The sequence below is a fragment of the Luedemannella flava genome (assembly GCF_039528515.1).
Classification (GTDB): domain Bacteria; phylum Actinomycetota; class Actinomycetes; order Mycobacteriales; family Micromonosporaceae; genus Luedemannella; species Luedemannella flava.
Genome location: NZ_BAAALT010000053.1, coordinates 1 through 57,671, shown reverse-complemented (window position 1 = coordinate 57,671; position 57,671 = coordinate 1). Strand labels below are relative to the sequence as shown.

The following is a 57,671-nucleotide window of genomic DNA, read 5'->3' as shown; positions in this document are numbered from 1 at the left end:
CCGCCTGACCGGACCCGATGTCGTTGTTGCTCAGGTCGTCGTCGATGTCCAGCTCGGTGATGTGCACCTCGACGCCGAGGTCGGCGAAGCGCTGGATGTTGGCCTGCAGGTCGCTGCTGATGATGCTGTTCGGGTTGTCGTTGAAGTGCGACTGGAACCCGACGCAGTCGATGTACTGCCGGTAGTTGCGGACGATGTCGTACAGCGCGTTCGCCTTGCGGTTCGGCGTGCCGCCCTGGACCGTCAGGCCCTCGACGTCGTAGTCGTTGATGCAGAGCTTGGTGGTGAACCCGCCGGCCTGCACGACCTGCTTGGCCCGGATGAACGAGTCCCGGATCACGTCGGTGTCGCCGGAGTCGAAGTAGTCACCGTCGCCGTTCGCGTCCCGGTTCATGGTGTGCGGCCACTGGTTGCGGCGCCGGCCGGTGTTGTTGTCCTCCAGCGCCTCGTTCACGACGTCCCAGTACGCGATCTTGCTGCCCCACCGGTTGATCGCGTTGCCGATGAAGGTATTCAGCGTGGCCTGGCTGGCGCCCTGCAGCGCGCCGGCCTGCGAGTGCCACACCAGCGTGTGACCGCGGACCAGCATGTTGTTGCTCTGGGCGTGGTTGACCAGGGTGTCCGCGCCGCTGGTGTTCTGCAGCCCACCGCTCGACGTGGCGAGCGTGTCCGGCTTCATGACGTTCTCGGGGGTCAGCTGGTTGAACTCCTGACCGACGATCGGGTAGAGCCGGTTGGGCGAGGCGGCGACGCCGAAGAACAGCCCGGCCTTGGCGGCGGCGGCCCGCAGGGTCGTCTCGGCCGCGGCGGCCGGACCGATGGACTGGACCGCTACAGCGCCGCCCACCACCAGCACCGCCGTCGCCAAGGCAATTCTCGCAACTTTCTTGCGCTGTCTCACGCTGCTGCTCACTGGACTCCTAAGTGCTCAGTGCGATGCGATGGGCATTCATGCATGCCAACAGAAAGGCGTAGTATCGATACCTGCCCGCAGTAATGTCAATAACTTGCCGAAACACTTTCGAAACCTCGGCGGGGCCAGGGCACGCCACCCCGTAGTCATCCGTGATCGTGACTATCCAGCGTGGATACGACGCGTTAGGTACCCTGCCTGATGCGCATCGCCGAACTGAGCCGCCGTAGCGCGACGAGCATCCCCTCCATCAAGTACTACCTGCGCGAGGGCCTGATCCCCGGCGGCCGGACGACGGGCCGCAACCAGGCCGACTACGACGAGGCGCACGTACGCCGGCTCCGTTTGATCCGGGCCCTGGTCGACGTCGGCGGCCTGTCCATCGCCGCGGTCCGCGACGTGCTCGCCGCCGTCGACAACCCCGACCTGCCAGGGCACGACCTGCTCGGCATCGCCCACCACGCGGTGAGCCCCACACCTGCCCGACGCGACCCCGACGACCCGCGGTGGCAGGCCGCGCGGGAGGAGGTCGTCACCCTCATCGGCGAACGAGGCTGGCTGGTCAGCCCGTGCTCGCCGGCGCTCGACGTGGCCGCCGACGCCATTGCCGCGATGCGCGCTCTCGACCAGGCGGACCTGCTCAGCTCCCTACCGACCTATGTCGAAGCGGTCGAACGGATGGCCGCCTGGGAGGTGGCGGCCGTGCTCGCCCGCGGCGAACCCGCCCGGATGGTCGAGGGTCTCGTCACCGGCACGATCCTGGGCGAGATCCTGATCGGCGCGTTGCGCCGCCTGGCGCAGGAGGCGGAGTCTGCCCGTCTGCAGGGGTTGACTGCGCCCGAGTAGGGATACTATCTGTTTATGAAGGAGCAGCGGGAACGCCGGACGTACGGCCAGCAGTGCGGATTGGCGTACGCCCTCGACATCGTCGGGGAACGGTGGACCCTCCTCATCGTCCGCGAACTGCTCAACGGCCCGCGCCGGTACGGCGAGCTGGTCGACGCGCTGCCGGGCATCGGCACCAACCTCCTCGCCGACCGGCTGGCGTTCATGACCGAGGCGGGCATCATCCGCCCGCTCGACGAACGGCGCCGGACCGCCGGTTACGAGCTCGCCGAACAGGGCGAACGGCTGCGCGAGTCGGTGCTCGCGCTGGCCCGGTTCGGGCTCGGCGTCATGGCCGACCGGCCGGACGCGTCACGGGCCACCATCACCAGGGCATCGTGGGCGGCCCTCGCGATCGAGGCGATGGTCGACCCGGCCCGGGCCCGGGCCGACGAGACCTACGAGTTCGACGTGGACGGCGAGGTCTTCCACGTCACGGCGCACGCGGGCAGTGTCGTCACCCGGCCCGGCCCGGCCGCCGGACACACGCTGCGCATCGGCACCGACGCCCGGACGTTCTTCGACCTCGGGAGTCGGGTGCTCGACCCGATCGAGGCCATCCTGAGCGGCGCGGTCACCGCGTCCGGGCCGCCGGCGGCCGTGCCCCGCTGCCTGTTCCTGCTCGGTCTGGGGGCGGACCCGCACGCCCGGTCGGGCGCCCGGGTCCCCGCCGCCCACCACGGCGTTTGACCCTTGGCGCACATCGACGCCCTTGAAGACCGCTTTAAACTCAGTTAGCATTTGCGTGTCGATTTTGGCGATCGAACCGGCCGACCCGATCAAGCCATCCGACCCATTGCCACCCACTACTGCCACCCACCACGCAGGACCGCTCAGTTTCGCGTCACAGTGACAGTCCCATGTTCCTCGGCGCCGCGCACCGGGGAACGCGCACCGCAGCGCCGTCCACAGAGCCGGGGCGCTGTCGAAATCCGACCCGTTTTTCTGGGGGCGATGCGTCATGGGCAATGCGGCGATGGACAACGCCATAGGCCAGGCGATCCTGGCGATGAGCGACAGATTACATGAGCCAGTGACAGTGAGCGAACTCGCCAGAGTCGCGAGCTTCAGCAAGTTCCACTTCAGCCGCCTGTTCCAACGCTCCACCGGCGTGCCACCCGGCCGGTTTCTCTCCGCGATGCGGCTGCAGGAGGCGAAGCGGCTGCTCGTCACCACGTCGATGCGCGTCGCCGATATCAGCTCGCGGGTGGGCTACGCCAGCGTCGGCACGTTCACCACGACCTTCACCTCCACCGTGGGCATCTCCCCCACGCGGTTCCGCGACCTCGGCGGCCACGTGCCCCTGGCGGGCCAGAGCGAGCCGGCACCGACCGACAGCACCCTGGTCGCCGTGGTCCATCCGCCGGCTGAGGAGGTCACCGGCATCACCTTCGTGGGCGTCTTCGCGGACGGCTGGCCGACGGCCGGCCCCGTCTCGTCGACCATCCTGGACGCGCCCGGACCGTGCCGGTTCGTCGGTGTGCCCCACGGCGAATGGTGGGTCGTGTGCGCGTTCACCACGGTCCTGCGCTGGCGCGGGCAGGCGGCCGGAGACCTGCTCGCGCGCACCAGCATGGTCGCCACCCACGGCCCGTACGAGGTGAACGCCCGGGCCAGGTTCGTCGTCGCCGACGTGAAGGCCGAGTCGATCCGGACCGCTGACGACGCCATCGTCAGCGCCCTGGCGCACGCGACCGGCGGTTAGTCGAGCCGGTGGAAGCCGCCCTGGTGAAAGAGCAGTGGACCGGCTCCGTCGACCAACCTCGTCGCCGAGATCAGGTTGCCGACCACGATGGAATGATCACCGCCGTCGTACATCCGCCACAGCCCGCACTCGAACCAGGCCAGCGCGCCGCGGATGAGCGGCACTCCGGTGTTCTCGCCGGGTAGCCAGCCGACCGGTTCGAACTGGGCGAACCCCGGCGGCCGGTCGTGGTCGGCGAAGTAGCGGGCGAGTTCCTCCTGGTCCGACGCGAGGACCGAGACGCCGAAAGCACCGGCCCGGTGCAGGCTCGCGTGCATGATGGCCGTCCGGTCCACGCACACGAGCACCAGCGGCGGCTCGATCGACACCGAGGTGAACGAGTTCGCCGTCATGCCCCGCGGGGTGGCACCCCCGACGGTGAGGACGGTGACCCCGGTGGCGAACGTGGCCAGCAACGACCGCAACCGCTTCGGGTCCGGCAGGACGTCGGCCGTCACACCGGCCGTCCGTGGCCGGCGGTCGACAGGTACGGGGACAGGGCGGCGACCAGCTCGTCGGGGACCCGGGCCGGCACGGTGCGGGTGTTCGGCCCGCGCATGCACGCCACCCGCTGGCGACCCCGGGCGACGAGGTCCTCGGCCGTCCCGGCGAGGCGGTGGTAGTCGAACCCGAACTCCAGCTGGGTCTGGCTCAACTCGATCAGCCGCATCCGCACCGACACGTCGTCGAGCGCGGTCAGCTCGGCGAAGAACTCGCAGTCCACTTTGAGGGTGAACAGTTTCAGGTCGTCGCGGAGCAGACGCAGGACGCCCGGCGCGCGCTCCTTCAGGAACATCTCCCGGCAGCGTCCCTGCCAGCTCAGGTAGTTCACGTAGTAGACGTTGCCGACCAGGTTGGTCTCCTCGAACCCGACAACATGGCGGTACTCGTAGTAGTCGGCCACCTCTCAGCCCTCCTCCTGTGCCAGGATGGCGAAAACAACCGGCTGCGCGATGTCACGCACCGTGGTCACGAACGTGGACACCAGCAGATCGCCGCTGCGCAGCAGAACCCAGCCGTCGGCCGCGGCCGTGGCGAGGACCAGCGGCCCGGCGGCGACCCCCGCCTTGCGGAGGCATTCGACGGCGCACCAGACCCGGGTGCCCGCGCTCGACGGCGACTCGCCCGTCGCGCCCGCTATCGCGTCGACCAGCGCGGCGGTGCCGCCCGGTACGGCCACGGCGCCGAGGATCTCCGCCGGGTCCGTACCGCGCACGAGCTCCAGATCGCAGCTCACGGCACGTGTCCCGCGCCCGGCGACGGCCAGGGTGAGACCGGCGCAGTGGGCCGCCGAGACCTGGTGACCGGTGACCTCCGGCCGCCCGTCCGGCCGGTACGCCACGGTGGTCGGCGCGCCCAGCGCCCGGCCGATGGCCAGCGCCGTGGCCGCGCGCCGGTCCGCACCCGCGTCCGGCTCCACGGTCACCGCGACGGCCGGGCCGGTCCGGGCGCCGACGCCGCGCTCGAGATGCGGGCCGAGCAACGGCGCTGGCCAGGCCTGCCGCCCGGTGCCGGACCGGACCGCGCGCAGTCGCAGACCGTGCCAACGCTCTATCACCTCGCCCGTCCGCGCGCGGACGGTGACGTCGTAGACGTAGGTGTCGCCCCGCTGTTCGAGCTCGGTCGCGGTGTAGGCGACCTCGGCCTCGCCCTCGAGGCGGTCGCCGGCGGGTTCGATCCGGCCGACGCCGACCGGCAGCAGGGTGGCGCCCGGCACACAGACCTGGTTCCCGTGCAGCAGCGCGTCGCGCACACCGGGGTCGCCGAGGAGCAGGTCGCCCGGCAGGAAGGGACTGAACCAGCCCGCCCGGTCGACGACCGCGAGGTCGGCGTCGATGTCGCGCGCCGCCGCGCGGCGGTAGCGCAGCAGGCGTTGGAACAGTTTGCCCTGGAAGAGCACGCCGTCGTACAGCTCGGTCAGCGGATCCAGCGGCACCGGCGGCAGGCCGGCCGACGGCGGGGCGGGGTCGGGCTCCGCGTCAACCGGTGCCGGGGTCGAGACGGTCGCGGTGAAGTGGTCGGCCGCGTACCCCGTCTCGGCGCTGCGGATCGCGACCGCGACCCGGTCGGGCGCGGTGACGGTGGCGGCGATCCGGATCGTCGTGCGACCGCCCTTCGGCACCACGATCGGCCGGGCGAACTCCACGTTCTCGAACGCCACCCGCGTCGGCCCGGTCGGATCCAGGCAGCCGAGCGCGACCTGCGCCATCGCCTCCAGGCCCAGCACCGCCGGGAACAACGTGGTGTTGTCGAGTTCGTGGTCGGCCAGGTACGGGTCCGTGTCGGCGGCCAGGTCGACCTCGGTGACCAGCTCGACACCGGGATAGTGGACGAGGGTCCGCTCCAGGAACCGCAGCAGCGGTAGGTCGGGCCGCTCGAACCGGATCGTCTCCATGTCCCCGGTCCGGCCGGTGACGACCACGACCGGCTGCGGCGGCGGGTCGGCGAGCAGCGCCCGCAGCATCCCGACACCCCGGTCGGGCGTCACGGGCACGATCCCCTGCCGCAGCAGCGACTCCACCACCGCGAGCCGCTCGCCCATGCCGACGCCGGACCAGACCGACCATTCGACACACAGGCACCGGCACCCGGGATGTTCGTCCGCGTACGCCCGGGTGCGGGCGGCCAGCCAGTCGTTCGCGACCGCGTAGTGCGCCTCGCCGCGCAGCCCGAACCGTCCGATGACACTGCCGAAGGTGATCAGGATCCGCAGCTCACGCTGATCCACCGCGGCGAGGACGGCGTCGAGACCGTCCACCTTGGGCGCCAGCGCCCCACGTACCGCGGCCTCGTCGATGTTGGTCAGGGCGGCCGGTTCGTTGCGGGCCGCGCCGTGCAGGACAGCGGTGACCGGGCCCAACACGTCCCGGACCTCCGCGACCGCCGCGCGGACGGCCGCCGGGTCGGTGACATCGGCCCGGACGTAGTGCACCCGCAGCCCTCGCTCGCGCATCCGGGTCAGGTTGGCCATCAGCTCGTGGTCGGCGTCGGGCGACGAGCGGCCCAGCACCGCTACGGCCACGCCGGTTCCCTCCGCCAGTCCGAGCGCGCACTCCGCGGTGATCCCCTTGCCGCCGCCGGTGACCAGCAGGACGTCGCCTTCGGTGAACGCGGAAACAGGGCTGGACCCACCGCCCGGCGCAGGCAGGGCACGCAGAGTCGGCACCCGGCGCCGGCCGGCCCGGTCGTAGTGCGCCTCGGTGAAGCCGGTGGTGGCGGCGACCTCGGCGACCGCGGCGCGGACGAGCGCGTCCAGGGTCGGCCCGTCCAGTCCGGCCGGCGGCGGCACCCGCAGGACGGTGGTGCGCACGTGCGGCGCCTCCAGACGCAGCGTACGGGCGAGCGCGGCCGCGCCGGCGTCATGCTGTACCAGCACGAACCGCCCCGGACCGGCCGCGGCGGCCGGCTGCGCCGCCGCGAGCTCCGGCAGCAGGTCATCGGCCGTACCGCCGTCCGGGAAACAGGCCAGCTGACCCGGGCCGAGCCCGGCCCGCCGCAGCGCCCCGGCGAGCGGCTCCGCGAGGGGGTGCTGCGGGGTGAGCACCTGCCATGTGTCGTCCGGATCGGCGGCGACGGTCACCGCGGGCGGCGGCGCCGCCTCGACCAGGTCGACGGTGAACGCGCGAACCCAGTCGGCCGCGCCGGCGACGGCCACGGCCGCGGTGTCGGTGCCGCCGCCCGACCGGGCGGTTTCGGCGAGCAGCGCCATCGCGTCGGCCAGTTCCCGCAGGGTAGCGGTGGCGAAGTTCGTCGGTGCCTGCAGGCCGGCCAGGCCGACCTGGCGCGCCGCCTCGTCGACGATGTGACCGACCGTGATCGAGCTGAGGTGCAGGTCGTCCAAGAGCCGACTGTCCTCCCGCACCGACTCGTAGGGCAGTTCGGCGCGTTCGGCCACCAACTGGCGAAGGTGCCCGAGCAGGTCGGTGTCCGGATCCGCCGCCATCGGCCCGGGCGCCGCCGGGGTGGCCGTACCGGCGGTGGCCGTCGCGACCACGTCGGCCACGGGTTCGACGCTCTCGCACGGGCTGGCGAAGAAGCGGAACTCCGCGCCGACGCGCAGTGGCCGGCTCACCCGACCGTCGACGAGCGCGCCCAGGCGGACCGGCGCGCCGAGCACGTACGTGGCGGCGACGACCGCGAGCAGGTCGGCCAGTGACGCGCTGTCGGTCTCCATCGCCAGCGCCGGCACGCCGGTGACGTCCGGGACCATCCGGGTCAGCACCCGGCCCGGCCCGACCTCGATCAGTAGGTCGACCTGTGCGGCCGCGGCCGTCAGCGCCTGGGCGAAGCGGACCGGCATGGTGATCTGACGGCGCAGCAGCGCCACCACGTCGGTGTCCCCGTCGAGGTCAGCGCCGGTGACGGTGGAGACGACCCGGCGGGTCAACGGCGCGAACGCGACATCGGCGGCGCGCAACCGCGCGGCGAGACGGTCGGCCGACGGCGCGACCAGCGGCGAGTGGAAGGCGTGCGAGACGGGGAGCATGGCCCAGGCCTCGCCGGTCCCGGCCACCCGCGCGCCGACCCGACGGATCGCCTCGACCGGGCCGGCCACCACCGTCTGCCGGGGGCCGTTGAAGCCGGCCACCACGACGGGCTCGCCGAGCAGGAACCCTTCGACCCGCTCGGCCGGCAGGCCGACCCCGGCCATCGCGCCGGGCGAGCTGTGCTCGGACATGGTCTCGCCACGGATCCTCGCCACCCGCAGCAGCGTCGTCGCGTCCATGGCGCCGGCCCAGTGCAGCGCGGACAGCTCCCCGAGGCTGTGGCCGACGGCGACGTCGGCGGACAACCCCAGGGTCCGCAGTACGGCGAGACCGGCCAGCGAGCCCGCCACGATGCGCGGCTGGGCGACCGCCGTGGCTATGCCGTCCGCTCCACGCGGATCGACCATCGGCAGGGCAGCGTCCCGGTACACCTCCTCCACCTGCGGGAACCGCCGACGCAGTGCGCCGCCGTCGGTGCCGCGTCCGGAGCCCTGGCCGGGGAACAACAGGCCGATGCGGGGGGCGACCTCGCTGGCACGGCCGATGAAGACCCGCCGGCGCGGGTCCAGCACCGCCCGGGTGCCGCCGGCGAGGCAGTCCAGCGCGTGGCGCAGCGCCGCCTCGGCCGCCTCGGCGGAGTCGACCACGACAGCCGCCCGCCACGGCCGGTCGGCGAGCTCGCCGTGCAGCGTCACCGCCAGGTCGGTGAGCTGGGCGTACGCCAGGGCGGGGACGAACCGGGCCAGTTGCTCCACCTTCGTGGTGAGTTCGTCGGCGGTGTCGGCGTCGAGCAGGAGCACCTCGGCGTCCTGCCGGGATGCCGCGATGGCGCGGGCGCGCCCGACCCGTGCCGGCTCCGCGGCGAGTGCCTCCCCCGCCAGTACGACATGGCTGTTGATCCCGCCGAAGCCCATCGCGGTGACGCCCGCCCGTACCGGTCGCCCGGTCGGCCACGCCTCGGCGCCGGCCAGCACCCGCAGCGACGGGTTGCGCTGCGTCAGGACCGGATGCGGGTCGACGCAGCCCACCGTCGGCGGCAGGATCCGCTCATGCACGGCCAGCGCCGCCTTGATGAGGCCGGCGACGCCGGCGGCCGCCTTCGTGTGGCCGATCATGGCCTTGATGCTGCCGATCGCCGCCGGCGGGTCGCTCGCCGTCCGCCGCGACGACAGCGCCCGCAGCTCGTTCTCGTCACCCACGGCCGTACCGGTGCCGTGTCCCTCGAACAGGCAGACCGCGTCGATCGGAAAGCCGGCCCGCGCGTAGGCCCGGTCCAGTGCCAACTGGTAACCGCCGAGGGTCGGTCGGGTGATGCCGCCGTTGCCGTCGGAGGAGATCCCCCAACCGGCGACCGACGCGTAGACCCGCCGGTCCTGCGCCCGCGCGTCGGCCTCGCGCATCAGCACCACCATGCCGGCGCCCTCGCCCGGCCAGAACCCGTTGCAGTTGCGGTCGTAGACGCGCATCTCCCCGGTGGCCAGCGCGCCGGTCTTGGCGAACCCGATCATCTCGAACGGGTCGATGGACAGGTCCACACCACCGGCGACAGCCACATCGAGCTCGCCGTCGGCCAGTGCCCGGCAGGCGGAGATCACCGACAGCAGCGACGACGAGCAGGCGCCGTCCACGGCGTACCCGCCGCCGCCGAGATCGAAGTAGTTGCAGATCCGCCCGGCGATCGTGTTGGACAGGCCGCCGGCCAGGGTGTCCTCGTCGATGCCGGGAAACGGCTGCTTGTACCGCGTCTCGACCGCGTCCAGGAACCCGGCGAGCTTGTCGTCGGCCCAGCCCTCGCCGCGCAGCGCCGCGATGAGCGTACGCCGGACGTACGGCCAGCGCAGGCGCATCGTGTTGGCCCGGGTGAACTCGCCGGTGAGCGTGTTGCCGACCACCACGCCGGTCCGCTGCCGGGGCAGCCCCGCCGCCATCGGGAAACCGGCGTCCGCTAGGGCCTGCGCGGCCACGTCGAGGGCCAGCCAGTGGCTCAGGTCCGTCGACCGGTACGTGCTGCCCGCGATCCGGTACCCGACGCGGTCGAACTCGTACCCCTCGATGACCGCCGCCATCCGGGCGTAGAACCGGTCCGGGCGGGCCGGATCGGGGTCCCAGTAGTCGGCCAGCCGCATCCGCACATCGGGCAGCCGCCGGAACGCGCGCCGGCCGGCGAGCACGTTCTCCCACAGCTGCCGCGGGGAGTCGGCGTCGGGATAGCGGCACGCCATGCCGACAATCGCGATTCCCTCGCTTCGCTCGGTCATGCCGACCGGCCCGCGAACGCGGCGGCGATGCCCTGGCGCCACCGCTCGTACGACGGTCCGTCGGCGTGGTCGCCCTCGGGCAGTTCCGCGTTGGTCACCGCGGCGGCCTTCTCCGGTGTGACGCCGCAGAACACCTCGGTCGCCACGGCCGTGTGCGGGACGACGTTGCCGGCTCGCACGCGGGCCTGCGCGCCGAAGGCGCTGCCCTGCGCCACGGCGGCGCGGTGCTCGCCGGCGTCGCGGTGGAACCGCCGCAGTTCGTCCTCGTCAGCACCGCCGGCGTAGGTCGCCGCCAGTCCGGCGCCGCTGTAGAGATCGCTGTGCCGGCGCGCTGCGAACGACCGGATGGTGGCCGTGATCCGGTCGGGGTCGGCCCCTTCGACAAACCAGAGCGCGCGGCCGATGCCCTGGTCGATCACCCGCGACGAGTAGTCTCGGGGCTGCCAGCCCACGTCCCCGGGCGGGCGTTGGCGGTGCACGACCCGGTCGGTGTGGAAGTACGCCTCATGGAACCCGTACCCGTCGAGGATCAGCCACCGCAGCAGCGGGTCCGGCGCCCACAGCCGGGACCACAGCACTCTCGGCAGCCGGGCCATGGCCCAGCCGACGCCGACGTAGGTCATGTACACATGGCCGGCGCCGGGTCCGGTGAGCAGCGCGGGGACCCGGTCCCGGCCGGGCGTCGGCAGGGCGTCGAGGATCGCGCACGCCATGGCCGCGCCCTCGTAGGCGAATCCGCGCAGCGGCGCCGGTACCGCCTCGAGTTCGGGTTGGGCCTGCACCGGTCCGCGCGCCTGGGCCACGGCGGCGAAGCCCTCCAGGAAGGTACGGCCGATCGACTCGAGCAACTGGGTGGCGGCGTCGCTCTTCGCGTGGAATCCACGCACGTCGAGCCGGGTCGCCGACACGTTCGGAGTGAGGATACGTCGCCGCGCGCTCCGCCAGATTCCAGCCACAGTTCCTCCACCATCGCCATCACTGACACGTGTTGGTCGGGCACCGATCCAGGTTGCAGCCTCGCTCCGGCACGCGGGCGATGTCTTCTCCGATCGTGCGGCATTCAGCGATGAGTCGACATACAGCACTCGATGAGAAGACGGCGTCGTCGGCGCGGCGGCAGGATGACTCGCGTTCGCCGAGCATGAGGGGGACCACGTGCCGTCGCTGCCCTTCTCGTCAGAACTGACCCGCCGTCTGCCGGTCTGGATCCGCGCGGCCGTGCCCGCGGCCACGGTGATCCTCGTTGCCGCCGGGCTGTACGCGGTGGCCCGCCGTCCCGAGGCCGCCGAGGCCGCGCGCGGCGAGGTCGCCGCGCGGTTCGGCTTCACCGAACTGCCGATCGCACTGCCACCGGGGTTGCCGGAACGCACCATCCGCGAGGTCAACCCCAGCTATGAACACATCCGCGCCTGGATCTCGTCGGTGGGCGCCGGTATCGCCGTCAACGATCTGGACGGCAACGGCCGCCCCGACGATCTCTGCCTGGTCGACACCCGCAGCGACACCGTGGTGGTCACCCCGGCCCCCGGCACCACCCCGCCCCGCTATGCCCCGTTCGTGCTGGACCCGGCCCCGCTGCCGACCAACACCGCGGTCGCGCCGATGGGCTGCGCGCCCGGGGAGTTCAACGACGACGGTCGCACCGACGTGCTCGTCTACTACTGGGGGCGCACGCCCGTGCTGTTCCTCGGCCGTCAGGCCGCTGGCCCGCTGGGTCCGGCCGCGTTCCGCCCGACCGAGCTGGTGCCCACGGCGCCGACGCCCGACGGCCGGTACGCGGGGCAGCTCTGGAACACCAACGCGGTATCCATCGCGGACTTCGACGGCGACGGCCATGTCGACATCGGGGTGTTCAACTACTTCCCCGACTCGCAGGTGCTCGACCCGCAGGGCCAGCCCAACGTGCAGATGAACCACACGATGTCGCGGGCGACCAACGGCGGTGGCGCGCACCTCATGCGGTGGATCCCCACGCCCTCCTCGCCCGACGGGCCGACGGTGCGCTTCGTGGAGGACACCGGCGCGATCGACCCGGCGGCGGCCACCGGATGGACGCTGGGCGCCGGCTCGGCCGACCTCGACGACGACCTGCTGCCCGAGCTCTACGTCGCCAACGACTTCGGCCAGGACCGCATGTTCCACAACGTGTCGCAGCCGGGTCGGATCCGGTTCGAGCTCCTCGCCGGCAAGCGGTACCCGTACACGCCGAAGTCGATGGTCCTCGGCAACGACTCGTTCAAGAGCATGTCGATCGACTTCGGTGACCTCGACAACAACGGCGTGTTCGACATGTTCGTCAGCAACATCACCACGCCGTGGGGGCTGCAGGAGAGCAACTTCGCCTGGGTCAACAACACCACGAACCCGGCCGCCGCCCGGGACACGATGTCGCGCGGCGTGGCCCCGTTCGACAACCGTGCCTCCGACCTCAACGTGGCCTGGTCGGGTTGGGGCTGGGACGCGAAGATGGCCGACTTCGACAACAGCGGCGACCTGGCGATCGTGCAGACCACCGGGTTCGTCAAGGGCGAGATCAACCGCTGGTCGTGGCTGCAGGAACTCGCCATGTCCAACGACCTGATGCTGAAGAACCCGCAGATGTGGCCGGATGTGGGCCCGACCGACGACATCGCCGGCTCGCACAGCCTGGTGTTCTGGGCCCGGGAGGACAACGGCCGGTTCGCCAACGTCAGCGCCGATCTCGGCCTGGCCGCGCCCGTGCCGACCCGGGGTATCGCGGTGGCCGACACCGACGGCGACGGGTGGCAGGACTTCGCGGTCGCCCGGCAGTGGGGTCCGCCGGCCTTCTACCGCAACGACCACCCCGCGTCCGGCAACTTCCTCGGCCTGCGACTGCACCGACCCGGCCAGGGCAGCGCCGTCCTCCCGGCCTACGGGGCGGTGGTAAAGATCACCGGTGCTGACGGGCGTACCCAGATCTCCCAGGTCGACGGCGGCAGCGGCCACTCCGGCAAACGCAGTTTCGACGTGTTCTTCGGCGTCGGGGCGGCCACCGCGAACATCACGGCCGACCTCAGCTGGCGCGACACGACCGGCGCCGTGCACCGCAGCACGTTGACCCTGGCGCCCGGCTGGCACGACATCCTGCTCGACACCCAGGCAACGGAGGTGGCGCCGCGATGACCGAGCTGAGAACCGCGCCGATACGCGACGTCGGGGCTCCCGCTCCCCCGACCGCCGCCGGCCCGGCCCCGCAACCGCTGCCCCCGGTTCCCCGGCTGGACGGACGGGACCCGCGCTACCTGGCCCTGCGCAACTTCGCCATCTCGATCTCGGTGCTCAACATCCTCGGCTACACCGTGCTCGGGTTCGAGCAGCCGTGGGCCTGGCCGATCCTGACGGTACTCACGGCGTACGCCGCCGAGTTCGGGTTCGAGACGGTCGCGGCGTGGGCGGAGCGACGACGGCCGGGCTTCACCGGGCACGGGGTCTGGGGGGTCTACACCTTCCTGCTGCCCACGCACATCACCGCGCTCGCGGTCAACATGCTGCTCTACGCGAACGACATGTTCGGCGCCATCGCCTTCGGCGCCATCGTGGCCATCGGGTCGAAGTACGTGCTGCGGGCACCGATCAAGGGCCGGATGCGGCACTTCATGAACCCGTCGAACTTCGGGATCACCATCACCCTGCTGGCGTTCAGCAGCTGGGTCAGCATCGCGCCGCCGTACGAGTTCACGGAGAACGTCCCCGACCTGTTCCGCCTGTTCATCCCGCTGGTCATCATCTCGGCGGGCACCCTGCTCAACGCCGCGCTGACCAAGAAGATCCCGCTCATCGTCGGCTGGGTCGGCGGTTTCGTCATCCAGGCCCTGGTACGCCACTACGTCTGGGACGCGCCGCTGTGGACGGGCCTGACCGTGATGACCGGGGTGGCGTTCGTGCTCTTCACCAACTACATGATCACCGACCCGGGGACCACCCCCTCCAGCGGCCGCAACCAGTTCATGTTCGGCGGCTCGGTCGCCGCCGTCTACGGCGTCCTGATGCTGTTCAACGTGGTCTACACCCTGTTCTTCGCCGTCACGATCGTCTGCCTCGCCCGTGGCCTGTACTGGTGGGGCCTCGACTTCACCCGAAGGGAGCGTCATTCATGACCCAGGCGGCCATCCCCATGTCCGGTCGTCCCATCAGGTTCGCCGCGCTCAACAGCGCCCATCACCGGATCGCGCTGAACATCTACATGGTGATCGTGCTGGCACACTGGGCCGAGCACCTGGCCCAGGCGTTCCAGATCTGGGCTCTCGGCATGCCCCGCCCGAAGGCGTTGGGCGCGCTCGGCATGGCCTTTCCCTGGCTGATCCGCACGGAGTGGTTGCACTACGGCTACGCCCTGGTGATGATCGCCGGGCTGATGCTGCTGCGGCCCGGCTTCGTCGGGCGGGCCCGGACCTGGTGGACCGTGGCGCTGGTCATCCAGTTCTGGCACCACATCGAGCACCTGCTGCTGCTCCTGCAGTGGCAGACGGGCACCTTCCTGTTCGGCGCCGCCGTACCCACGAGCGTCCTCCAGCTTGTGGTCCCGCGGGTGGAGCTGCACCTGTTCTACAACTCCATCGTGTTCATCCCCATGGTGATCGCGGTCTATCTGCACCTGCGACCCAACGCGTCCGAGGCCGAACAGATGTCGTGCTCCTGCGCCGGAGACCGGTCGGTCGCCCCGGCGAAACCATGACGGTCACGGCCGTGCCCGGCGACACCCGCGCCCGACCCCGTCGGGCGCGGGTGGCCCTGGTCGCCGCGGCGGCGGTCCTCGTAGCGGTCGCCGTACTGGCCCTGGCCGCGAAACCGGGCGCCCCGCCACGACTCCTCAGCACCGAAGCGGCGGCGGACACCGGCCCGGCCGAGATCGTGCTGACCTTCAGTGGCCGGCCCGACGCGTCGACCTCGCATGTGGCGGTGCGCGACGCCGACGGCATGGTCATCAACGCCGGGGAGCTGAGCGCCGACGGCGCCCGGCTGCGCCAGCCGGTCCGCGCGCCCGGGCCGGGGGGCTTCACGGTCGCCTTCCACGTCACGTTCGACGACGGTGCCGAGTTGTCCGGCAGCACCGCGTCGGGCGCGGTCGCGGCGCCGGCGGCGGCCGACACCGCCGCCGGGGAACACTCCCACGGCGTCGATCCGGTGGGCGCGGTCCTGCTGCTGCTCGACGCCGCCACGGTGGCTGTCGTCGGCGTACTGCTGATGCGCCGGCCCCGCAGGCCCCTCTCCGCTAGAGACAACGATGGGATCGACCGATGACCCGACTCCGCGGCCAGGTCTGGTACGGGTTGGTCCGGTGCTGCGTGGTCGTACCACTGTGGCTGCTCCTGGTGCCGGCGGTCATGGGTGGACGCCGACTGCTCGTCCGCCGGCACCGGGACGTGCCGGCCTGGGCGGCCGCGCTGGCCGTCCTGGCTGTCTGGCTCGGCCCGGCGTACGTGAAGGCCGCCCAGCTGGCGAGCACGCGCGCGGACGTCGTCCCGGCGGCCTGGTGCCGGGCGCTCGGTCGACTCCGCGAGGACGGCCGACCCATCCGCGCAGGCTACGTCCGCCGGCAGTTGGCCGCGCACGGCTTCGGCCCGGACCCGTTGCGCCTGCTCGGCGCGGGCAGCGTCGCGTGCGTGTACCTGGTCGCGGATCCGGGCGGCACCGGGCCGGTGGCCGTGAAGCTGCTGCGACCGGGCGTACGCACGGCGATCGCGCGTGACCTGGCCGTGTTCCGGTTCGGCGCGCGCGTCACGGCCCGCCTGCCCCGGGCACGGCACCTGCCGATCCTCGACATGATCGGGCACATCGCGGACGCGATCGCCGGGCAGGTCGACCTCGTGCGCGAGCGGGAGAACCTGCGCGTCCTGCGGGAGCGGCTCGACCCGGCCAGGATCACCGTGCCCGCGCCGCGACCCGGCGGGTCGGTGGACGTACTCGTCATGGACCATCTCGCGGAGTTCAGCGATCCGCAGCGCGAGGCGCCGCCGCAGCATCAGCGCCTCGCGGCGGAGTCCCTGACGGAGTGCGTGTTCCGGATGCTCTTCACGGTCGGCGTGGTGCACTGCGACCTGCATCCGGGCAACCTCCGGGTGGCCAGGGACGGTCGGGTGTGCATCGTCGACGCCGGCTTCGTGGTGACCCCCGACGACGTGCTGCGCCGCCAGTTCTGCGAGTTCTTCCTGGGGTTGAGCCTCGGCAACGGCGCGCGGTGTGCGCGCAGCATCGTGGACGCCGCCGTCACGATGCCGGCCTCGCTGGACCGCGACCTGTTCGACGCGGAGGTGACCGACATCGTGCGGCGCTACACCGGGCTGCCCGCGGGAGAGTTCAGCATCGCCTCGTTCGTCGATGAGCTCTTCGCCCTGCAACGCCGCCACCGGATCTTCGTGTCGGCGGCGTTCGTGGTGCCGATCCTGACCCTGCTGGTGATCGAGGGCAGCGTCCGTACCTGGCATCCGGACCTGGACTTCCAGGCGGTCGCCCAGCCGATCGTCCTGGCCGCGCTGGTCCGGCTGCCAAACCCGGGGCGGGTACGCGCGCGGGCCGCCTGATCAGTCGAACTGGACCATCTCGATGACGTTCCCGCTGGGGTCGCGCACGCCGAAGTACGGCCCCACGGGCGAGTCCTGGAGCGTGTCGTGCACCAGGTCGGCGCCGGCCGCGCGGAACCGCTCGAGCGCGGCCGCGGCGTCGTCGGTGTCCACGTCGAGCGCGATCGTCGCGCCGGCCGGATAGGTCGAGACCGCGGGCTGCTCGCACTGGGCGAGCAGCAGCGTCGGGCCCTCGCTCTCCAGCTCGACGAAGTGGGGTGCCATGCTCGCGTCGCGGACGTCGAAGCCGAGCAGCTTGGTGTAGAAGGTGATCGCAGCGTCCATGTCGTGCACGCCGACGGTGATGACTCGAAGCGCCATGTGTGTGCTACCTCCGCGTTCGGGATTCGAGATTCTCTGTGGTCAGGCCGGGTCGGCCACCGGTTGCGGGCGCGTGCGCAGGGCCCACGCGAGGGCCGCGCAGGCGATGCACAGCACGCCGCACACATACCACGTCGGGCCGACGCCGATCAGGGCGATGAGGCCGCCGCCCGCGGCCGTGCCGAGCACGCTGAGCGTGATGTCCACCCCGCCGTAGAGCGCGTACCCGTGCGCGACGTCCTTCTCCGGCAGCAGGGCGGACACGTGGGCCGCGATGATCGGCATGGTCAGCGCCATCAGGGACCCTTCGACCAGCGTCAGGGCCACGGCGAGCGGCATGTTCTGCACGCTGCCGTAGACGATGGCCATCGCGCCGAGCGACACGGATCCCACCGTGATCGCCGCCGTGCGCGGGACCCGGCCCCAGATGCGGCCGGCGCGCGGCGAGATCAGCACCATCGGCGCGCTGAACACCGCGAACGACCACGCGGTCACGGCCGGGTTGGCGCCCAGGTCCTTCAGGTACAGGCCCCAGAGCACCACGTTGGCCCCGTACAGGAAGGAGGTGCCGACGGTGCAGAGCAGCACCAGCCGCATGGTCCAGGCGAGCCGCCACGCCCGGGCGGTGCCGGAGCCGGACCCGGGGCGGTCGTCGGCGGCTTCGCCAACCTCCTCGGCCGGGCGCGCGGCGGCGCGGGATCGCCAGGCCAGCACGACCCACAGCACCAGCACCGCCGCGGACAGCCCGCCCGCGAACCAGGGGGCGATGTCACTGCTGCCGATCACCAGTGAGCCCAGCAGGAGCGGGCCCACCAGGCCGCCGACCGTCTGCCAACTGCTGAGCTGGCCGAACCGGCGTTCGCCCTCGGCCTCGTCGTCGACCTGCGTGCCGGTCACGGTGCGCACCGTGGTGGCCAGCCCGGTGAACCCCGCGCTGAGCACCACGTCGGCCGCGATCAGCGTCACCGGCACGGAGGCGAAACCGAGCATGGCGCAACCGACCGTGCCCAGCGTGGCGGCCACGATGCCGGCCAACGCCGGGCCCTGCCGGGTGATCAGCCGCGCCCAGCCCGCCTGCGACGCGGCAGAGGTAAGGCCGGCGGCCGCGAGCACGATGCCGATGGTGCCGGCGGAGAACCCCTGGTCGGACAGGTATCTGGCGATGATGGAGATGAGGCTGAAGTTGGCGGCTCTGGTCGCTGCGGCGGTGAACAGCAGGGAACGACGCCCGTTTGCCCAGGTGATCGGGCCGAATCGGGATTGCGCGAGTGTCGTGGACATCATCCTACTTCCGTCGCTGGCGCACAGAATAGTGCGATCCCTGCTACTCCATCCATATCCACCACGGTGCCGACATCAGAATTTAACGACTACCGGACCTGGACAATGGTGGGACGCGCGGCGGCGCCGCCACGACGCAGCAGATCACCCAGGCGTAGGAACATCGGCCCACACCAGAACGCGCTCCACACCCGCTCGTGTTCGACCGGCAGATGCCGGTGCGACGCGACCAGCACCGTCTGCCGCTCGGCCGGCGCGATGCTGAAGATCACGGTGCTCGGCTCGCCGCCCGGGTGCGCCACGGCGAACTCGAGCTGGTCCATGGGCCGGGCACGCACGAGCGACAGCGCACCTGGCGCCTCCGGCAGCAGGAGCGTCAGCCCTGCGCCGTCGCCCGGTGACGTCACGTCGCACCAGCGCGCGGCGGCGTCGGGATCGGTGAACGCCCGGTAGACGTCCTGCGACGCCGTTTCCTCGATCACGTACGAGACGACCAGCCGCCGGTCGCCGTTGGGTTCGGTGTACTTGAGCAGCGCGTAGTTGCCCGATTCGCGCTCCGCGATCACGATGACCTCCTGGCTCGAAGACGGCCCGGAGGCCCTAGCAGACGCTGGGACCTCCGGGTTGGTACGTGTGTCAGTTGGCCCGCAGGCGACGGAACTCGGCCGCCTTGGTTTCCCACTCGTCGGGGGACAGCGAGGCCATCGTGGCGCACACGGCCGCCATGATGTCGAGCCCCTCACCGAGGTTGAACGCCTTCTGGAAGTGCACGTGGTTGCGCGGCGGGATCTGCACGACGTCGGCGCCCACCGCGAGGCCAACGTACTGCGGATCCACCAGACGCTTGCCCAGGTACACGTCCATGATGGCGTTGTAGACGATGATCGCCGGGAAGTCCGAGCCGTGCTGCTGGGAAACGCAGACGCTCTTCGGCTGCGGGATGTTGGGCGAAAGCGTGATCTGCACCCAGTCGCCCAGCGTCTCGCAGAAGCCCGCGACCTCCCACTCCACGATGATGAACTCGAACTGGCGCACGCCGGCGGCGTTGAGCACCGGCGCGGAGCGCTGCATCTTCAGCAGCGACTCCATCCGGATGACCTCCTTGACCTCGCCGTCGACGACGAGCGGGAGGCTCAGCTCGGAGCGTTCGTGCTCGAGTTCGGGCTCCGGTGGGAAGGCCTCCATCGGCCTCTGGACCACGTCGGTTGCGATTGACATTTCGTACCTCCTTCGCAGGACTTGTTCGGATGTTTGGCGGGTCAGCCGCTGGCGCGGCGCCTGAACCGCGCGCGCATGGCCTCTTCCGCCGCTTTCTGTGGATCCGCCCGGTCGCCCAGCAGGTCGTCGAGCTGCCCGACGCGACCGGCCTCCACGTCGGCGCCGGTTACCGTGAGGCTGGTGCCACGGGGTAGCCGGGTCGCGTGGAACATGGCGTCGGTCAGCAGGTCCTCGAGGATGCGGCGCAGGGCACGTGCGCCCGTGCCAAGCGTCGCCGCCTGCGTGGCGATCCGGTCGATTGCGGCGTCGGCGAAACGCAGGTCGATCCCGTCGAGCGCGAACAGCGTGCGGTACTCCGGGATGAGCGCGTGCTCGACGTCGAGCAGGACGCGGCGAAGTTGCGGCACGTCGAGGGCCGCCAGCCGGCTGACCACCGGGAAGCGACCGAGGAACTCGGGGAGCATGCCGAACTCCACGAGGTCCTCGAAGTCCGGGTCGACGCCGTCGTCGGCGACCGCGAGCGACGAGCCGAAGCCGAGCGGACTGCGCCGCACCCGGTCGCGGGTGATCTCCGCGAGGTCGGAGAACGCGCCGCTCGCGATGAACAGGACATCCGCCGTGGACATCTCGTGACTGCGCCCCTGCGGGGTGACCCCCACCCGGACCTGGGTGCCCTCGACCATCTTCAGCAGCGACTGCTGGACAGCCTCACCGGAGACGTCGAGCGACCCGCGGGTGAGCCCGACGGAGCGGCGCGCCAGTTTGTCGATCTCGTCGAGCACCACGATGCCCCGCGCGGCGAGGGCCACGTCACCGTCGGCGGCGCGGAAGAGCATCTCCGCGACGGAGTCGACGTCCTCGCCCGCGTAGCCCGCCTGGGTGAGGCCTGTGACGTCGGCGACGACGAACGGCACCTGCAGCGCCTCGGCGAGTGAGCGCGCGAGCAGCGTCTTGCCGCACCCCGTCGGGCCGATCAGAAGCACGTTGGACTTCTGCAGGTTGTGGGCCGCCTTGTTGATTCTCTTGTAGTGGTTGTGGACGGCCACCGACAGCACGCGCTTGGTCCGCTCCTGCCCGATGACCCACCGGTCGACGTGTGCGGCCAACGCCGTCGGATCCGTCGTCGAGCCGCCGTAGCGGGCGAGTTCCGCGTCCGCGATGCTCTGCGCGGCCGAGGTCACGCACGTGCCACAGATGTACGCCCCGGTTCCGGCGAGCAGCACGTCGGCCGTGAACTCGCTGGCGCCGCAGAACGAGCAGACGCAGAGGGGTTTCATCGGGCTCTCCTCACACGAGGGTCGACGTCCCGATCAACACGCTATATGATTCTCAAGCGCCCTGCAACGCATCGATCCGCTCGAGATCGTCTGTCGATACCGGAGGTCGTGCCGTGCCGTCACCGCTGCTGTCCATCCTGGATCTGTCCATCGGCACGACCGGTCGCCCGTTGTCGGACGCCCTCGGCGACACCGTCCGCCTCGCCGAAATGGCCGACGGTCTGGGATTCGAGCGGTTCTGGGTCGGCGAGAACCACAACATCGGCAGCCTCGCGTCGAGTTCACCCGCCGTGCTGATGGCCACCATCGCGGCGCGCACCGGTCGGATCCGGGTCGGTGCCGGCTGCGTGCTGCTCAACAACCACGCGCCGCTCGCGATCGCCGAGACGTTCAAGGTCCTGCACACCCTCCACCCGGGGCGGATCGACCTGGGCCTGGGCCGGGCGCCCGGCGGCGACCCGCTCACCGCGCTCGCGCTGCGCCAGCAACGCACGCTGGCCAGGCCGGACGAGTTCATCGACCGGCTCGCCGAACTGCTCGGCTTCGCCGACGGCCTGCCGAAGGACCACCCGTACCACGGCGTGGTCGCCATGCCCGCCGACGCCCCGCTGCCGGACCTGTGGGTGTTCGGCTCGAGCGTGCAGAGCGGCCAGACCGCGGGCCTGGCCGGCGTCCGTTACGGCTTCGCCGCCCACCTCGCGCCGACGCTCGACGGCGCCCCGGACGCCATGGCCGCCTACCGCGCCGGGTTCGAACCGACCGGCTCCGCACCGTTCCCGTGGACGGCGGTGTCGCTGCTCGTGTTCTGCGCCGACAGCGCGGAGCGCGCCGCGGACCTCGCCGACGCGTACGCGCTCGCCTGGAGCAGGCACGGCACCGCGCGGGCCGGGCTGATCCCGACGCTGGCGGAGGCCCGCGGCGCGGCCGGGGATCCGGCGTTCGCCACCGCCCGGGAGCGGGTGCGCTCGATCGCCGTCATCGGCACGCCCGGCCAGGTCGTCGGCCGCCTCAACGATCTCGCCACCGAACTGCGCGCCGACGAGCTGATCCTCACCACCGGGATCCACGACCCGGCTGAGCGCGCGCGGTGCTTCGCGCTCATCCACGAGAACTGGCCCGCGTGCGCGGTGCCACCGGTCAGCGTGGCGTAGGCGCGAACATCGCCCGCATGAGATGCGGCAGCGCCAGCCCCTGGAAGTCGGCGGTCGGGTGGTACTCCCTGATCGCCCCCTCCAGCACCAGCAGCCCCAGGAGCGGGAAGACGAACTGTGGGTCCGCGTACAGCCCGAACCGTCGTTGGATGTCGAACAACCGCACCGAGAAGTCGAGCAGCTCGAACTGGTCGGCCCGGCTGCCGGTGACGCTGCGCACCAGCGCCCCGAGCTCGCGCCGGAACCCGGCGTCGTCGAACCCCTCGGGCAGCTCCACCGTGGAGAGCACCAGGTCCGCGCAGCGCGCCTCGTTCCCGGTCCCCATCCGGAAGAAGAACTCGGTGAACGCGCGCTGCGCCGCCGGCGGCAACGCGACCACGAACCCGGCGTCGACGACGCACACCGAGCCGTCCGGGAAGAAGTACAGGTTTCCGGGGTGCAGGTCGCAGTGCACAAGCCCGTCGACGAACAGCATCTTGTAGACCGCGTCGAGGCTGGACTCCACCGCCCGGGCCGCGACCGGGGCACCCAGGTCGGCCGGCGTGCGGCGGACCAGACCGGGGACGAACTCCATCACCAGCACCCCGGCACCGGTGCGCGCCGGGTCGGCCAGCCGCGGATGCGGACGCGGCACCCGGACCTCGGCGAACTCGTCGACCGCGTCGGCCACCGAGGTGAGCGCGGCCGCCTCGCGGGTGAAGTCGAGCTGGTCGGCGATGGCCGCCGAGAGCTGGGCGACCGCCGCGTGGGTCGGCAGTCCGCGCATGAGCCGGGTGTTGGCGATCATCGACGCGCCGAACCGGAACAGCCGCAGGTCGGCCGCGATGGTGGCCCCGATCCCGGGGCGACGCACCTTGACCGCGACGACCGTACCGTCGAGCAGCTCGGCCCGGTAGACGCAGGCGATGCTGCCCGATGCCTCGGGGACCGGCACGAACGCGCGGAACAGGGCCTCCAACGGTTGGCCCAGCCGGTCGGCGGCGAGGCGCCGCGCGACGTCGACGGGCATGGGCGGCGCGTCATCGTGCAGAGTGGACAGTGCCTGGCACACCCGGGCCGGCAGCAGGTCGAGCCGCGTGCTCAACAGCTGGGCCACCTTGACCGCGGTCGGTCCGGCCCGGTAGATCTGCTGGACCCCGATCACCCACGCGGCGTCGGGGAACTCGCCGCGCCGCCGCCGCGCCACCACGACCAGCCAGCACCCTGCAAGGCGCAGCGCGGTGACAGCGAGGACGACACCCAGGTACGTCAACCGCCCGCCCAGTGCCAGCAGCGGCACCGGCCGGACCCGCTCAGCGGGTGAACTCGATGAGTTCGACGACATTGCCGCTCGGATCCGCGACGGCGATGTACCGGCCAACGGGGCAGAGCTGCGGCTTGTCGTGGAGCACGTCGGCGCCGATGGCACGCAACCGCCCCAGTTCGGCCTCCACGTCGTCGATCGCGAGATTCAGCAGCACGCACGCGCCGTCGGGATAGTCGGCCTTGGCCGGGCGCTCGCACTGCTGCAGCAGGAGCAGCGGCCCTTCGCTCTCCAGTTCGACGTACGCCGGGGCGGCCGTGGCGTCGCGGACACCGAACCCCAGATGCTCCGTGTAGAAGACGACCGCCTGGTCCATGTCATGGACGTTGACGGTGATGACAGCGAGCGTGGCCATATGTCTTCCCTCCACCGGGAGAAGGCTTTGGAAGATGGTATTGCTTTCCCTATCATCAGAACAAGGCCAACGCTATCTCTCGATCAATATCTGCTGGTCCACACCGCAGTCGCCGGTCCATTGACACTATTGACGAGAAGTTACTACTCTTCTCTATACCAACTTTGGTCCCTTGATGAGGGGGAACGGTGGCTGGTCCCAAGCGGCGCCTGCTGTTCTGCTCGTTCTGCGGAGTCAACGAATTCGGCGTCGACGCGCTCATCACCGGCACCGGCACCGCGATCTGTCCCGACTGCGCGCGCACCGGGCTCGCCGCTCTGGCGGGGCGGGCCAACCGCCGCGAGCGTGCCGGCACGTCGACGCCGACCGCGCTGGTGGCTGAGCTCGACCAGCACGTGGTCGCCCAGGACGCCGCGAAGCGCATGCTCAGCGTCGCGGTCTACAACCACTTCAAGCGGGTCGGCCGCACCGAGCCGGGCGGCGTGCGGCTCGCCAAGTCGAACATCCTGCTCATCGGTCCGTCCGGCACCGGCAAGACACTGCTCGCCGAGACGCTGGCCCGCACCCTCGCCGTGCCCTTCGTGGTCGCGGACGTCACGTCGATGACCCAGGCCGGCTATGCCGGCGAGGACATCGAGTCCATCTTCCGGCGGCTCGTCATCGCCGCCAACGGCGACATCACCGCCGCGCAGCGCGGCATCGTGTTCCTCGACGAGGTCGACAAACTCGCCCGCCGCGAGGCGACCGGAGGGCTCGACGTGTCGGGCGAGGGCGTGCAACAGGGCCTGCTCAAGTCGCTGGAAGGCACCATGGTCTCGCTCGAGGGCCGCCAGACCGACCCGACGGCACGCGCCGGCGAGGTGCGCCGGTTCGACACGTCCGAGGTCCTGTTCATGGCCGGCGGAGCGTTCGTCGGCCTCGACGAGATCGTCGGCACGCGCAAGGCGTCCAACAGCTTCGGGTTCGACCCGCGACGCGAACCGGCGGCCCGGATCACCGACCGTGCCGCCGAACCCGAGCCCGGCGACCTCATCTCATTCGGCCTGCTGCCGGAGTTCGTCGGGCGGTTCCCGGTGATCGTGCGGCTCGACCAGCTCGGCGCGGCCGAACTGCGCCGCGTGCTCACCGAACCCCGCGACTGTCTCGTCGCGCAGTACGAGGAGCTGTTCCGCCTCGACGGGCACGTGCTCGACCTCACCCCGGACGCGCTCACCGCCGTCGCCGAACGGGCGCACGCCCGGGCAACCGGCGCCCGAGGGCTGCGATCGGTGCTGGAGACGGCACTGGCCGACCTGATGTTCCGCGCGCCCGACCTCGAACCGGGCCAGTCCCTGCGGGTCGACGCCGCACGGATCGAGGCCGCGCTGGACGGCGCCGTCGAACGCGACGGGACCGCCGCGCAACCGGGCCAGGCCCCGCCGGCCGGCCGGAACGCATCTCCACAGCTGTCTCCGGCCGAGGAGCCGGGACAAGAAGGCGGCCACGCCGAACGGCGGGCAGGACGCACCCTCCGCGTTGCCAGCGGGGCGCTCATCCGCCGCTCGACGTGACCCTGGTCCCACGATAGTGGGAGGCGAGGAGTAGACGTAATGACCTCACCACAGATCAGCCCGCTCGCGCCCCAGACCGAGTTCCCCCCGGTCCCGGGCATCGAGTACCAGCGCTCCGAACTCAACATCCCGATCGTCGTCGACGGGGAGGTCAAGGAAGTCCTCAAGATGACGGCCGTCCTCGAGCTCGACCGGGGCGCCCCCGTGACGAACGCCGGCGGGCACCGGCAGTTCGAGTTCCAGATCAACACGTGGGAGGTGGCGGGCTACTCGGAGTTCCTGTCCGAGTGGGTCACGATCACGCTCTCCGACGTGCAGCAGCCGCGGAGCCTCGCGATCGCCCAGTCCGCGTCGGCGGACTTCCCGGCGATCATCGTCTACAACGCGATCTTCGACGTGTACGTCGGCAAGCGCCAGGTCGCGGCCGAGGTCACCGGACTCGGCGTCGGCGTCGAGGCGTACGAGGTGCCGCCGCAGGTCGGCATCCAGTTCCAGAAGGCGTTCCCGCTCGGCCCCGGCATCGAGGCCAGCGCGGGCGCCTGCGCCGAAGAGGCTTCGCTGCAGGAGGAGCAGTTCATGGCGGTTGCCGAGGAGTTCCGCAACCTCCGCGCCTGACCACCACCCGGGGCCGCGGTCGGCGACGGCCGCGGCCCCGACCGCTGAAGATCCCGCGATGGGAGGCCCGCCGTGACCCTGACCTACCGTCCTGGCAGCAAGCAGGACCCGACCTTCCGCCACCCCGACGGCACGCACAACGTGCTGGTCAGCGACATCATCCAGAAGGGCACCCCAACCCAGGTGTACCGCGGGCTCACCCATCCCGCGGCCCTGCGCGACTGGACGGGCGACGACGCGGCGGAGACCGCCGACGGCGTGTGCTGGCACCTGCCCGAACTCGGCGTGTCCGGAACGTCGATAGGCGAGGTCGAGGGCGAGTACGTCAAGGTCGTCCTGGACACACCGGCGTGGCCGACCACCCGCAGCGTCGCCACGGTCCGGCTGTGGCCGGTGCCGCGGGCGACGCTGGTGATGGTCAGCCACCGGGGCCTGACCGCGGACGACCTGGAACTGTCCCGCGCGCTGTGGGCGCCGGGCCTGCTCAACCGCCTCCGCTTCTGGGTTCAGGCGATGGCTCCGCACAGCCGTGCCGTCGGCATCGTGGAAACCGGCAGCCGCGAATGAGCGAGCGTAAGCGAGCGAATCATCGGCTCAGTGGTTTCTCATGCCGGCGCCGGAGCGCAGCGGAGGTGACGGCATGAGCGCGGTCGAAGTGGCCGTGCCGGCGGCGGTGGCGCCACCGGCACGGGAGTCGATCTCGCCGCGCGGGGCGTACACGGTCACGTTCCTCGCGCGCGCCTCGCAGATGGGCACGATCGCCATCGTCGCGCCGTACCTGCTCGACCGCGGCGTGCCGGTCGGCTACATCGGCGTGGTGATGGTGTTCGCCGCGCTCGGCGCGACGGCCGCCGGGCTCGTCTCGGGCAAGCTGGTCGACCGGTTCGGCGCCTGGCGCGCGCTCGTGTGCGGGCTGATGGTGGCCGTGATCGGCGTGCTGGCGTTCATTTTCGTGCCGGTCTGGCCCCTGATGGGACCGGCCTACCTCGTCTCCACAGCCGGCACCTCGACGGCGAACACCGCGCTGCGCACCACGATCGCCCTCGGCACCCCGAAGGAGGAGCACGAGCGCACGTTCGGCACGCTGAACAGCATCGGTACGACCGGCGCGCTGATCGGCCCGCTGCTCGTCGGGTTCGTGGTGATCGACGGCACCGCCGCCGCGCCCTGGTTCGCGGCCGCGATGCTGAGCACGGCGACCGTGGTGGCCTTCCTGCTGCGGCGGCCGGCGGTCGCCGACCCCGAGGTACCGGCCGCCGGCGACAGCACGCCGGAGCCGGCCACCATGGCCTCGGTCGGACGGGCGATCGCGCCCATCGTCGCGCTGGTCACCACAAGCGCCACGATGTACGGCGTCTACGCCGTGCTGTGGGGCCTGTTCCTGCGCGGCCTGGGCGCCTCGAACCTGGTGATCGCCTGGTCCTTTGTGGCCACGATGCTCCCGGTGGTCCTCCTGTCGCGCTACGCCGACCGGGTGCTGCCCCGGACCAACCGGTGGTTGGTCAGCGGCGGCGCGACCATGCTGCTGGGCGCCCTCGCGTTCGCCTACGCGTACACCGGCACGGTGTGGCTCGCGATCGTGTTGTCCGTGGTCGAAGGCCTGCTGATGGCCGTGTCCGTGCCCGTGACCTACGCGCTCATCGCCCGGCACGCGCCGGCCGGCGGCACCGGACGCGCGTTCGGGATCGCGTCGGCGGCCGACTCGATCTCGTCCGGCGCCGGAACGCTCCTCGCCGGCCTCATCATCGCGACCGGCGGCGTCGCGTTCGCGTTCCAGCTGGCCGGGGCGTACTGCCTGGTCGGCACCTTCGTCGGGCTGCTCTGGTGGGCTCGGCGGGCCCGCGCGGCCCGCGCCGTGCCGGCGTAGCACCGTCCACAGTCGCCGCCACCGGATCCCCTCACCGGTGGCGGCACCCGTCGGCCAGGAGTCTCAGGCGGCGCGGACCAGCTGGTCGAGGCCGAGCAGTTGGGTGCACCGCTGCACCGCCTCGGGGTCGCCCTCGGCCGTGATCTTCCCGGTGAGCACCGCCTCGATCGGGCTGAGCAGCTTCGCGCCGACCCGGATGAAGGTCTCGGCGTCGGCGCTGAGCACCAGTGCCGGATTCGCCGCCGGCCCGCGGTGGGCCGTGGCCGCGCCATCGTGGACGGTGACGGAGAAGACCTCGTCGTCGACGCGGAACTCGTACTCCTCGTCGACGCCGGTCGGCTTGCCCACATCGATCATCGTCTGCACGGCGAGGAACCCCCAGGCGGCACGGCTGGCGGACCGGGTGGCGTCCTCCTCGGTGAGGAAGTTCATGCCCCACCGGGCCAGCACATGGATGGCCGGGCGCAACTGCGCGCCCAGCGGGGTGAGCCGGTACAGCTTGCCCCGCGCGTCGCCGGGGACCTTGTCGACCTCGATGATCCCCTGCTCGGTGAGGAACCGCAGCCGGTCGGCCAGCATGTTGGGACTGACGCCGGGCAGGTTTTCGATCATGTCGCCGAACCGGCCCGGGCCGATGAGCAGCTCCCGGACGATCAGGATGGTCCACCGCTCGCCGATGAGGTCCATGGCGGACGCCAGGCCGCAGAACTGACCGTACTGCCGCTTCTCGGACACCTTCGCCTCCCCCATGTTGATACGTAACAGTATAGGGACCTACCCCGGGCATCGCTCCGGCATGCGGATGACGACGAAAATGGTCCAGATAGGTATCGAAGATCTATCCAATCACCGGTGGTCCGATCCAACAGCGCCGACGCCTGGTCGGGCCTAGGCTGGTGATCGCCAAGGATCTTTCCGAAGGGCGGCCACCGTGACGGCACTGGAGATCGCCGTGACCTCCGCCCAGGGCGCGCGCACCGCGTACCGGTGCGGCGCCGACCGGGTCGAGCTGTGCGCGGCCCTCGAGGTCGGCGGCCTGACTCCGTCAGCGGGCCTGCTGGACACGACGCTGGCGGGCCTCGAGGCGCTCACTTCCGAGCCGGGCCGGCCGTGGCAGGGAGTTCACGTGCTGATCCGGCCGCGGCCGGGAGACTTCGTCTACGACGCCGACGACCTGGCCACCGCCGCGGCGGAGGTCCGCGCGGCCTGCCGTGCCGGCGCCCAGGGGGTCGTGGTGGGTGCGCTGACAGCCGGCGGCGCCATCGACCCGGCCGCGCTGCGCCTGCTGGCCGGGACCGCCAGACAGAGCGCGCCGCAGGTGGCGGTGACGTTCCACCGCGCGTTCGACCAGACCGCCTCGCTCCCCCACGCCCTGGCGGAGCTCCTCGACCTCGGCCTGGTCGACCGGGTGCTGACCTCAGGCGGCAGGGCCACCGCCGGCCAGGCGGCGGACGTACTTGCCAGCTTGGCGGGCCGATCCGCGGGACGGATTGAGATCATGGCCGGCGGCGGCGTCCGCCTCGACGACATCCCGGCCCTGACGGCCGCCGGCGTGGACGCGGTCCACCTGTCGGCGAAGCGGCGCGTCGCCGGGGCGGGGGCGCGCGTGGCCCTCGGAGCGGGGGACGACGACCCCGGCGCCTACTTCGTCACCGATGCCGGCCAGGTCTCCAAGGCGGCTGCCGCCCTCGGCGCGGCCGGCCGGCCCGGCGGCTGACGCCACCCGGCTATTGGCCGCCCGCCGAGGGGTCGGTGGTGGCGACCTTCGACAGCCCGCGAGGGCTGTCGGGATCCAGGCCGAGCACGCGGGTCAGCTGTTCCACCAGCACCTGCGCGGGCACGATCGCGCCCAGTGGGGCGAGCGGCTCGGGGACGTCCGGGCCGGGCAGGTGCGTGGTGCACGCCTTCGCGAACTCGCCATCCCCGCCGATGCCGACCGTGACGGCTCCCCGCGACGACAGGTCGCTGGCGAGCTCGGTCATCGGGGCCAGCAGCGGCCCGTCCGGTGCGGCGAGCAGGATCGCGGTGACCCCGGAGGTGACGACCGCGATCGGGCCGTGGCGGAAGTCGGCATAGGAGTAGCCGCGCACCGGCCGCAGGCAGGTCTCCTCCAGCTTCAACGCGGTCTCCAGCGCACTGCCGAGCATCAGCCCCCGGCCGGAGACCACGACGTGGTCGGCGTCCCGGAGGCCGGCCACCGCGTCCGCCACGTCCGCCGCCAGCAGCCGCTGGACCTCGGCCGGGATACGGGCGAGGTCGGCGTCGAGCGCCTCCGGCTCGGTGGCCAGCGCGGTGCCGATCACCGCCATGGCCGCCAGCTGCGTGGTGTGGCTCTTGGTGGCCGGGACGGCGAGCTCGGGTCCGGCCTGGGTGACCAGCGCGATGTCGGCGTTGGCCGCGAGCGGCGAGTCGGCCACGTTGGTGACGGCGACAGTCACGGCGCCGCAGCCCTTCGCCCACGCCTCGGACTCGACGATCTCGGCGGTCTGTCCGGACTGCGAGACGCACACGACGACGCAGTCGGTCAGATCCAGGCGGGACCGGTAGTGCGTGGCGACGCTCGGCGAGAGCAGCCCGCCGAGGATGCCGGCATGCGTCTCGAGCAGGTAGCGACCGTAGATGGCGGCGTGGTCGCTGGTGCCCCGGGCCGCGAACAGCACCTTCCGGCGCCCGCCGGCCAGCTGGGCGAGCTGCGGCCGCAGCGGGATCAGAACGTCCAGGGTGCGGCCCAACGCGACGGGCTGCTCAGCGATCTCTCGGGCCATCTGGGTCGTGGACATCTGGGCTCTACCTCCAGGCGATCCACGCACGGTCCGGGTAACTCCCGCGCCGAGCGGGTGCGCCCCGCCGGCAATTCGTACTGTACTAGCTGAACTCACCTAAATGGGCAGCTCCCGCCAGGTCCCGGTTCATTATCAAGCGGTTCAACCTGGAGACCCCCGGCCGCGAGGAAGCGGACACGAGGGACCAGCGACGCCGTCGCTGTCCGGGTGGATATAGCCGAGGGCGTCCCACGTACGGCCTTCCCACGGCCGGTTGCCGAGCTGCTGGAACTCGGCGAGGGCCTGCCGGCAGTTGCCCAGTGCCTCGTCGCCTGAGCTACCAGCCGCTTCCCACCCGGTGCCGGGACCTCGGCCTGGGCCGGTGGGCCCTGGACGTGTGGTACTGACGCCGATCGTCATCCGCACCCGGCGCACCCAGGCGCCGTCCGGCCCGGACACACCGCGCGGTACGTGTCCGGGCCGGACGAGTGCTGGCCGTGGCCGACCGGCACGGTCCGGCGGGACGTTCGCCCCTGCTGGGACCGTCGCCGTCGCGCGACGCTGAGGCCGTGACACTGACCACGGACCAGGTGTGGAGCGCTCTGGGCAGGGCGTCGTTCGCGGTGCTGAGCCACGTCACCCCGGCCGGCGCGCCGCGCAGCACGGGCGTGCTCTACGCCGCACACGACCGGCGGCTGTTCGTGGTCGTCGCGAGTGACGGCTGGAAGGCACGGCACATCGCGGCCGACGGGCGGGTCTCGGTCACGGTCCCGGTACGCCGCGGCGGGCCCCTGTCGCTGCTGTTCCCGATCCCGCCCGCGACCGTCAGCTTCCCCGCCACCGCCGTCGTGCACGAGGCCGGCTCGCGCGAAGGCGCGCGCATCCTGTCGGCGATGATGCACCGGCTGCCGCGCGAACGCCTGTCGCAGAGCCGGATCATCGAGATCCGCCCCGAGGGCCACTTCGTCACGTACGGGCTCGGCGTGTCGCTCACCCGGATGCGCCACCCGGGCCTGGCCCGGGCACGCGTGCCGGTGAGCGGGTAGCGGCCACGCCTGCCGGCGTGGCCGCTGTCAGCGCGTCAGCCCCAGCGTTGCACGAGGCGGTCGTACTCGGCCTGGGTGACCGGCAGGACGGTGCCGTGCCGTGGCCGGCCGGGCATCGTGTAGCTGGACACCATCGACCACGCTCCGGTCGTCAGGTCCGTCGTGGTGAACGGGATGTAGCCGCGCCCGCCGTACTCGTCGATGAACAGGTACCAACGGTTCTCCGTGTTCGATTTGAACACCAGCGGGCCCTCGCCCTGGCTGATCGAGCCCTGCCCGATGCACTCACGCAGGAAGGTGTAGTTCGTGTTGAGGATCGTGCCGGACCGCTCGGCGAGGATGAACTTGCCGCACGCCGACTGCGACGCGCTGCGCTCGTCCTTGGTGTACCGGTAGTACGTACCGCTGTGCTTGATGATGGTGGAGTCGATCGTCGAGTAGCCCTTGTCGACCCAGATCTGCGCGGCGCTGAACGTGCGGAAGTCGCTCGTCGTGGCGTACATCATGCGGTTGTAGCTCGTACCGGTGTGGTTGGTGTCGCTCGTGGCGTAGAGCTTGGCGGCCCAGAAGACCACATACCTGCCGAGGGTCTCGTCGTAGTACGCCTCGGGCGCCCAGGTGTTTCCGGCCGTGTCCGGGGAGACCCGGGCGAGCCAGGGTGAGCTCCAGTTGACCAGGTCGGTGGACTCCCAGACCAGGATGGACCTGCTGCCCGTTCGCTGCGCGGCGTCCCAGTTGCCGTTGCCGTAGATGCGCAGGTCGGTGGCGATCTGGTAGAAGCGGTCGCCCTGCGGTGATCGGATAATGAACGGATCGCGGGCGCCACGGGTGCCCAACGCCGACGTCAGCACCGGGTTTCCGCCGTTCAGGGTGCGGTAGCGGATGGGGTCGTTGCCCTGGCTCAGGCCGAAGTAGACCTGCTCGCCGTTCGCGGTGCCCTCGCCGGTGAAGTAGCTGAACAGGTAGCCGGCGTAGGTGGTCGTCGGGGTGGCGCCGACCGGGACCAGCTGCCACTGCTGGTTGGCGCCGTTGGTGTCGGTGTACTGCGAGATCCGGCCGCCGTCCGCGGTGGACCACCCCCACACGTCCAGCGCCTTGCCGCTGTTGCGGTTGAGCAGCTTCACGTACCCGCTGTCGGTGTCCACGACGCGGAACTGCTGGTTGGTGCCGCCGTTGTCCGACCATTGCAGCACGTTGGCGCCGTCGGCGGTCGACGCGCTCGCGATGTCGATGAGCGAGCCGCTGTGCCGGGCGCGCAGCTTGTAGTAGCCGCTGCCGGCGTCGACGAACTGGAACTGCTGACTGGTCTGCGAGGTGGCGCGGGTGCGTTGCTCCACACCCGCGCCGTTCGCGGTCGAGGCGCCGACGATGTTGATCGCCTTGCCGCTGTGCCGCGACACGATCTGGTAGTACGCCGTCGGGTCGATGGTGGCGGCGTTGGCCGTGAACGCGGGCACGACCGCGGCCACACCGCCGACCACAGTGAGGCCGACCAGCGCGGCCAGGGCGCGGCGGCGCCGTCGGGGGCGGTCGGTGGAGGACAGCCGTTTGTCAGGGAACATGTCCACTCCTGAAGGGAGGATGGCTCCGGGGAGGGGACGCGGAGCCACGGTGTGGACCTAAATGTTTGCGTTAACACGGACCACAGTCAATAGAGTCGCTTCCCGACGCCCTCCTCAGAGGTTGCGCGCGAGATGGTCGATCACATCGCGCGCGTCGTCCTCGATGCCGTGGATGAAGGTCGACTTGCGTCGCCTCAGCAGGGGAAGCCCCAGCGCGTACAGGCCCGGGCTGTCGAGTACGCCGCCCTCGTGGGTGAGGTGGCCCTTGGCGTCGACGACCGGTACGTGCAGCCACGTGTAGTCCGGGCGTTCGACACCGACCGCTTCTTCGTCGTGTGCACCAACCTGCTCGGCGGGTGCCGCGGCACGACCGGGCCTTCGTCAATCGATCCGGCGACCGGCAGGCCGCACGGATCCGACTTTCCCGTCATCACCGTCGCGGACATGGTGCGGTGCCAGCGGGCGTTCCTGGACGTCCTGGGCATCGAGCGGCTCGCGGCCGTGGCCGGCGGTTCGCTCGGCGGGATGCAGGCGCTGGAGTGGGCGGTGCGCTACCCCGACCAGGTCGACGCCGTCGTGGCGATCGCCTCCACGCACGCGCTGCATCCGCAGGGGGTGGCGTGGAACGCGATCGCACGGGAGGCGATCATGCGCGACCCCGCCTGGCAGGGCGGCCACTACCACGGCACGGGCCGCGCGCCCGACGCCGGCATGGGCGTCGCGCGGATGGTCGGCCACATCACGTACCTGTCGGCGCCGGCGCTGACGGACCGGTTCGGCCGGCGGCTGCAGTCGGCCGGGGACATCCGGTACACGCTCGACGTGCCAGAGTTCGAGGTCGAGAGCTACCTGCGCCATCAGGCCGACTCGTTCGTCAAGCGCTTCGACGCCAACACCTACCTGTACCTGTCCCGGGCGCTGACCTACTTCGACCTCGCCCGGCAGCACGGCGGCGGGTCGCTCGAACGGGCGCTCGCCGGCGTGTCCGCGCGGACGCTGCTGATCGCCTTCAGCTCCGACTGGCTGTACCCGCCGTCCGGGTCGCGGGAGATCTCCGACGCGCTCCGCACGCTCGACAAGCCGGTCGAGTTCCATATCATCGACGCGCCGTACGGCCATGACTGCTTCCTGCTCGAGGAAGCCCGGCAGACGCCCATCGTCCGCCGCTTCCTCGCCGGACCGCGAACGGAGACACCCTCGTGACCGACAGGCCGCCACGCGCCGAGGAGGCCCGCGCGTTCGGGTTCGAGACCCGCCAGCTCCACGCCGGGCAGCGACCGGACCCGAACACGGGGGCACGCGCGGTGCCGATCTTCCAGACGACGAGCTACGTGTTCGAGGACCCGGAATCGGCCGCGGCCTACTTCAACCTGCAGGAGTACGGCAACACGTACTCGCGCATCATGAACCCGACCGTCGCGGTGTTCGAGGAGCGGGTGGCCAACCTCGAGGGTGGCTGTGGCGCCGTGGCCTTCGCCAGCGGCATCGCCGCGCAGGCGGCGGCGCTGTTCACCCTGCTGCAGCCGGGCGACCACGTCGTGGCGTCCTCGGCCCTCTACGGCGGGACGGTCAACCAGCTCAAGCACCTGCTGCGCAAGCTGAACGTCGAGCTGACCTGGGTCGACCCGGACGACCTGGACGCGTGGCGGCGGGCCGTCCGCCCCAACACCAAGGCGTTGTTCGGCGAGACGATCGGCAACCCGGCCGGCAACGTGCTGGACATCGAGGCGGTGGCGGCCATCGCGCACGAGCACGACGCGCCGCTCATCGTCGATAGTACGTTCGCGACGCCGTACCTGTGCCGCCCGATCGAGTGGGGCGCCGACATCGTGATCCACTCGGCGACCAAGTTCATCGGCGGGCACGGCACGAGCATCGGCGGCGTGGTCGTCGAGGCCGGCACCTTCGACTGGTCCAACGGGCGCTTCCCCGTGATCGCCGATCCGTCGCCGGCCTACCACGGCCTGCGGTTCCACGAGACGTTCGGGACGTACGGCTACCTGATGAAGTTGCGGGCCGAGACCCTGCGCGACCTCGGCGGCGCCCTCTCCCCATTCAACGCGTTCCTGTTCCTGCAGGGGCTGGAGACGCTGTCGCTGCGGATGGAACGGCACGTCGCGAACGCGCGGGCGGTTGCGGAGTTCCTGGCGACGCATCCGCTGGCGTCGAACGTGACCTATCCCGGTCTCCCGGACAGCAGGTACCAGCCGCTGGTGGCGAAGTACCTGCCGGGCGGAGCGGGGGCGGTGTTCTCGTTCGACTGCGCCGGCGGCCGGGCCGGCGGGCAGGAACTGATCCGCGGGCTGACGCTCTGGTCCCACCTGGCGAACGTCGGCGACGCGAAGAGCCTGGTCATCCACCCCGCGAGTACGACGCACCGGCAGCTGAGCGACGACGAGCTCCGCGCGGCCGGCGTCGCGCCCGGGACGGTCCGGTTGTCGGTGGGCACCGAGTCCGTCGAGGACCTGATCTGGGACCTCGAACAGGCTCTCGCGTACGTGAAGGAGGCGGCGACCGCATGACGGATCTGACGCGGTACCAGGACCCGGTGACGATCCAGCGCGTGCTCCACCACGCCACGACGATCGCGATCGTCGGCCTGTCGAGCAACGAGCTGCGGGCCAGCTACTTCGTCGGCTACTACCTCAAGCGGCACGGATACCACGTGATCCCGGTGAACCCCCGCGAGACCGAGATCCTCGGCGAGCGGTCCTACCCGAGCCTGGTGGACGTGCCCGTGCCGGTGGACGTCGTCAACGTCTTCCGCGCGCCGGAAGCGCTGCCGGGGATCGCGCGGGACGCGGTGGCGATGGGCGCGGACAGCGTCTGGTGCCAGTTCGGCGTGATCAACGACGAGGGCAACCGGATCGCCGAGGACGGCGGGCTCACGGTGATCGTCGACCGGTGCCTGAAGGTCGAACACGCCCGGTACATCGGGCGGATGCACTGGCTCGGCTTCAACACCCAGCGCATCACCTCGGTCCGCGGCGGGCTGCAGTAGCCAACCCGTCGTGACGACGCTAATGAGCCGGCGTCTGGACGTACGCCCTGAGGCTGACCTCGTCGTCGGACTGCACGACCGTGAACAACGTCCCTTCCGGGAACCGTTCGAGCACCTGCGGCGGGAGCTGTACGGTGCCGTCGCCGGCCACCACGGCGAAGTCCTGCCCGTCGCGGCCTTCGGCACCCACCCGGCCGTCCCGGATGGTGACGGCACGGCCGAGGCGGGCACCCACGTCGCCGTCGTGGGTCACCACCACGATGGTGGTGCCCCGCTCGGCGTTGACCGTCTCGAGGGCGTGGACGACCTCGTCGCGACCGCCGGTGTCGAGCTGGCTGGTCGGTTCGTCGACAAGGAGCAGGCCGGGGCCGGCGGCGATCCCGACGGCGAGGGCGGCCCGTTGGCGCGCACCCGGTGGGAGGGTGTCGACCGCGGCGTTGCCCTGGCCGCCGAGACCGACGAGGTCGAGCACGCGATCCGGATCGTCCAGCTTCACACCCTTGGTACGGGCGGCGCGGCGCTGGGCCAGCATGATGTTGCGGCGCAGGCTGACGTACGGCAACAGGTTGCGGGTGGCGTTCTGGACGACGACGCCGATCTGCGTGCCGCGCAGCCGCGAGATCTCCTTGTCCGACAGCTTGCCCATGTCGTACGTGCCGATGTTCACCAGCCCGGCGGACGGGCGCATCAGTCCGGCCAGGAGGGCGACCAGCGTCGACTTGCCCGACCCGGACGGGCCGACCAGCGCCAGCATCTCGCCGGGGCCGATGGACAGGTCGACCCCGGCCAGGGCGACCACGTCGCCGGCCTCGGCCCGGTAGATGTGCACCACCCGCCGACATGCCACCGCCAGTCCCGTCGTCACGCCGTACTCCTCTCGCTGGAACTGTCTCTGGAGCCCACCGGCCCCGACGGGTCGGGCGGACGCGGTGACGGGACCGGCCCGCCGGCCCCGCGCCACGCGGACCGCGGGCCTCGATCGACGGCCCGGGCCAACGCGGCGCCCAGGAGGGCCGCGGCCACGATCAGGGCGACGGCGGTCGCGGCCCAGGCCAGCACCGCGGTCGTTCCCGGCAGGACCAGGGCGAACCCGTCGGCGACCGGCTCGCCGGTCGGGATGCCGGCCCGGGTCAGAATCCAGGCCACCTCGGCCACGATCGCGCCGAACAGGCTGGCCGGCACGACCAGGAGCAGATAGCCGCGCAGGCTGGCGCCGCGCATGATGCGCCGGGGCAGGCCCTGCACGAGCAGGTTGCGCAGCTCCTCGGCCCGGGACCGGCGTTCGACACCGGCCACCAGGGCCAGACCGGCCAGCCCGAGGATCACGCCGAGCAGCGCCGCCCCCACGAAGAAGTTCAAACCGATCGCTTCGGGGCGTTGGCCGGCGGTCGTGAGGTCGGCGGACAGGCGACGGTCGGCGGAGACGATTAGGCCGGCGCCGCGCAACCGGTCGAGGACGTCCGCGGGTGCCCGGTCGTTCAACCAGACCTGACCATGCGCCGTCGGGTGGTAACTCTCGGCGTAGCGGGTGAAGTACTCCAGGTCGATGATCGCGCCCTGCTTCCCGGCCCGTGGCAGCGACGGCATCGTGGCGACCGGTTCCGCCGGCACGTCCGCGCCGACGAGGACTGCGCCGTTGAGGGGGTACTGGCCGCCGGCGGCGACCATCGGCAGGGCGGCTGGCGTGTCGGGTGGGCCGATGGCCGCGGTCCGGCCGCCGGCGCCGAGGACGCTGACCTGCAGGCCGGCCGGGTCGGGCGTCAGCTTGAGCGCGCCGAGGCTGCGCTCGCTCCAGCCGCCGAAGCCCGCCGCCGATACCAGCTCCTGATCGGGCCCGCCCTGGCGCAGGCTGTTGAGCACGACGGTGCTCCCCAGGGAGGTGGTGGTGCCGACGGAGCCGTCGTTGATGATCACCCGCTGCTGCAACGACAGGTTGCCCAGCCGGCAGCCCTGGGCGCACGGCACGTCGACCCGGTAGTCGGCCGAACCGGGCCTGATCGATCCGAACGCCACGCTGGTGGCCGGTTCGCCATTGGTCGGGGCGACCCAGACCCGGATGGCCAGCACCCGGCCCGGCGTCAGCGAAGCGGTCGCCCGCAGCACCAGCGACGTGCCGGTCACGGTGACAACCGGCGCGACGGGCGGACGAAGCCGGGCCGGCACGGAACCGACCGCGACGGGCGCCCCGTCGGGCCAGAACGCCACGGCCGGCAGTCGCACCGAGTCGACGGCCAGCACGTCCCCGCGCTGCCCGTCGGGACGGACCACGACCGCCATGGCGTAGCGGCCCTCCGGGTCGACCTGACGCACCGCCCGGATCAGCCGGTCGGGCAGGACCGCGCCGACCGACACCGCCCGGTCGGCGGCGATGGACTGGCGCGCCTCACGGGTGCGTACCCGATCGGCGGTATCGGCCGCGATCACCGCATAGCCGAACAGGCCGACGGCCACCACGAGCAGGGCCAGCGCCCGCCCGCCGCTACCCCGCCGGGCGAAGTGCAGGCTGGCCAGCGCCGACGCGAGCCGACCGCGCCGCAGTGCCCGCCGCCCCAGCCAACCGACGACCGGGTCGAGCAGGCGGGACAGGAGCGGACCGCCGGCCAGAACCACCAGGCCCGGCGCGAGTACGCCCAGGCCGCCCAGGTCGCCGGGGTTGGCGTTCAGTTGCGCCACGGAGGCGGCCGCGAGGGCGGTGACCACGATGGCGACCAGCACGCCCTGCGTCCGGCCGAGCCGGCTCGGCACCCGGCGCATCAGTTCCAGGGCCGGCGACATCAGATCGCGCCGCAGTGCCAGCACCCCGGCGCCGATCGCGCCGATCAGCGTGACCGCGGCGTACGGCAGGGGCGACAGCGTGACAGGCACTGCCACCGGCACGGGCAGCAGCGTCCGGGCCACCAGCCAGATGGCCGCGTGGCCGACGAGATAGCCGACGAACCCGCCCGCGGTCAGCGCGACCACGTTCTCGGCGAGGGCGAGCCAGGCCTGGTCCGCGCCGCTCGCGCCGCGCAGTTTCAGCAGACCGAGCTCGGCCCGACGGGCCTCGGTGGTGTGCGCCATCGCCACGAAGATGACGAACCAGCACAACACCACGAGGGCTCCGGCGGCGAAGGTCGGCGCCACCTTCATCGTCTGCAGGTCGGCCCGGAAGGTGGCCAGCAGCCGGGTGAGGCCGCTGGACGGGACGATGCCGTCGCGACCCGTCAGCGTCCGGTCCAGGTCGGCGCTGAGCTGGTCCATCCGGTCGGCGGTGATGGTGCCGGGCAGCGGCTCGGCCACGATCGAACGCTGCTCCTGCTGATGCGGCAGGGCCGACAGCGTACGCAGGTTGGTCAGGATCGGTAGCTCGGCCGGGTCGAGCGGGGTGTCGAGCACATCGAGGCCCCAGAACCCCGCCGCCGGGTCGGCCGGGTGGTAGATCCCGACCACCGACATGGGTCGGGGCCCACCGCCGGGGACGCGGGTGGGCGGGCCACTGCCGGGGCTGGGCTCGAACTCGATGGCCCGCAGGTTCACGGTGGCGCCCGGTGCGACGGCCAACTCCCTGGCCAGGGTTTCCCCTAGCATGACCTCGTTGGGGCCACCCGGGCACCGGCCGGCGGTCAGGACGACGTGCTCGCAGGAGTGGTCGCGCGACGCGAGCTTGTAGACGTGCCCCGCCGGGATGCTCGGCGGGCCGGTCGCCACGACGACCTGGGTGTCCGCCCCGTACGTGGGGGTGAATCCCGGTGTCCGCACGATATCGGCGGCCTCGCTCTGGAAGGTGAAGGCATCCCCTTCCGGCGCGGGGGTCTCACCGTCGGGCGACGGTTCGAAGACGATCTGCTGTTGCACCGTGATCGTGACCTCGCGCGGAGTGGCCGCCGCCACCGTGGCCGCGACGAGGCTCCGCCCACCGGCCAACAGGTAGACCGGGGCCGCCACCGATGCCGCGATGGCGAGGACGGCCAGCGCGAACACGATGGCGACATGGGCCCGCCGGGCGCCCATCATGCGGAAGATCACCGCGGTCATCGGCCGCTCCTCCCCCGGGTAACGGCACTCATCAGCCCGGCCGCGGCGGCGGTCGCCGCCGCGAGCACCAGCGCGAGTACGGCCAGCGTCGCCAGACCGACGGTGGCCGAGCCGGCCGTCGGCACGGGCAGCCCGGCCCAGTCGTCGGCGAAGATCAACGTTCCGCCGCCGCTGAGCCAGCGCCAGACGACGGCGGTCGCGACGCCCAGCGCGACGGCCAGTGTCGCGAAGATCAGATAGCCGCCGAAGCTGACCGCGCGGACCACTCCCCGTCGCAGGCCCTGGCGGCGCAGGTCGGCGAACTCGTTGCCCCGCGGACCGCGTTCGACGACGGTGGCGAGGGCGAACACGCCCACCCCGAGAGCCAGCCCGACCAACGCGACCAGCAGTCCGAACCGCATCGCCACCGAAGGGCCCTGCTGGCGCAGCGTGGCGAGCCGGTCAGCGATCGCGTCGTCGTTGACGACCCGTACGCCGTGATCAGCGAGCGCCGCGACAAGCGTGTCCGGTGCGTCGGCGGCCAGCCAGACCTCCATGCTGCCGTCGCCCACGACATCCGCGTCGCGCAGGGCGTACTCGAGATCGACCAGTGCGCCACTGGCGCCGAGCCGAGGGATGGCGTTCGCCGTACCGGCGACCTGCACGGCCACGAGATCGCTGCTCGAGAAGGGTCGGATCCGCGGATCCCACGGTGAGCCGCCCAGCGCCCTGTCCCCGGCGACGAACACCGGCAACGGGCTGGGCGCGTCGAACGGGTACACCGGCGCGTTGAGCGTCAGGCCTTCCGGCACGGTGTGCGCGCCGACGGCGACGCCCAGTCCGTCCGGTCCGCCGTCGATGTCCGGCACCTGGACCTTGGACGTGATGCCGGCGCGCCAGCGGGTCCGGTCGCCGAACGTGGCCTGGTCGATGACGGCGGGCCCGGTCGGACCGGTACGCAGCCCGTGCAGGGTCGCGACCGTGCCGGCCGGTACGTCCGTAGCTTGGGTCGTGGACAGCGCGATGCTGGCCACCCGGCAGGGCGCGGCCTCACCACACCCGGCGGCGGGCGCCTCGTACACGTGCCGCCCGGCCAGCATCGGCCCGAACGTGACGGCGACGGGCCGGCCGGCGCCGCCCTGCAACGCCACGACCACGTTGACCGGCGATGCCGGGCCGGCGGGCTGTCGCCACGTGACGTCGAGGCGGAGATTATCGCCCCGGACCAGGAACGACGCCGGCGAACCCGGGTGCAGCGCGGCGGCGACCTGGTCCCAGTGGGGCAGACCGTACACCTCATCCCAATGGCTCACGGCGAGGCGGGGCGCGTCCACGGCCAGCACGCCGACCTCGGTGCTCTCGACGGCGGCCATGGCGTACCGGCCGTCCGGGTCGACGGCCCGCACGGCCGTCAGCAGCGCGCTGACGTTGTCGGCCTGAACGGTGAGCACCCGGTCGGCGCCCGTGGTGAACGCGGCCCGGTCGGCCTGGGCCCTGGTGGCCACGTCCCAGTTGAGTACCGTGCCGAACAGCACCGCGACGACAAGGGTGAGCACCGCGAAGACCGGGGTCAGGGTGGGCCGGCGGGCCAGGTTCATCGCGGTCAGCCCGATGCCCAGCCGGCCCGCGCGCAGGGCCGGTCGGGCCACGACGGTGGCGATCCGGGGCAGCAGTCGGGCAGCGATCAGCCCGACCGCCAACGCCACCAGCACGGGCGCGATGAGGGTCAGGCCGCCGGTGGCGCGCTCGTGGACCTCGTGGGCCCCGCCGAGGGCGAGGACCACGATCACGACGTCGAACGCGTTGCCCGCCCACCCGCGTCGTTGCCGCGCCACCTTGCGGTTCAGCACCGCAACCGAATGCGACAGGCTCGCCCGCTCGGCGAGGATCGCCGCGATCACCGCCCCCAGGACGGCGAGCGCGGCCGCGCCGACGGTGGCGTACCAGGCCTGTTGCCGCAGCTCGGTCCTGACCAGCTCGCCGACGGCCAGCCCGGCCAGGTACCGCCCGACGAACAGCCCGACCACCCCGCCGAGCACGATGGGCAGCGCACTCTGTCCGATGATCAACGCCCAGGCGTCGCGACGGCGGGCGCCGCGCATCTTCAGCCGGACCAGCTCCGTGCGGCGGGCGTCGGCGGTGAGCTGGACGGCCAGGAACAGGGCGATCCAGCACAACAACAGGAGTTGCGCCGCCGCGACCGCCACTCCCACATACATGTACTGCTGGTCGTTCCAGGTACGGTCGGCCTGCGCGCGCAGTTGGGAGTCGACCGCGATGGTCGGCGCCAGACGCTTGCGGGCCTGTTCATAGGCCAGGGCCAACAGTTGCGGACCGGTCTTGCGGAAGGCGTCGGCCGAGGCGAGGTAGTCGACCGAGCTCGTGCCCGTGACCTTGCGGAGGCCCGACAGCGTGGCCAGCGGGGTGAACATCACGTCGCCGCCCAGCCGGACGCCGACCGGTATCGCGGACGTGTTGTTCTCCGCCGACAGCGGGCCCCAGTAGGCCTCGGCCGGGTCGACGGCCCGGAAGACTCCGGTGACCTTCAGCGCGATGCCGGCCGCGGGCACTCCCTCCGCCACGACCGCCGCCCGGATCGTGTCACCGATCCTGACCCCGGTCGACGCCAGAGCAGCACCGATCGCCACCTCACCGGCCGCGGCCGGGCAGGCACCCTCGATCACCAGGCGGTCGCAGACCTTCTCCCGGTACGCCAGGACGACCGGTTTGCCCGACATCGTGGCGCTGACGCGGACGTCGGCGACCGCGGGGAATCCGGGCAGGACCAGCTCGCGACGCATCGTGGCGGCGAAGTCGCCGAACGCCGTCCCCAGGTCGACGTCACCTGGCAGCTGCCGCGTCGCGCTGACCAGCCGTTCGTTGCCCCGGGCGTCGGCCACCGAGGCGACGGCCATCGACTGGGCACTGCCGACCATGTACGCGGGTGTCGCCGCCATCCCCCCACTCGCGATGGCCGCGAGCAGGAACAGCGTGATCGCCTGCGCCGGCCGGCACCGGATCGCGGCGACAATGATCGCGAACATGCAGCGGGTCCCCCATAAGGTTTCGCCGCCACCTTACGAGTCCGCGCGTGCACCCGATCATCCCGGGCGCCAAGCGATACGTGTCCGTTACGCGGCTGACCAGGCGTTGTGTCACGAGAGGACGGCGCCCGGCCTGCCCGGGCAGACCGAAATCGTAGGTTCCGGAGGTTTCCGCAGGTGTTGCCGAATACGGACAAGAACAGCAGGACGGCGCCGACGATGGCTGGCCGCCCGGGATAGCGTGACAGGTGATGCCGCCGATAACGAGGAATTGCCGATGCCCCACGTGACTCTCTGTGCGCTCGAAGAAGAGCTCGCGGGGCGTGAACCGGACCTTATCGGGAGACTGACCAGAGCCGTCATGTCCGTGTATGGCGAGTAGGCCCGAAGCTCAGTGGAGGTCAGGCTTGTCGGCATCCCTACCGGACGGGTCGCTGGCGGTCTGTGCCGATCTGTCGGACCGCGTCGGTGATGGTGGCCGGGTAGGCGCGCACCAGATCAGGTGAGGAATCGAACGCTCATCGTCGCGTCTCCCGTCGCCTAATGTCTACTAATGCTATTGGATGCAGAGGGTATGTGCCCTTCGCGTCGCAGGACAACGGGTTCGGCGTGACGCCGCAAAGAGCGCACGACAGAAGATGCCGCTACCGGCGCCGTGATGGGACCGTGACGAGCGTGGCGTATGCGCCGTGCCCTGTCCGACCCAGCAGCGGAGGTAGCAACGTATGGCACACATCGATCTCGGTGTCGACGAAACCGAGTTTCCCGGCATCATCGGCCCCATGCGGTACCGGCCGGAGACCGCCAAACCGCTCAACGAGCTGGCCGAGGTGCTGCTACGGGCGCCACACTCGATGCCGCCCGGCGAGCGGGAGCTGATCGCGGCGTACGTGTCGGGCCTCAACGAGTGCACGTTCTGCTGCGGGTCGCACTCGGCGTTCGCCGCGGCTCAACTGGACCAGGGCATGACCCTCGTCGACCAGGTGCACGCCGACCTCGACGGCGCGCCGGTCTCGCCGAAGCTACGCAGCCTGCTGCGGATCGCGGGCGCCGTGCAGTCCGGTGGCCGCAACGTCACCACCGCGATGGTCCAGGACGCCCGCGCCGAGGGCGCGACCGACGTCGAGATCCACGACACGGTGCTCATCGCGGCCGCGTTCTGCATGTTCAACCGGTACGTCGACGGTCTCGGCACCCTCGCCCCGCGGGACCCGGATGCGTACACCCAGGTCGCCAAGCAGATCGTCGAATTCGGCTACGGGCAGGTGCCGAGCAGGGCGGCCGGCTGAGACCAACCATTGCCGCGTGGGCGGCGCGCAGACCGCGCCGCCCACCGTCGTGGGCATGCCCGAACGCACGCGAGTGGCCGCTGACGGTCCTAGTGAATGTCGGCACCACTCGTCTCCGACGCGGCGGCCGCCCGCGGCGCCGTCGGCATCGCGGTCGCATCCACCGGGAGGTCACGCCACCAGGCCACAGTCCGGGCGATGACCCATTCCGCCAGCCTGAAGTAGAGCGCACCGACCACCAGGCACGCGACGATCGTCACCACGGGGTTGCCCAGGCGGTGGTCCTGCATCACGGGGAGGACCTGCCAGTGAACCAGGTAGGTGGCGAGGGTGCTCGCCGCGATCACGCCCGCCACGCGGTTGAGGAACCGGGTGCTCGGCAGCCACGGCACCCAGACCAGAGTCAGCACGAGGAGCGTCGCCCGCACATCCATCGGGTGGTTATCCAGGGCTCCCCACATTCCCACCGCCACGACCACGGAGATGACGAGGCGCTCGCGGACGTTGCGGGCTCCGGCGACAGCCCAGCCGATGGCGACCAGCCAGAAGACCTCTGCCTGTCGTGGGAACGTGACGCCGGGAAGAAGCTGGTAGCGGGCGACGAGCCCAACGGCCACCAGGGTCATGGGCAGGCCGAACGGATGGGCCAGCGAATGGCGGTGCACCCACGGGATCGCGATCAGGCCCAGGAGGAACAGTTGGATGTAGAGCAGGGCGACGATGAACCAGTACTGCCACTCCGCGCGTTCAGGTGAGAAGGGCTCGGGTGGGATGATGTCGTGGCTGCTGAGCAACCCCCCGAGCGAGTACTGCGGGTAGCACGCCGAGATCACGACGAACACCGGAATGGTGATGGCCGTTATCCGGGCAATGGTCGAGCCCAGTCGGCGGACCCGCGCCATGCGATCAGTGGTGGCGAGGCTGAACCGCGCCAGATTGAAGCCGACGACGGCCAAGAGGGCATGGGCGCTGCCGGACAGATCGAAAACGCCGATGTGGTCCCCGACGATCAGGATGATGGCGAGCGCTCGGAGGGCGACGCTGGTCTCGATCCGGCGGATCCGTGAGCGCCAGCCTGAGAGGCGTGGCGGGGCGGCTGACGCCCGCAGGTCGCGGATCGGGGTGGTGTGCCAGTTGGGCGGGATGGTGCCGAGCGCCTGTTCCAGGCGCAGGGTCATCTCGATGTAGGAGAGGGAGTCGCCGCCCAGGCTGACGAAGGTGTCGTTATCCGTCGCGTCGGGCCGGTCGAGGATCCTGGTGTACAGGGCACGCAGGTCGGCCGGGTCCACCGGCGGCGCCGGCTCAGCGGCGGCGAACGCGCGCCGCAGGCTCGGGTAGTCGATCTTACCTGAGTCGAGACGGGGCAGCTCCGGGACAGTGCGGACAACTACCGTGTGGCCGGGCAGGCCGGTCGCGTGCGCGGCCAGCCGCCGGACCTCATCCGGATCGGCGCCCACCACCGCGATCTGCAGACTCTGGTCGTCGCCGACACAGCCCGCCAGGTAACCCCCGTCGGCCAGCATCTCCTCGACCCGCTGCAGGTCGATCCGCAGGCCGAACAGCTTGAGAAACCGGCCACGACGCCCGACGATCTCGACCAGGCCGGCATCGGTCAGCCTCGCCACATCCCCGGTGCGCAACTCGTCGACGGTTCGACCGAGGGCCAGGTCAGCCGGCCTCTCGGCATAACCGAGCATGACGTTGGGCCCGGAGTAGACCAGTTCTCCGGCACCGTCGGTCCCGGGCCAGTCGGGCAACGGGTCGATGCGGAACGACCCGCCGGGGATGGCGATCCCCACGCTGCCCGGATGCAGTTCAGCGAGCTCCGGGGGCAGGTAGGCCATCCGGGCGGTCGCCTCCGTCTGCCCGTACATGACGTACAGCCGCCAGCCCTTGCGACGCCCCAGCGCCGCGACCGCCCGCACCCGCTCCGGCGCCATCCGGCCGCCGGCCTGGGTCACATACCGCAGGTCGGGCAGGTCGAGCGCCTCGAAGCCGACCTGATCCAACAGCTCGAACGTGTGCGGCACACCGGCGAAGCTGGTGACCCGATGCTCCCGGGCGGCGTCCCAGAAGCCAGGAGCCGTTATCGAGGCATCGGTCAGCAACAGCGACGCCCCCCGCGCCAGGTAGGAATGGATCACTGAAAGCCCGTAGCAGTAGTGCATCGGCAGCGTTGTCACCGCGCGGTCGGTGTCAGTGATCTCCAGGTACTGCGCGACAGACTCGGCGTTCGCCTCGATGTTGCGCCACGACAGGCGCACCAACTTCTCCGCACCGGTCGAGCCCGACGTGCTCAACAGCAGCGCCAACTCCGGGTGGAGCAGATGCGGCCCGTCCGCCCGCCGGATCTCGATCTCATCCCCGTTGACGACGATGTCGGCTTCGTCCAGCCAGACCGTCGGCTTGTCCGGCGGCGCGATCAGAACCGCATGACCCGCCCGCAACGCCCCGATGTAGGCCGCGATAGTCGGCGCTGTGTTGGACCCTCGCAACACGAGGAACCGCCGCTGGCCCGCCAGCTGGTCACTCAGCTCCCCCGCCCACCGGTCCAGATCGCGGTAGGACAGCTCACCCGTGGCGGTCAGAAGTGCCGGACGGGCGCCAAACCGAGCTAGATCCCACACGAACGACACGGCTCTCCTCAAAAGGAATGGTCCGAGCAGAGCCGCAGTCCGCACGGTTACCGATCATGCCGAAGGCAGATGGCGGCACAGTGTCGCATGGCAGGTGGCCGCCAGTCTGCTGGCCATTGCCGCAAGTCACGGCTCCGGACGGGATGAAATCGGCATGAACGGCCAGTTCGAGCCGAACGGACCTTGACCGGGCCCGGGACGTTGCTGAAGATCGTTCGGCACATCTCCCATCGCCCTCGGTGGCGACGGGGTTGGACGCGCGGATCTGGAGTCGGTGTGGCGATGGGGAGTTTGTTCGGCGGGCTCAGCACCAAGACCGTGATCGTGGCGACGGCGTCCACCCTGGTGGCCGCAGGCGCGGCGGTCGCGGTCGGGGTGTTCGTGTCCGGTCCGAAGGTCACGGTGGTGGCGCGCAGCGCCGCGGTGGAGGTGCCGGCGGGCGGCGAGCAGTCGGCCATGGCCGCGTGCCTGGGGCACGAAACCGCCATCAACGGCGGGTTCGCCGTGGGCGGGGACGCGGTGGCGACCCGCAGCTTGTTCGTCGGCACCGGCGCATGGCTGGCCTCCGCGTACAACCCAGGCACCGCGCCGGTGACACTGACGGCGTACGCGGTGTGTGTGAACGCGAAGGTCGAGGTCGAGGGCGGGCTGGCCTGGACGAAAGCGTACGCGTACCGGGACCGGCGCGACAAGGTCGGCGCCGTCGCCACGGACCTGGTCACCAAGGCGCCGTTCAACAAGGCCGACCCCGGTGGGCTGGGTGTCGCATCCTGTGCCGGGCGCGCGATCGGGGTGGAGTTCCGGGCCGACCGGGCGCTGTCCGGCCGGCCCGTGCGGCCGGTGCCGGTGCAGGGCGCCTGGATCGACCCGACGCGCGGCTGGGTGCGCATGAACCCGGGCACCAACGTGTTTCACGAGCTGGTCACACTCAGCGACCTGTGGGAGCGGCGCACGCTCGTGCTGGAGGCGAAGCAGCAGCCCACCTACAACTACGCGGTGTCGCTGCGACCCGTCTGCGTGAACCTTCCGGACGTGACGATCGTGCAGGCCACGGTCGACGTCGCGGCCGGCTCGAGCGCCAGCGTGGCCGTACGCTGCCCCAAGGGCCGCCACGCGGTGGGCGGCGGCTTCGACGTCCCGGAGCCGAAGGGCGGGCAGGCGCGCTTCAACGAGGACGGCTACCTGTACGCGTCGGCGAACGCCCCGTCGCCCGGCGACCCGTCGGGCAAGAAGGTCACCGGCTGGCGGGCCACCGGCGTGAACCAGGAGCGGGCCGGGGCGCACTACAACAATTCGGTCTGGCACCACCTGGAGGAGGACGAGGACGGCCGGTCAATGACCAGCCTGGGGTTCATGGGTGACCCCTCATCATCGGCGCTCGCCGCGCCCGCCCGGGTCTACCCCGTGCCCGACCACGAGGTGCTCGAGGTACGCGCCGCCTGCGCCATCATCGACCTGGAGCCGACCGAGCCGGTCGACACGACGCCCGTGCTGGTCCGCCCCGACCTCGGTCCGGTGCTCGACGTTCCGGTGACGGCGCCGCCCGCGACGGTGCCGACGTCCACGCCGGCTATGCCGTCGACCTCTCCCAAGGCGTCGCCGACCGCGTCGCCGTCCGCGTCGCCGAGGCAGCGGCCGAAGCCGTCCGCGTCACCGACGCCCCCGAACGTGACCATCAACCAGCCGTCCAACGGCGACCAGGTGTGCTACGGACCCAACGAGTTCTCGGGCACCGCCCGGTCCCGCCCCGGGAACACGGCCATCACCAATCCGCAGTACCTGACGTGGGAGATCGTGACACCCGGTGGTGGGCGGTTCCCGCTGGGCAGCGGCACGGGCGGCACGTTCGAGATCTCCCCCAACCAGGTCCCGCCTGACAACAACACGGTGGTGTTCACGGCCACCGATCCCGCCTCGGGTCTCAAGACGTCCGTCGAGGTCGAGGTCATGGTCGTGGGCTGCTAACGCGGAGCACTCTTCGGGCGCCGTACAAATCACGGCCGTGAGCAGCAGAAATGCTGCTCACGGCCATGGGTGCCCGGTCGGGAAGCGTGCCCGATTACGGGGTGCTGCAACTCACGGTCGGCGCCGGCGTGCTGGGACCACTGGCGACGAATCCGAACGAGGTGGTGCCGCTGCCCGCGAGCGTGCCGTTGTGCGGCGCGTTGCGGACGGCGATGGTCCCGGAGGTCGCACCGGGGACGCCGTTCCAGAGGTTGTTCGTCGACTGTCCGCTCCGCAGTCCCAGCGACGCGGTCCAGCTGTAGATGGTGGTGGCACTGTTGTTGCGGATGGTCACCTCGGCCTGGAAGCCGCCCTGCCATGCGCTGACCAGGCGGTACGTTGCGGTGCACGCGCCAGGTTGACCCGACGCGGACGTGGTGGGCACCTGCCGGGTCGTGACCAGCGGGGAGCTGGTGACCGGCGGACTGGTTACCGGGGCGGAGGTACTCGGCACGGGCGGCGTGACGGGGCCAGGGTAGAACCTGGCCAGGACCGCGTCGTACGCCGGCTTCTTCGCGCCGTACCGGTCGAAGAGCAGTGGCGTAGCGCCGCCGCGGAACGAGTCGGAGTCGCGGATCTGCGAGACGCTGATGCCGGTGCAGTGGGACACCGCCAGGCATACGGCGACGGCCGTGCTGTAGCTGTTCGCCTGCGCGGCGCCGGTGCCTTCGACGTCGAGCTCGGTGAGCTGGACGTCCACGCCGAGGGCGGCGAAGCTCTGCATCGTGGTCTGGAAGCTGCTCGGTACGGGCCAGGTCGCGGTGAAGTGTGCCTGGAACCCCACGCAGTCGATCGGCACGCCGCGGGTCTTGAAGTCGCGGACCATCGCGTACACGGCCTGGGTCTTGGGGTTGTCCCAGCTCTCGATGTTGTAGTCGGCGTAGCAGAGCTTCGCGGCCGGGTCGGCGGCCCGGGCGGTGCGGAACGCTGTCTCGATCCAGCTGGTGTTGCTGCCCAGGCGCGCGCTGAAGACGCTGGTACGCACGCTGCCGTTGTCAGCGAAGGCCTCGTTCACCACCTCCCAGGCGTTGATCCTGCCCTTGTAGCGGCCCATGACGATGTTGATGTGGTTCTGCATCGCGGTGGCCAGCTCGGTCGGCGAGGCGATGGCGTTGACCCACGCCGGCAGCTGCGAGTGCCACACGAGCACACGCCCGCGCATCGGCACGCCGAGGGCCGCTGCCCTGGCGGCGATGGCGTCGGCCTTGACGAAGTAGTACTGGTTACGGCTCGGCTCCGTGAACTCCCACTTCAACTCGTTGTCCGGTGTCACCATGGTGAACTCGGTCGCCAGTAGTGAACTGTATGTCGAGTCGTTGAGATTGGTCGCGCCGACGGCGGTGCCGAAGAAGCGACCGCTCATGGCCGCGCCGGCACCGAGGCTGGCCGCCGCATTCGCGGAGGTGTTGATCGTCACGGCGAGGGTTACACCGAGCAGGCCGACCGCGCCCAGGACCAGGAGTGTTCGAAGACGACTCGACGGGTTGCCGGGTGAGCCAAGGTGACGGGGCATGACTGTTTCTCCCTGCGAATGGCGGCGGGACGGAGTAACTTGCCGCTGGCGCATTCTCCGGATAGAAAATCAAAACAGTCAATATATTCCGAAAGTGTTCCCACTACTTTCGAACAAGAATCCGCGCAGCCGACTTCTTGATACCGAGAAATGGACCTGCGGGACCTATTTTGATCATTCTTATCCGCAGTCCGCTCCTGGGCCCGTACAGCTGGGAGGCCGTGGCCCAACTGCTGCTCGCCGACCGCCACGTCGTCGCCGTCCCCGACCTCCGGCCCACTCTGTCCGGTCCCCCGCCCTGGACACCTGGTTCCCGGCCGAGACCCTGACGCACGAGATCCCCCACCCCGAGGTCCGCGAACCGTTCCGCGCGGAACTGCGGCCCACACCCCTTGACCTGTACGAGGAGGAGGCACCGTTGTCCGCTCCTACCTGCGACCGGCTCGGCCACACCTACGTCCGGCTCACCCGCTTACGACGACGTAGCCACAACGGCGGAGCGGGCGGGATGGCACGTCCTGCGGCGTGACGCCGCCCATCTCGCTCCGCTGACGGTCCCTGCCGAGGTAGCCGCCGTGATCGGGGATACGGTCACGGGTCCACGCCCGTAATTGGCGCCCACGGCGGCCATCCAGCCGTGTGCCCGGCCTCTCACCCGACGCCCGGCTGACAGGTGGTGCTGTAGCGGGCGACCGTCATGACCACCCGGGAGTTCTTCGGCACGATCGAACCCGCGGGCGGATCCTGCGCCACCACGTAGCACTTGACGGGGTCGTCCACGTAGGTGAACTCCGGCTGGAGCGTGGCCCCCCGGATGACGTAGTCGGCCGCGTACTCGTACTGCGCGATCACGTTCGGAACCGAGACCTGGCCGGGACCGGGAGTGGGTGTGGTGGCCGGCGCACGGGTGGTGACCTTCGTGGTCGTCCGCACCGAGACCACGGGCGCCCGGGTGGTCGTCCGCGCGGGCGCGGTTCTAGGCGCCGCCGCGGTCGTGGTCGGAGGCGTGCTCGTGGTCACGCCGGCACTCGGGCTACGGCTCGGCGTCGGCTGGGACGACGACGTGGCCCCTGGCGGTGCCGCCACCACCCGGTCCGGCCTCATGGCCACCAGCGTGGCCCAGCCCACGAGCGCGGCGATGAGCAGGCCGGCCCCGGCCACGAGGACCACCCGGCGGCGCCCGGTCCGGCTGATCTGCGCCCGTGGAGACACGCCCACGGGCGCGGCCGGAATGATCGGGACCATCGGCGGCGCCGCGATGTCGGGCGACGTCGAACCCATCGGAACCGTCGGTCCGGTGGCTGGTGCGATCATGCGGCCGGACGTCGCCGTCGGCGGCACGGCCAGGCGCCCCGACGAGCCCATCGGCGCCGGTCCCGGCTCGGCTGGCGCGGAGCCCGGGCGACGCTCCCGCGTCCACGGCACGACCGCTCCCGCCGCGGCGGCCACCGCAGCGTCGGCCATGGCGGCGGCGGTCGACCAGCGCTGCCAAGGCTCTTTCTCGAGCGCGCGCATGACGACAGTGCGCACCGACTCCGGCACCGACGGTGGGAGCGGCGGCGGCTCGTTGCGCACCTGCATCGCCGCGAGGGCGGCGGGCGTGTCCCCGACAAACGGCGGACGCAGCGTGAGGCATTCGTAGGCGACAACCCCGAGCGCATAGATGTCCGCCGCCGGACCGCTCGGTGCGCCGGCGAACTGTTCTGGGGCGAGATAGGACGGTGTTCCGACTATGAAGCCGGACTGGGTCAGCCGGGTGGCCGCGATGCTGCGGGCGATGCCGAAGTCGGTGAGAATCAGCCGGCCGTCCGGCCGGATCAGAAGGTTGCCCGGCTTCACGTCGCGGTGCACGAAACCGTTGACATGGGCGTGATGCAGCGCCCGGCCGGCCTGGGTCACCAGGTTCATGACCTCGTGCGCCGGAAGCGGACCGGTCCGGCGGAGCACGGCGCGCAGCGACTCGCCCGGCACGAACTGCATCACCAGGTAGGCCATACCGAACGCTTGGCCGTAGTCGTAGACCTCGACGATGTTCGGATCGCTCAGCGCCGCCATCGCCCGGGCCTCGGCGTAGAACCGCTCGGCGAACTCGGTATCGCCGGACAAGTTCGAAAGCAACACTTTGACTGCGACCACCCGCCCGAGCACGGTGTCGTCGGCGCGCCAGACCTCGCCCATGCCCCCGCGGCCGACCGGCTCGCGTAGTACGTACCGTTCGTCCAGCGTTACGCCGCGCTGTAGCATGTAAACCCCTGAATATCCGGCCGAGCCAGGAAGTATATGGTGGCCCCGCCAGCCGTCGCGGCCGCGGCACTCCATTGTGTACGGATCTCACGTACGGAGGGCAACGGCAGCCGCCCGAGGAGTTCGCCGTACTCGACTGCCAGGCCGCCGCCCTCGCCGCCCGCTTCGCACCTATCCGCCATTGGGCACCAGAGGCGTCAACCCGATTCGCGCCGGCGGCTCGACAGCCAGTCCAGTTGCTATTTTGCCACCGCGACCAGGAAGTTCTCTGCATCGTCCAGATCGAAAGCCAGGGAAGCGGCACGCAACGCGGGAGAAAATCGCCGCGGGCAAGCCGGCCGGCATCTTCGCCGGCAGTCTCATGGCCACCCGCGACTACGCCAAGGCGGGGTTCCGCTCACCTGACGCTACTCGTCGTCTGCCCACAGTCAGATCCGACGCGTTGTGCGCGACTCGGCAACAACGACTTTGATAACCGATATTCGGTACTGATTGCGTCATCCGAAAACGCAGGTTCTGCACCCGCCCGGCCGACGAAAGGGCGCTCGCGCACTACGCTGATTCATCTTGACGAATCGTCACCTCATCGGCGAGAGTCGATAGCGTTGTTAACGCTAACAGGCACGGAACCGCACATGCACCGTCCCTGATTTCGCCGCCTGGAAAGAATGGTCATGCACGAAGTAACCCGGAGAAAACTGCTCAAGGCTGGTGCGGTCGGGGCCGGCGCGGCCCTGCTGCCGGTCGGATGGACGGCGGTCGCCGGTGCCGCGGCACCGCCGCAGGTGCTCGCCGCGAACGACCTCGCGCTGTGGTACGACGAGCCGGCCGGCACGGAGTGGTTGCGGGCGCTCCCCATCGGCAACGGGCGCCTCGGCGCGATGGTGTTCGGCAACGTCGACACGGAGCGGCTGCAGCTCAACGAGGACACCATCTGGGCCGGCGGCCCGTACGACTCCGCCAACACCCGCGGCGCGTCCAACCTGGCGGAGATCCGGCGACGGGTCTTCGCCGACCAGTGGACCGCCGCGCAGGATCTGATCAACCAGACGATGATGGGCACGCCGGGCGGGCAGCTGGCCTACCAGACCGTCGGCAACCTGCGGCTCGCCTTCGGCTCCGCCAGCGGCGCGTCCGAGTACGTACGGATGCTCGACCTGACCACCGCCACCGCCACCACCACGTACGTGCTGAACGGCGTACGGTACCGACGCGAGGTGTTCGCCAGCGCCCCCGACCAGGTCATCGTAATCCGGCTGACCGCCGACCGGGCCAACGCGATCACCTTCAGCGCGACGTTCGACAGCCCGCAGCGCACCACGGTGTCAAGCCCGGACGCCGCGACGATCGGCCTGGACGGCATCTCCGGCAGCATGGAGGGCGTCAACGGGTCGGTGCGGTTCCTCGCGCTGGCCAATGCCGTCGCCACCGGCGGCACCGTCAGCAGTTCGGGCGGCACCCTGCGCGTGTCCGGCGCCACCGCCGTGACCGTTCTCGTCTCGATCGGCTCAAGCTACGTCAACTACCGCACCGTCAACGGGGACTACCAGGGCGTCGCGCGCACCAGACTGAACGCCGCCCGGGCCGTCTCCTTCGACGGGCTGCGCAGCCGCCACGTCGCCGACTACCAGGCGCTGTTCAACCGGGTGACGATCAACCTGGGTCGCACGGCGGCGGCCGACCAGACGACCGACGTGCGCATCGCGCAGCACGCGAGCACGAACGACCCGCAGTTCTCCGCGCTGCTCTTCCAGTTCGGGCGCTATCTGCTCATCTCCTCCTCGCGGCCGGGCACGCAGCCGGCGAACCTGCAGGGCATCTGGAATGACTCCGTGGCACCGCAGTGGGACTCGAAGTACACGATCAACGCCAATCTGCCGATGAACTACTGGCCCAGCGACACCACGAACCTGTCGGAGTGTTTCCTGCCGGTGTTCGAGATGATCAAAGACCTCACGGTCACGGGCGCGAGGGTGGCCCAGGCGCAGTACGGCGCGGGCGGCTGGGTCGCGCACCACAACACCGACGGGTGGCGTGGCGCGTCCGTGGTCGACGGCGCGCTGTGGGGCATGTGGCAGACCGGCGGCGCCTGGCTGTCCACGCTGATCTGGGATCATTACCAGTTCACCGGCGACGTCGAGTTCCTCCGGTCGTACTACCCGGCGATGAAGGGCGCGGCCCAGTTCTTCCTCGACACCCTGGTCACCCACCCGACTCTCGGTTACCTGGTGACCAACCCGTCGAACTCCCCTGAACTGCCCCACCACTCGAACGCGAGCGTGTGCGCCGGTCCGACCATGGACAACCAGATCCTGCGGGACCTCTTCGAAGGCGTCGCCCGGGCGAGCGAGGTGCTCGGGGTGGACACCACATTCCGGACGCAGGTGCGCGCCGCCAAGGACCGGCTGCCCCCGATGAAGGTCGGTTCGCGCGGCAACATCCAGGAGTGGCTCGCCGACTGGGTCGAGACCGAACGCACCCACCGCCACGTGTCGCACCTGTACGGGCTGCACCCCAGCAACCAGGTCACCCGCCGGGGAACGCCGCAACTGTACGAGGCCGCCAAGCGGACCCTCGAACTGCGCGGCGACGACGGCACGGGGTGGTCGCTGGCCTGGAAGATCAATTTCTGGGCACGCCTTGAGGACGGCGCACGGGCCCGCAAGCTGCTCGGCGACCTCGTCCGCACCGACCGGTTGGCGCCGAACATGTTCGACCTGCACCCGCCGTTCCAGATCGACGGCAACTTCGGCGCCACGTCCGGCATCGCGGAGATGCTCCTGCAGAGCCACAACGGCGAGCTTCACCTGCTGCCCGCGCTGCCGACCGCGTGGCCCACCGGGCAGGTGGCCGGCCTGCGGGGCAGGGGCGGTTACACCGTGAGCATGGCGTGGACCAACGGCCAGGCGGACGAGTTTGTCATCCGGGCCGACCGCGACGGCACCGCGCGGCTGCGCGCGCGGCTGTTCACCGGCAGCTTCACCCTGGTTGACGGCGACGGCAGTACGCCCGCCACGACCCGGCCGGAGACCGACGTCGTCCAGTTCGCCGCGCGGGCGGGCCACACGTACCGCGTGGCGCGGCCCGGGGTGACACCGTCGCCCACACTGACCGCGACGGCCACGGCCTCGGCGAGCGCGTCCCCGTCGGTGATCCCCACCAGTGCGAGCCCGTCGCCGTCGCCGATCCCGACGAGTTCCGCTCCGACGTCCACCGGGGCGCGAGCGGTGTACACCGTGACGAATTCGTGGGCCGGCGGGTTCCAGGGCGAGGTCACGGTGACGGCCGGCACGTCCCCCATCCGGGGCTGGCGGGTGACCTGGACCTTCCCCAACGGGCAGGTCATCACCCAGATGTGGAGCGGCTCATACACCCAGAGCGGGGCCGCGGTGACGGTCACCAACGCGTCCTACAACGGCGCGCTGCCGGCCGGCGGCTCCACCACGTTCGGCTTTCTCGCCACGGTCAACGGCACGAACGGCGCGCCCACCAACATCACGTGTACGACGACCTGACCGCGTCGTAGGGCGTCGGCGGGCGGGGAGCCGACCGCTGCTGGGCACGCAGTACCAGCAGCTCATAGTCGGCTCGCCGCCCGTCGCCGGCATTCGCCGCAGTGGGCGACGTCCCCGACCGGCCGCACCTCACGGCCGTGGCCGCGCAGACCGGATCAGCGCGAATCCCAGGACCACATACGCCCCGCCGAGCAGGAACGCGAGCCAGTCCTCGAGCGGCAGCTCGGGGTCGAGCAACTTCCAGGCGGCGACCAGCAGCGTCCAGCCGCCGATCGCGGCGAGCGCCCACCACCCCCGCCGGCCGGACGTGGCCGCGAGCCGGCGGCCGACAAGGAGGAGCCACGCCCCCAGCAGGACCTCGGACAGCAGGCGCAGGTCCTTGCCGAAGTCGGCCGTGACGTTGTGCAGAGGTAGGACGTCCACGCCGCCGGCGTAGGCGTCCGCGACAACCGGCGCCGCGGCGAGGAACATGGCCACGCCGACGATCGCCAACGCCACCGACACCGTGCCGAGCAGGCCGGTCGCCCGGTCGTTCAACTGCTCGCCGAGGCGCCACGGGACGACCAGCAGGAGCGCCTGCGACACGAAGTACATCAGCCACAGGCCCTGGTAGAGACGTTGATGCCCGGCCAGCCACGGCAGCAGCGCGGTTGGGTCGTCGAACATGTCGATATTCCAACCGGCAGCGCCGAGGACCGCGAACAGGTAGACATCGGCCGCGAAGAACGTCACGCCCGCGCCGATGGCGAGCCAACCCGTGATGCGCATGCCGCAAACACTATCGAGACGAATCGATCACCAGGTCGCCCGGAAGCATGCCCGCCATGCCGCGACCCAACGGCAGGTGCGTGGACGCGCCGGCCGCCGCCATGCCCGATGAGGCCGGCGCTCCGCCGACGCGGCAAGTGGATTGTGCAGCCACTTCATTGACATATGGCAATTGAACGAACCGCGTGCGCTGGATATGTTATCAATCACGGCCGGGCAGGCGGCACTGTCGCGTACCGGCCGTCATGAATACACCCGTAACGATTCGACCGGACGTTGACGGGCGTTCGCGCGGCCGTGCAGCCGCACTGGCAAGAACCGGGGCTGGTTTCGGTCACCATGGTTGTCGCGACGGCATTGACCCCGACAGCCTCAACAGACCTGCTTGCGATCTCTGCTTGTGTTCGAGCGGACACGTCGCGGTGGCGCAGCAATGCCCGCTCAACGCTGCGGCGGACGTGGTCACTGCCACGCCCGCCGTCCGCGGT

General features: G+C 71.1%; 43 protein-coding genes (1 of these 43 running past the window's edge). 21 read left to right on the top strand and 22 right to left on the bottom strand.

Annotation, left to right across the window (positions count from 1 at the left end; all coding sequences use genetic code 11):
• On the bottom strand, nt 1–856 hold the 5' portion of the coding sequence (locus tag ABD211_RS10305; RefSeq protein WP_425560393.1) for an endo-1,4-beta-xylanase. It extends 644 nt beyond the left edge of the window; 856 of the gene's 1,500 nt are visible here — the first part of the coding sequence; the start codon lies at nt 854–856; its stop codon lies beyond the left edge, outside the window.
• A gap of 258 nt (nt 857–1,114) precedes the next feature.
• Here ABD211_RS10305 and ABD211_RS10300 point away from each other — a divergent pair, with 258 nt between their 5' ends.
• The 3 genes from ABD211_RS10300 (at nt 1,115) to ABD211_RS10290 (ending at nt 3,503) form a co-directional block, all read left to right on the top strand.
• A complete protein-coding gene (locus ABD211_RS10300; protein ID WP_344128733.1) occupies nt 1,115–1,759 on the top strand; it encodes a MerR family transcriptional regulator in 645 nt (214 codons plus the stop codon).
• Between the two features lie 15 nt (nt 1,760–1,774).
• Nucleotides 1,775–2,488: a winged helix-turn-helix transcriptional regulator gene (locus tag ABD211_RS10295; RefSeq protein WP_344128731.1), complete on the top strand. Its 714-nt coding sequence runs from the start codon at nt 1,775–1,777 to the stop codon at nt 2,486–2,488.
• A gap of 271 nt (nt 2,489–2,759) precedes the next feature.
• Nucleotides 2,760–3,503, top strand: coding sequence for a helix-turn-helix domain-containing protein (locus tag ABD211_RS10290; RefSeq protein ID WP_425560391.1), 744 nt, complete (start codon nt 2,760–2,762; stop codon nt 3,501–3,503).
• Here ABD211_RS10290 and ABD211_RS10285 read toward each other — a convergent pair.
• Genes ABD211_RS10285 through ABD211_RS10270 form a run of 4 tightly spaced genes read right to left on the bottom strand, consistent with a single transcriptional unit; the run spans nt 3,500 to nt 11,243 of the window.
• A complete protein-coding gene (locus ABD211_RS10285) occupies nt 3,500–4,000 on the bottom strand; it encodes a flavin reductase family protein (protein ID WP_344128727.1) in 501 nt (166 codons plus the stop codon). The genes ABD211_RS10290 and ABD211_RS10285 overlap by 4 nt on opposite strands.
• Nucleotides 3,997–4,446 (bottom strand): acyl-CoA thioesterase, encoded by a 450-nt coding sequence (locus ABD211_RS10280; protein ID WP_344128725.1) that lies wholly within the window; start codon nt 4,444–4,446, stop codon nt 3,997–3,999. The genes ABD211_RS10285 and ABD211_RS10280 overlap by 4 nt, the downstream gene beginning before the upstream one ends.
• A 3-nt stretch (nt 4,447–4,449) precedes the next feature.
• Complete coding sequence (locus ABD211_RS10275; protein WP_344128723.1) at nt 4,450–10,287, bottom strand: type I polyketide synthase; 5,838 nt, start codon at nt 10,285–10,287, stop codon at nt 4,450–4,452.
• Nucleotides 10,284–11,243 carry a DUF1702 family protein gene (locus ABD211_RS10270; protein ID WP_344128721.1) on the bottom strand — a complete coding sequence of 320 codons (960 nt, stop codon included), beginning with the start codon at nt 11,241–11,243 and terminating at the stop codon, nt 10,284–10,286. Before ABD211_RS10270 ends, ABD211_RS10275 begins: the two co-directional genes overlap by 4 nt.
• 277 nt (nt 11,244–11,520) lie before the next feature.
• Here ABD211_RS10270 and ABD211_RS10265 point away from each other — a divergent pair, with 277 nt between their 5' ends.
• Genes ABD211_RS10265 through ABD211_RS10245 form a run of 5 tightly spaced genes read left to right on the top strand, consistent with a single transcriptional unit; the run spans nt 11,521 to nt 16,829 of the window.
• Nucleotides 11,521–13,431, top strand: a complete 1,911-nt coding sequence (locus ABD211_RS10265) for a CRTAC1 family protein (protein ID WP_344129030.1) — start codon at nt 11,521–11,523, stop codon at nt 13,429–13,431.
• Nucleotides 13,428–14,405: an enediyne biosynthesis protein gene (locus ABD211_RS10260; protein ID WP_344128719.1), complete on the top strand. Its 978-nt coding sequence runs from the start codon at nt 13,428–13,430 to the stop codon at nt 14,403–14,405. The genes ABD211_RS10265 and ABD211_RS10260 overlap by 4 nt, the downstream gene beginning before the upstream one ends.
• Nucleotides 14,402–14,983, top strand: a complete 582-nt coding sequence (locus ABD211_RS10255) for a hypothetical protein (RefSeq protein WP_344128717.1) — start codon at nt 14,402–14,404, stop codon at nt 14,981–14,983. Before ABD211_RS10260 ends, ABD211_RS10255 begins: the two co-directional genes overlap by 4 nt.
• Nucleotides 14,980–15,549, top strand: coding sequence for a copper resistance CopC family protein (locus tag ABD211_RS10250; RefSeq protein ID WP_344128715.1), 570 nt, complete (start codon nt 14,980–14,982; stop codon nt 15,547–15,549). The genes ABD211_RS10255 and ABD211_RS10250 overlap by 4 nt, the downstream gene beginning before the upstream one ends.
• Complete coding sequence (locus tag ABD211_RS10245; RefSeq protein ID WP_344128713.1) at nt 15,546–16,829, top strand: ABC1 kinase family protein; 1,284 nt, start codon at nt 15,546–15,548, stop codon at nt 16,827–16,829. Before ABD211_RS10250 ends, ABD211_RS10245 begins: the two co-directional genes overlap by 4 nt.
• On the opposite strand, the gene ABD211_RS10240 is transcribed toward ABD211_RS10245, so the two are convergent.
• The 5 genes from ABD211_RS10240 to clpX (ABD211_RS10220) form a co-directional block, all read right to left on the bottom strand.
• Complete coding sequence (locus tag ABD211_RS10240; protein WP_344128711.1) at nt 16,830–17,189, bottom strand: VOC family protein; 360 nt, start codon at nt 17,187–17,189, stop codon at nt 16,830–16,832. It abuts the gene before it with no gap.
• A gap of 42 nt (nt 17,190–17,231) precedes the next feature.
• A complete protein-coding gene (locus ABD211_RS10235; protein ID WP_344128709.1) occupies nt 17,232–18,473 on the bottom strand; it encodes an MFS transporter in 1,242 nt (413 codons plus the stop codon).
• An 86-nt stretch (nt 18,474–18,559) separates the two neighbouring features.
• Nucleotides 18,560–19,036, bottom strand: coding sequence for an SRPBCC family protein (locus ABD211_RS10230; RefSeq protein ID WP_344128707.1), 477 nt, complete (start codon nt 19,034–19,036; stop codon nt 18,560–18,562).
• A 70-nt stretch (nt 19,037–19,106) separates the two neighbouring features.
• Nucleotides 19,107–19,688, bottom strand: coding sequence for a hypothetical protein (locus ABD211_RS10225; RefSeq protein WP_344128705.1), 582 nt, complete (start codon nt 19,686–19,688; stop codon nt 19,107–19,109).
• Nucleotides 19,689–19,729: 41 nt separating this feature from the next.
• Complete coding sequence (gene clpX, locus ABD211_RS10220) at nt 19,730–20,965, bottom strand: ATP-dependent Clp protease ATP-binding subunit ClpX (RefSeq protein WP_344128703.1); 1,236 nt, start codon at nt 20,963–20,965, stop codon at nt 19,730–19,732.
• Between the two features lie 113 nt (nt 20,966–21,078).
• On the opposite strand from clpX (ABD211_RS10220), the gene ABD211_RS10215 reads away from it, so the two are divergent.
• On the top strand, nt 21,079–22,116 hold the full coding sequence (locus tag ABD211_RS10215; RefSeq protein WP_344128701.1) for an MsnO8 family LLM class oxidoreductase: 1,038 nt from the start codon (nt 21,079–21,081) through the stop codon (nt 22,114–22,116).
• On the opposite strand, the gene ABD211_RS10210 is transcribed toward ABD211_RS10215, so the two are convergent.
• Nucleotides 22,103–23,395, bottom strand: coding sequence for an ABC1 kinase family protein (locus ABD211_RS10210; RefSeq protein ID WP_344128699.1), 1,293 nt, complete (start codon nt 23,393–23,395; stop codon nt 22,103–22,105). The two genes, ABD211_RS10215 and ABD211_RS10210, sit on opposite strands and share 14 nt — an antisense overlap.
• Before the next feature lie 13 nt (nt 23,396–23,408).
• Complete coding sequence (locus ABD211_RS10205; RefSeq protein WP_344128697.1) at nt 23,409–23,774, bottom strand: VOC family protein; 366 nt, start codon at nt 23,772–23,774, stop codon at nt 23,409–23,411.
• 188 nt (nt 23,775–23,962) lie between these two features.
• On the opposite strand from ABD211_RS10205, the gene clpX (ABD211_RS10200) reads away from it, so the two are divergent.
• The 4 genes from clpX (ABD211_RS10200) to ABD211_RS10185 all read left to right on the top strand — a co-directional run bounded on the left by clpX (ABD211_RS10200) (nt 23,963) and on the right by ABD211_RS10185 (nt 27,806).
• A complete protein-coding gene (clpX, locus tag ABD211_RS10200) occupies nt 23,963–25,324 on the top strand; it encodes an ATP-dependent Clp protease ATP-binding subunit ClpX (protein WP_344128695.1) in 1,362 nt (453 codons plus the stop codon).
• A 39-nt stretch (nt 25,325–25,363) separates the two neighbouring features.
• Nucleotides 25,364–25,939 carry a hypothetical protein gene (locus tag ABD211_RS10195; RefSeq protein WP_344128693.1) on the top strand — a complete coding sequence of 192 codons (576 nt, stop codon included), beginning with the start codon at nt 25,364–25,366 and terminating at the stop codon, nt 25,937–25,939.
• A gap of 72 nt (nt 25,940–26,011) precedes the next feature.
• Nucleotides 26,012–26,506: a hypothetical protein gene (locus tag ABD211_RS10190; protein WP_344128691.1), complete on the top strand. Its 495-nt coding sequence runs from the start codon at nt 26,012–26,014 to the stop codon at nt 26,504–26,506.
• Nucleotides 26,507–26,579: 73 nt separating this feature from the next.
• A complete protein-coding gene (locus ABD211_RS10185) occupies nt 26,580–27,806 on the top strand; it encodes an MFS transporter (protein ID WP_344128689.1) in 1,227 nt (408 codons plus the stop codon).
• Nucleotides 27,807–27,869: 63 nt separating this feature from the next.
• Here the strand turns inward: ABD211_RS10185 and ABD211_RS10180 are convergent, their stop codons facing one another.
• Complete coding sequence (locus tag ABD211_RS10180; RefSeq protein WP_344128687.1) at nt 27,870–28,541, bottom strand: winged helix-turn-helix transcriptional regulator; 672 nt, start codon at nt 28,539–28,541, stop codon at nt 27,870–27,872.
• Between the two features lie 196 nt (nt 28,542–28,737).
• Between ABD211_RS10180 and ABD211_RS10175 the strand changes: the two genes are divergently transcribed.
• Nucleotides 28,738–29,523 carry a copper homeostasis protein CutC gene (locus tag ABD211_RS10175; RefSeq protein WP_344128685.1) on the top strand — a complete coding sequence of 262 codons (786 nt, stop codon included), beginning with the start codon at nt 28,738–28,740 and terminating at the stop codon, nt 29,521–29,523.
• 10 nt (nt 29,524–29,533) lie between these two features.
• Here ABD211_RS10175 and ABD211_RS10170 read toward each other — a convergent pair whose 3' ends face one another.
• The gene (locus ABD211_RS10170) at nt 29,534–30,586 is read right to left on the bottom strand and encodes an SIS domain-containing protein (RefSeq protein WP_344128683.1); all 1,053 of its coding nucleotides are present in this window, start codon (nt 30,584–30,586) and stop codon (nt 29,534–29,536) included.
• A gap of 551 nt (nt 30,587–31,137) precedes the next feature.
• On the opposite strand from ABD211_RS10170, the gene ABD211_RS10165 reads away from it, so the two are divergent.
• Nucleotides 31,138–31,614 (top strand): pyridoxamine 5'-phosphate oxidase family protein, encoded by a 477-nt coding sequence (locus ABD211_RS10165; protein WP_344128681.1) that lies wholly within the window; start codon nt 31,138–31,140, stop codon nt 31,612–31,614.
• A gap of 35 nt (nt 31,615–31,649) precedes the next feature.
• Here ABD211_RS10165 and ABD211_RS10160 read toward each other — a convergent pair whose 3' ends face one another.
• Nucleotides 31,650–33,176, bottom strand: coding sequence for an RICIN domain-containing protein (locus tag ABD211_RS10160; RefSeq protein WP_344128679.1), 1,527 nt, complete (start codon nt 33,174–33,176; stop codon nt 31,650–31,652).
• Between the two features lie 132 nt (nt 33,177–33,308).
• On the opposite strand from ABD211_RS10160, the gene metX reads away from it, so the two are divergent.
• The 3 genes from metX to ABD211_RS10145 are packed head-to-tail and all read left to right on the top strand — an operon-like array spanning nt 33,309 to nt 36,177.
• On the top strand, nt 33,309–34,379 hold the full coding sequence (gene metX / locus ABD211_RS10155) for a homoserine O-acetyltransferase MetX (protein ID WP_344128677.1): 1,071 nt from the start codon (nt 33,309–33,311) through the stop codon (nt 34,377–34,379).
• Nucleotides 34,376–35,698, top strand: coding sequence for an O-acetylhomoserine aminocarboxypropyltransferase/cysteine synthase family protein (locus ABD211_RS10150; protein WP_344128675.1), 1,323 nt, complete (start codon nt 34,376–34,378; stop codon nt 35,696–35,698). Before metX ends, ABD211_RS10150 begins: the two co-directional genes overlap by 4 nt.
• Entirely contained in the window at nt 35,695–36,177 is a 483-nt protein-coding gene (locus ABD211_RS10145; protein ID WP_344128673.1) for a CoA-binding protein, read from the top strand. Before ABD211_RS10150 ends, ABD211_RS10145 begins: the two co-directional genes overlap by 4 nt.
• Before the next feature lie 19 nt (nt 36,178–36,196).
• Here ABD211_RS10145 and ABD211_RS10140 read toward each other — a convergent pair whose 3' ends face one another.
• The 3 genes from ABD211_RS10140 to ABD211_RS10130 are packed head-to-tail and all read right to left on the bottom strand — an operon-like array spanning nt 36,197 to nt 43,214.
• Nucleotides 36,197–37,042 carry an ABC transporter ATP-binding protein gene (locus ABD211_RS10140; protein WP_344128671.1) on the bottom strand — a complete coding sequence of 282 codons (846 nt, stop codon included), beginning with the start codon at nt 37,040–37,042 and terminating at the stop codon, nt 36,197–36,199.
• The gene (locus ABD211_RS10135) at nt 37,039–40,191 is read right to left on the bottom strand and encodes an FtsX-like permease family protein (protein ID WP_344128669.1); all 3,153 of its coding nucleotides are present in this window, start codon (nt 40,189–40,191) and stop codon (nt 37,039–37,041) included. The genes ABD211_RS10140 and ABD211_RS10135 overlap by 4 nt, the downstream gene beginning before the upstream one ends.
• Nucleotides 40,188–43,214: an FtsX-like permease family protein gene (locus ABD211_RS10130; protein WP_344128667.1), complete on the bottom strand. Its 3,027-nt coding sequence runs from the start codon at nt 43,212–43,214 to the stop codon at nt 40,188–40,190. The genes ABD211_RS10135 and ABD211_RS10130 overlap by 4 nt, the downstream gene beginning before the upstream one ends.
• 725 nt (nt 43,215–43,939) lie before the next feature.
• Between ABD211_RS10130 and ABD211_RS10125 the strand changes: the two genes are divergently transcribed.
• Entirely contained in the window at nt 43,940–44,503 is a 564-nt protein-coding gene (locus tag ABD211_RS10125) for a carboxymuconolactone decarboxylase family protein (protein ID WP_344128665.1), read from the top strand.
• An 89-nt stretch (nt 44,504–44,592) separates the two neighbouring features.
• Here ABD211_RS10125 and ABD211_RS10120 read toward each other — a convergent pair whose 3' ends face one another.
• Entirely contained in the window at nt 44,593–47,139 is a 2,547-nt protein-coding gene (locus ABD211_RS10120; protein WP_344128663.1) for an AMP-binding protein, read from the bottom strand.
• A gap of 282 nt (nt 47,140–47,421) precedes the next feature.
• Here ABD211_RS10120 and ABD211_RS10115 point away from each other — a divergent pair, with 282 nt between their 5' ends.
• Nucleotides 47,422–49,104, top strand: coding sequence for a hypothetical protein (locus tag ABD211_RS10115; protein WP_344128661.1), 1,683 nt, complete (start codon nt 47,422–47,424; stop codon nt 49,102–49,104).
• A 94-nt stretch (nt 49,105–49,198) separates the two neighbouring features.
• On the opposite strand, the gene ABD211_RS10110 is transcribed toward ABD211_RS10115, so the two are convergent.
• A complete protein-coding gene (locus ABD211_RS10110) occupies nt 49,199–50,656 on the bottom strand; it encodes an endo-1,4-beta-xylanase (protein WP_344128659.1) in 1,458 nt (485 codons plus the stop codon).
• 651 nt (nt 50,657–51,307) lie between these two features.
• Nucleotides 51,308–52,975: a serine/threonine-protein kinase gene (locus ABD211_RS10105; RefSeq protein ID WP_344128658.1), complete on the bottom strand. Its 1,668-nt coding sequence runs from the start codon at nt 52,973–52,975 to the stop codon at nt 51,308–51,310.
• A gap of 599 nt (nt 52,976–53,574) precedes the next feature.
• Here ABD211_RS10105 and ABD211_RS10100 point away from each other — a divergent pair.
• Nucleotides 53,575–56,415: a glycosyl hydrolase family 95 catalytic domain-containing protein gene (locus ABD211_RS10100; protein WP_344128656.1), complete on the top strand. Its 2,841-nt coding sequence runs from the start codon at nt 53,575–53,577 to the stop codon at nt 56,413–56,415.
• Nucleotides 56,416–56,544: 129 nt separating this feature from the next.
• On the opposite strand, the gene ABD211_RS10095 is transcribed toward ABD211_RS10100, so the two are convergent.
• The gene (locus ABD211_RS10095; protein ID WP_344128654.1) at nt 56,545–57,183 is read right to left on the bottom strand and encodes a hypothetical protein; all 639 of its coding nucleotides are present in this window, start codon (nt 57,181–57,183) and stop codon (nt 56,545–56,547) included.
• Nucleotides 57,184–57,671 lie beyond the last annotated feature (488 nt).

What these genes read in the sequence shown, in the direction of transcription:
- ABD211_RS10100 (WP_344128656.1), top strand. Translation starts at nt 53,575, where the DNA reads ATGCACGAAGTAACCCGGAGAAAACTGCTCAAGGCTGGTGCGGTCGGG.
- ABD211_RS10250 (WP_344128715.1), top strand. Translation starts at nt 14,980, where the DNA reads ATGACGGTCACGGCCGTGCCCGGCGACACCCGCGCCCGACCCCGTCGG.
- ABD211_RS10245 (WP_344128713.1), top strand. Translation starts at nt 15,546, where the DNA reads ATGACCCGACTCCGCGGCCAGGTCTGGTACGGGTTGGTCCGGTGCTGC.
- ABD211_RS10225 (WP_344128705.1), bottom strand. Translation starts at nt 19,688, where the DNA reads ATGTCAATCGCAACCGACGTGGTCCAGAGGCCGATGGAGGCCTTCCCA.
- ABD211_RS10240 (WP_344128711.1), bottom strand. Translation starts at nt 17,189, where the DNA reads ATGGCGCTTCGAGTCATCACCGTCGGCGTGCACGACATGGACGCTGCG.
- ABD211_RS10145 (WP_344128673.1), top strand. Translation starts at nt 35,695, where the DNA reads ATGACGGATCTGACGCGGTACCAGGACCCGGTGACGATCCAGCGCGTG.
- ABD211_RS10290 (WP_425560391.1), top strand. Translation starts at nt 2,760, where the DNA reads ATGGGCAATGCGGCGATGGACAACGCCATAGGCCAGGCGATCCTGGCG.
- ABD211_RS10115 (WP_344128661.1), top strand. Translation starts at nt 47,422, where the DNA reads ATGGGGAGTTTGTTCGGCGGGCTCAGCACCAAGACCGTGATCGTGGCG.
- ABD211_RS10110 (WP_344128659.1), bottom strand. Translation starts at nt 50,656, where the DNA reads ATGCCCCGTCACCTTGGCTCACCCGGCAACCCGTCGAGTCGTCTTCGA.
- ABD211_RS10160 (WP_344128679.1), bottom strand. Translation starts at nt 33,176, where the DNA reads ATGTTCCCTGACAAACGGCTGTCCTCCACCGACCGCCCCCGACGGCGC.
- metX (WP_344128677.1), top strand. Translation starts at nt 33,309, where the DNA reads ATGGTCGATCACATCGCGCGCGTCGTCCTCGATGCCGTGGATGAAGGT.
- ABD211_RS10300 (WP_344128733.1), top strand. Translation starts at nt 1,115, where the DNA reads ATGCGCATCGCCGAACTGAGCCGCCGTAGCGCGACGAGCATCCCCTCC.
- ABD211_RS10125 (WP_344128665.1), top strand. Translation starts at nt 43,940, where the DNA reads ATGGCACACATCGATCTCGGTGTCGACGAAACCGAGTTTCCCGGCATC.
- ABD211_RS10185 (WP_344128689.1), top strand. Translation starts at nt 26,580, where the DNA reads ATGAGCGCGGTCGAAGTGGCCGTGCCGGCGGCGGTGGCGCCACCGGCA.
- ABD211_RS10255 (WP_344128717.1), top strand. Translation starts at nt 14,402, where the DNA reads ATGACCCAGGCGGCCATCCCCATGTCCGGTCGTCCCATCAGGTTCGCC.
- ABD211_RS10205 (WP_344128697.1), bottom strand. Translation starts at nt 23,774, where the DNA reads ATGGCCACGCTCGCTGTCATCACCGTCAACGTCCATGACATGGACCAG.
- clpX (WP_344128703.1), bottom strand. Translation starts at nt 20,965, where the DNA reads ATGAAACCCCTCTGCGTCTGCTCGTTCTGCGGCGCCAGCGAGTTCACG.
- ABD211_RS10105 (WP_344128658.1), bottom strand. Translation starts at nt 52,975, where the DNA reads ATGGAGTGCCGCGGCCGCGACGGCTGGCGGGGCCACCATATACTTCCT.
- ABD211_RS10235 (WP_344128709.1), bottom strand. Translation starts at nt 18,473, where the DNA reads ATGATGTCCACGACACTCGCGCAATCCCGATTCGGCCCGATCACCTGG.
- ABD211_RS10135 (WP_344128669.1), bottom strand. Translation starts at nt 40,191, where the DNA reads ATGACCGCGGTGATCTTCCGCATGATGGGCGCCCGGCGGGCCCATGTC.
- ABD211_RS10295 (WP_344128731.1), top strand. Translation starts at nt 1,775, where the DNA reads ATGAAGGAGCAGCGGGAACGCCGGACGTACGGCCAGCAGTGCGGATTG.
- ABD211_RS10095 (WP_344128654.1), bottom strand. Translation starts at nt 57,183, where the DNA reads ATGCGCATCACGGGTTGGCTCGCCATCGGCGCGGGCGTGACGTTCTTC.
- ABD211_RS10170 (WP_344128683.1), bottom strand. Translation starts at nt 30,586, where the DNA reads ATGTCCACGACCCAGATGGCCCGAGAGATCGCTGAGCAGCCCGTCGCG.
- ABD211_RS10130 (WP_344128667.1), bottom strand. Translation starts at nt 43,214, where the DNA reads ATGTTCGCGATCATTGTCGCCGCGATCCGGTGCCGGCCGGCGCAGGCG.
- ABD211_RS10195 (WP_344128693.1), top strand. Translation starts at nt 25,364, where the DNA reads ATGACCTCACCACAGATCAGCCCGCTCGCGCCCCAGACCGAGTTCCCC.
- ABD211_RS10260 (WP_344128719.1), top strand. Translation starts at nt 13,428, where the DNA reads ATGACCGAGCTGAGAACCGCGCCGATACGCGACGTCGGGGCTCCCGCT.
- ABD211_RS10275 (WP_344128723.1), bottom strand. Translation starts at nt 10,287, where the DNA reads ATGACCGAGCGAAGCGAGGGAATCGCGATTGTCGGCATGGCGTGCCGC.